The 57671-nt window shown below is 39.3% G+C and carries 54 protein-coding genes and 1 tRNA gene (2 of these 55 cut by a window edge); 28 read left to right on the forward strand and 27 right to left on the reverse strand.

Annotated elements, in window-relative coordinates; genetic code table 11:
* The 7 genes from B9T30_RS01150 to B9T30_RS01180 form a co-directional block, all read right to left on the reverse strand.
* Positions 1-229 carry the 5' portion of a MoaD/ThiS family protein gene (locus B9T30_RS01150; RefSeq protein WP_086183401.1) on the reverse strand. It extends 23 nt beyond the left edge of the window, so the window shows 229 of its 252 coding nt (coding positions 1-229); its start codon is at positions 227-229; its stop codon lies off the left edge, out of view.
* 1 nt (position 230) lies between these two features.
* Positions 231-1283 (reverse strand): GTP 3',8-cyclase MoaA, encoded by a 1053-nt coding sequence (gene moaA / locus B9T30_RS01155; protein ID WP_086183402.1) that lies wholly within the window; start codon positions 1281-1283, stop codon positions 231-233.
* Positions 1284-1416: 133 nt separating this feature from the next.
* Positions 1417-2043 (reverse strand): molybdenum cofactor guanylyltransferase, encoded by a 627-nt coding sequence (locus B9T30_RS01160; RefSeq protein WP_086183403.1) that lies wholly within the window; start codon positions 2041-2043, stop codon positions 1417-1419.
* A complete protein-coding gene (locus tag B9T30_RS01165) occupies positions 2040-4820 on the reverse strand; it encodes a nitrate reductase (RefSeq protein WP_086183404.1) in 2781 nt (926 codons plus the stop codon). The genes B9T30_RS01160 and B9T30_RS01165 overlap by 4 nt, the downstream gene beginning before the upstream one ends.
* A 276-nt stretch (positions 4821-5096) precedes the next feature.
* The gene (gene nirD, locus B9T30_RS01170; protein ID WP_086183405.1) at positions 5097-6716 is read right to left on the reverse strand and encodes a nitrite reductase small subunit NirD; all 1620 of its coding nucleotides are present in this window, start codon (positions 6714-6716) and stop codon (positions 5097-5099) included.
* A gap of 26 nt (positions 6717-6742) precedes the next feature.
* Positions 6743-9289: a nitrite reductase large subunit NirB gene (gene nirB / locus B9T30_RS01175; protein WP_086183406.1), complete on the reverse strand. Its 2547-nt coding sequence runs from the start codon at positions 9287-9289 to the stop codon at positions 6743-6745.
* A gap of 35 nt (positions 9290-9324) precedes the next feature.
* Entirely contained in the window at positions 9325-10677 is a 1353-nt protein-coding gene (locus B9T30_RS01180) for an MFS transporter (RefSeq protein ID WP_086183407.1), read from the reverse strand.
* Between the two features lie 449 nt (positions 10678-11126).
* Between B9T30_RS01180 and B9T30_RS01185 the strand changes: the two genes are divergently transcribed.
* The 3 genes from B9T30_RS01185 to B9T30_RS01195 all read left to right on the forward strand — a co-directional run bounded on the left by B9T30_RS01185 (position 11127) and on the right by B9T30_RS01195 (position 14967).
* Positions 11127-11714, forward strand: coding sequence for an ANTAR domain-containing response regulator (locus B9T30_RS01185; protein ID WP_086183408.1), 588 nt, complete (start codon positions 11127-11129; stop codon positions 11712-11714).
* A 3-nt stretch (positions 11715-11717) separates the two neighbouring features.
* Positions 11718-12713: an ABC transporter substrate-binding protein gene (locus B9T30_RS01190; RefSeq protein WP_086183409.1), complete on the forward strand. Its 996-nt coding sequence runs from the start codon at positions 11718-11720 to the stop codon at positions 12711-12713.
* A gap of 175 nt (positions 12714-12888) precedes the next feature.
* Positions 12889-14967: a TonB-dependent receptor plug domain-containing protein gene (locus B9T30_RS01195; RefSeq protein ID WP_086183410.1), complete on the forward strand. Its 2079-nt coding sequence runs from the start codon at positions 12889-12891 to the stop codon at positions 14965-14967.
* 237 nt (positions 14968-15204) lie between these two features.
* On the opposite strand, the gene B9T30_RS01200 is transcribed toward B9T30_RS01195, so the two are convergent.
* Positions 15205-15474 (reverse strand): hypothetical protein, encoded by a 270-nt coding sequence (locus tag B9T30_RS01200; RefSeq protein WP_086164092.1) that lies wholly within the window; start codon positions 15472-15474, stop codon positions 15205-15207.
* Between the two features lie 576 nt (positions 15475-16050).
* Here B9T30_RS01200 and mdh point away from each other — a divergent pair.
* Together mdh and B9T30_RS01210 are read left to right on the forward strand one after the other, a co-directional pair.
* Complete coding sequence (gene mdh, locus B9T30_RS01205) at positions 16051-17265, forward strand: iron-dependent methanol dehydrogenase (protein WP_086164093.1); 1215 nt, start codon at positions 16051-16053, stop codon at positions 17263-17265.
* 158 nt (positions 17266-17423) lie between these two features.
* Complete coding sequence (locus B9T30_RS01210) at positions 17424-18392, forward strand: alpha/beta hydrolase (RefSeq protein WP_086183411.1); 969 nt, start codon at positions 17424-17426, stop codon at positions 18390-18392.
* Positions 18393-18414: 22 nt separating this feature from the next.
* On the opposite strand, the gene B9T30_RS01215 is transcribed toward B9T30_RS01210, so the two are convergent.
* A complete protein-coding gene (locus B9T30_RS01215) occupies positions 18415-19596 on the reverse strand; it encodes a helix-turn-helix domain-containing protein (RefSeq protein WP_086183412.1) in 1182 nt (393 codons plus the stop codon).
* 203 nt (positions 19597-19799) lie between these two features.
* On the opposite strand from B9T30_RS01215, the gene B9T30_RS01220 reads away from it, so the two are divergent.
* From B9T30_RS01220 to B9T30_RS01230, 3 genes are all read left to right on the forward strand, one after another.
* The gene (locus B9T30_RS01220) at positions 19800-21311 is read left to right on the forward strand and encodes an aldehyde dehydrogenase family protein (protein WP_086183413.1); all 1512 of its coding nucleotides are present in this window, start codon (positions 19800-19802) and stop codon (positions 21309-21311) included.
* A gap of 224 nt (positions 21312-21535) precedes the next feature.
* A complete protein-coding gene (locus tag B9T30_RS01225) occupies positions 21536-22246 on the forward strand; it encodes a glutamine amidotransferase (RefSeq protein ID WP_086183414.1) in 711 nt (236 codons plus the stop codon).
* Between the two features lie 69 nt (positions 22247-22315).
* Positions 22316-22936 carry a LysE family transporter gene (locus tag B9T30_RS01230; RefSeq protein ID WP_086183415.1) on the forward strand — a complete coding sequence of 207 codons (621 nt, stop codon included), beginning with the start codon at positions 22316-22318 and terminating at the stop codon, positions 22934-22936.
* A 111-nt stretch (positions 22937-23047) separates the two neighbouring features.
* On the opposite strand, the gene B9T30_RS01235 is transcribed toward B9T30_RS01230, so the two are convergent.
* On the reverse strand, positions 23048-23251 hold the full coding sequence (locus tag B9T30_RS01235) for a hypothetical protein (protein ID WP_074942985.1): 204 nt from the start codon (positions 23249-23251) through the stop codon (positions 23048-23050).
* Between the two features lie 539 nt (positions 23252-23790).
* Positions 23791-24369, reverse strand: a complete 579-nt coding sequence (locus tag B9T30_RS01240) for a YceI family protein (RefSeq protein ID WP_086183416.1) — start codon at positions 24367-24369, stop codon at positions 23791-23793.
* Between the two features lie 313 nt (positions 24370-24682).
* Between B9T30_RS01240 and B9T30_RS01245 the strand changes: the two genes are divergently transcribed.
* Positions 24683-25090 carry an OsmC family protein gene (locus tag B9T30_RS01245; RefSeq protein ID WP_086183702.1) on the forward strand — a complete coding sequence of 136 codons (408 nt, stop codon included), beginning with the start codon at positions 24683-24685 and terminating at the stop codon, positions 25088-25090.
* A gap of 62 nt (positions 25091-25152) precedes the next feature.
* On the opposite strand, the gene B9T30_RS01250 is transcribed toward B9T30_RS01245, so the two are convergent.
* Positions 25153-25368: a hypothetical protein gene (locus B9T30_RS01250; protein WP_086183417.1), complete on the reverse strand. Its 216-nt coding sequence runs from the start codon at positions 25366-25368 to the stop codon at positions 25153-25155.
* 164 nt (positions 25369-25532) lie between these two features.
* Entirely contained in the window at positions 25533-27521 is a 1989-nt protein-coding gene (gene tkt, locus B9T30_RS01255) for a transketolase (RefSeq protein WP_086183418.1), read from the reverse strand.
* 797 nt (positions 27522-28318) lie between these two features.
* Between tkt and metK the strand changes: the two genes are divergently transcribed.
* Positions 28319-29485, forward strand: a complete 1167-nt coding sequence (gene metK, locus B9T30_RS01260) for a methionine adenosyltransferase (RefSeq protein ID WP_086183419.1) — start codon at positions 28319-28321, stop codon at positions 29483-29485.
* A 52-nt stretch (positions 29486-29537) separates the two neighbouring features.
* Here the strand turns inward: metK and B9T30_RS01265 are convergent, their stop codons facing one another.
* Positions 29538-29783, reverse strand: coding sequence for a hypothetical protein (locus tag B9T30_RS01265; RefSeq protein WP_086164103.1), 246 nt, complete (start codon positions 29781-29783; stop codon positions 29538-29540).
* Positions 29784-30104: 321 nt separating this feature from the next.
* On the opposite strand from B9T30_RS01265, the gene B9T30_RS01270 reads away from it, so the two are divergent.
* On the forward strand, positions 30105-30293 hold the full coding sequence (locus tag B9T30_RS01270) for a hypothetical protein (RefSeq protein ID WP_086183420.1): 189 nt from the start codon (positions 30105-30107) through the stop codon (positions 30291-30293).
* Here the strand turns inward: B9T30_RS01270 and B9T30_RS01275 are convergent.
* Both B9T30_RS01275 and B9T30_RS01280 read right to left on the reverse strand, forming a co-directional pair.
* Positions 30290-30925: a LysE family transporter gene (locus B9T30_RS01275; protein WP_086183421.1), complete on the reverse strand. Its 636-nt coding sequence runs from the start codon at positions 30923-30925 to the stop codon at positions 30290-30292. The genes B9T30_RS01270 and B9T30_RS01275 overlap by 4 nt on opposite strands.
* A 131-nt stretch (positions 30926-31056) precedes the next feature.
* The gene (locus B9T30_RS01280) at positions 31057-31635 is read right to left on the reverse strand and encodes an FxsA family protein (RefSeq protein ID WP_086183422.1); all 579 of its coding nucleotides are present in this window, start codon (positions 31633-31635) and stop codon (positions 31057-31059) included.
* A 122-nt stretch (positions 31636-31757) separates the two neighbouring features.
* Between B9T30_RS01280 and ruvC the strand changes: the two genes are divergently transcribed.
* The gene (gene ruvC, locus B9T30_RS01285; protein ID WP_086183423.1) at positions 31758-32303 is read left to right on the forward strand and encodes a crossover junction endodeoxyribonuclease RuvC; all 546 of its coding nucleotides are present in this window, start codon (positions 31758-31760) and stop codon (positions 32301-32303) included.
* On the opposite strand, the gene B9T30_RS01290 is transcribed toward ruvC, so the two are convergent.
* Genes B9T30_RS01290 through B9T30_RS01300 form a run of 3 tightly spaced genes read right to left on the reverse strand, consistent with a single transcriptional unit; the run spans position 32304 to position 34437 of the window.
* The gene (locus B9T30_RS01290; protein ID WP_171264097.1) at positions 32304-32642 is read right to left on the reverse strand and encodes a hypothetical protein; all 339 of its coding nucleotides are present in this window, start codon (positions 32640-32642) and stop codon (positions 32304-32306) included.
* Between the two features lie 36 nt (positions 32643-32678).
* A complete protein-coding gene (locus B9T30_RS01295; RefSeq protein ID WP_086183425.1) occupies positions 32679-32954 on the reverse strand; it encodes an acylphosphatase in 276 nt (91 codons plus the stop codon).
* Positions 32947-34437 carry an NAD(P)H-hydrate dehydratase gene (locus B9T30_RS01300; protein ID WP_086183426.1) on the reverse strand — a complete coding sequence of 497 codons (1491 nt, stop codon included), beginning with the start codon at positions 34435-34437 and terminating at the stop codon, positions 32947-32949. Before B9T30_RS01300 ends, B9T30_RS01295 begins: the two co-directional genes overlap by 8 nt.
* 22 nt (positions 34438-34459) lie before the next feature.
* Between B9T30_RS01300 and queG the strand changes: the two genes are divergently transcribed.
* Together queG and bioB are read left to right on the forward strand one after the other, a co-directional pair.
* Positions 34460-35554, forward strand: coding sequence for a tRNA epoxyqueuosine(34) reductase QueG (queG, locus tag B9T30_RS01305; RefSeq protein WP_086183427.1), 1095 nt, complete (start codon positions 34460-34462; stop codon positions 35552-35554).
* A gap of 301 nt (positions 35555-35855) precedes the next feature.
* The gene (gene bioB / locus B9T30_RS01310) at positions 35856-36845 is read left to right on the forward strand and encodes a biotin synthase BioB (protein WP_086183428.1); all 990 of its coding nucleotides are present in this window, start codon (positions 35856-35858) and stop codon (positions 36843-36845) included.
* 59 nt (positions 36846-36904) lie between these two features.
* On the opposite strand, the gene B9T30_RS01315 is transcribed toward bioB, so the two are convergent.
* Both B9T30_RS01315 and B9T30_RS01320 read right to left on the reverse strand, forming a co-directional pair.
* Positions 36905-37129, reverse strand: coding sequence for a hypothetical protein (locus B9T30_RS01315; RefSeq protein WP_086183429.1), 225 nt, complete (start codon positions 37127-37129; stop codon positions 36905-36907).
* Positions 37130-37788: 659 nt separating this feature from the next.
* A tRNA-Ile gene (locus tag B9T30_RS01320) sits at positions 37789-37865 on the reverse strand.
* A gap of 814 nt (positions 37866-38679) precedes the next feature.
* On the opposite strand from B9T30_RS01320, the gene B9T30_RS01325 reads away from it, so the two are divergent.
* Both B9T30_RS01325 and B9T30_RS01330 read left to right on the forward strand, forming a co-directional pair.
* The gene (locus B9T30_RS01325) at positions 38680-39243 is read left to right on the forward strand and encodes a 1-acyl-sn-glycerol-3-phosphate acyltransferase (RefSeq protein WP_086183430.1); all 564 of its coding nucleotides are present in this window, start codon (positions 38680-38682) and stop codon (positions 39241-39243) included.
* Positions 39244-39356: 113 nt separating this feature from the next.
* The gene (locus B9T30_RS01330; RefSeq protein WP_086183431.1) at positions 39357-40106 is read left to right on the forward strand and encodes a YebC/PmpR family DNA-binding transcriptional regulator; all 750 of its coding nucleotides are present in this window, start codon (positions 39357-39359) and stop codon (positions 40104-40106) included.
* A gap of 402 nt (positions 40107-40508) precedes the next feature.
* On the opposite strand, the gene B9T30_RS01340 is transcribed toward B9T30_RS01330, so the two are convergent.
* Together B9T30_RS01340 and B9T30_RS01345 are read right to left on the reverse strand one after the other, a co-directional pair.
* Positions 40509-40979: an Lrp/AsnC family transcriptional regulator gene (locus tag B9T30_RS01340; RefSeq protein WP_086164124.1), complete on the reverse strand. Its 471-nt coding sequence runs from the start codon at positions 40977-40979 to the stop codon at positions 40509-40511.
* 143 nt (positions 40980-41122) lie between these two features.
* The gene (locus tag B9T30_RS01345; RefSeq protein ID WP_086164125.1) at positions 41123-41887 is read right to left on the reverse strand and encodes a glutathione S-transferase family protein; all 765 of its coding nucleotides are present in this window, start codon (positions 41885-41887) and stop codon (positions 41123-41125) included.
* A 380-nt stretch (positions 41888-42267) separates the two neighbouring features.
* On the opposite strand from B9T30_RS01345, the gene B9T30_RS01350 reads away from it, so the two are divergent.
* From B9T30_RS01350 to B9T30_RS01390, 9 genes are all read left to right on the forward strand, one after another.
* Positions 42268-43470: an SfnB family sulfur acquisition oxidoreductase gene (locus B9T30_RS01350; RefSeq protein WP_086183433.1), complete on the forward strand. Its 1203-nt coding sequence runs from the start codon at positions 42268-42270 to the stop codon at positions 43468-43470.
* A 10-nt stretch (positions 43471-43480) separates the two neighbouring features.
* Positions 43481-44704 carry an SfnB family sulfur acquisition oxidoreductase gene (locus B9T30_RS01355; RefSeq protein WP_086183434.1) on the forward strand — a complete coding sequence of 408 codons (1224 nt, stop codon included), beginning with the start codon at positions 43481-43483 and terminating at the stop codon, positions 44702-44704.
* Positions 44704-46128: an LLM class flavin-dependent oxidoreductase gene (locus tag B9T30_RS01360; RefSeq protein WP_086183435.1), complete on the forward strand. Its 1425-nt coding sequence runs from the start codon at positions 44704-44706 to the stop codon at positions 46126-46128. Before B9T30_RS01355 ends, B9T30_RS01360 begins: the two co-directional genes overlap by 1 nt.
* Positions 46129-46143: 15 nt before the next feature.
* The gene (locus tag B9T30_RS01365; protein ID WP_086183436.1) at positions 46144-46974 is read left to right on the forward strand and encodes a MetQ/NlpA family ABC transporter substrate-binding protein; all 831 of its coding nucleotides are present in this window, start codon (positions 46144-46146) and stop codon (positions 46972-46974) included.
* A 9-nt stretch (positions 46975-46983) separates the two neighbouring features.
* Positions 46984-47820, forward strand: a complete 837-nt coding sequence (locus tag B9T30_RS01370) for a MetQ/NlpA family ABC transporter substrate-binding protein (RefSeq protein WP_086183437.1) — start codon at positions 46984-46986, stop codon at positions 47818-47820.
* Between the two features lie 11 nt (positions 47821-47831).
* Complete coding sequence (locus B9T30_RS01375) at positions 47832-48902, forward strand: methionine ABC transporter ATP-binding protein (protein WP_086183438.1); 1071 nt, start codon at positions 47832-47834, stop codon at positions 48900-48902.
* Entirely contained in the window at positions 48883-49542 is a 660-nt protein-coding gene (locus tag B9T30_RS01380; protein WP_086183439.1) for a methionine ABC transporter permease, read from the forward strand. The genes B9T30_RS01375 and B9T30_RS01380 overlap by 20 nt, the downstream gene beginning before the upstream one ends.
* Before the next feature lie 113 nt (positions 49543-49655).
* A complete protein-coding gene (gene ychF, locus B9T30_RS01385) occupies positions 49656-50747 on the forward strand; it encodes a redox-regulated ATPase YchF (protein ID WP_086183440.1) in 1092 nt (363 codons plus the stop codon).
* A gap of 192 nt (positions 50748-50939) precedes the next feature.
* A complete protein-coding gene (locus tag B9T30_RS01390; RefSeq protein WP_086183441.1) occupies positions 50940-51293 on the forward strand; it encodes a hypothetical protein in 354 nt (117 codons plus the stop codon).
* Positions 51294-51355: 62 nt separating this feature from the next.
* On the opposite strand, the gene B9T30_RS01395 is transcribed toward B9T30_RS01390, so the two are convergent.
* On the reverse strand, positions 51356-51892 hold the full coding sequence (locus B9T30_RS01395) for a DUF962 domain-containing protein (protein ID WP_086183442.1): 537 nt from the start codon (positions 51890-51892) through the stop codon (positions 51356-51358).
* A 95-nt stretch (positions 51893-51987) separates the two neighbouring features.
* On the opposite strand from B9T30_RS01395, the gene B9T30_RS01400 reads away from it, so the two are divergent.
* Complete coding sequence (locus B9T30_RS01400; protein WP_413772545.1) at positions 51988-52698, forward strand: Crp/Fnr family transcriptional regulator; 711 nt, start codon at positions 51988-51990, stop codon at positions 52696-52698.
* Between the two features lie 397 nt (positions 52699-53095).
* Here B9T30_RS01400 and B9T30_RS01405 read toward each other — a convergent pair whose 3' ends face one another.
* The 3 genes from B9T30_RS01405 to B9T30_RS01415 form a co-directional block, all read right to left on the reverse strand.
* The gene (locus B9T30_RS01405) at positions 53096-55318 is read right to left on the reverse strand and encodes a TonB-dependent receptor (RefSeq protein WP_086183443.1); all 2223 of its coding nucleotides are present in this window, start codon (positions 55316-55318) and stop codon (positions 53096-53098) included.
* 351 nt (positions 55319-55669) lie between these two features.
* Positions 55670-55855 carry a hypothetical protein gene (locus B9T30_RS01410; protein WP_086183444.1) on the reverse strand — a complete coding sequence of 62 codons (186 nt, stop codon included), beginning with the start codon at positions 55853-55855 and terminating at the stop codon, positions 55670-55672.
* Between the two features lie 207 nt (positions 55856-56062).
* Complete coding sequence (locus B9T30_RS01415; RefSeq protein ID WP_086183445.1) at positions 56063-56545, reverse strand: hypothetical protein; 483 nt, start codon at positions 56543-56545, stop codon at positions 56063-56065.
* 97 nt (positions 56546-56642) lie between these two features.
* Here B9T30_RS01415 and B9T30_RS01420 point away from each other — a divergent pair, with 97 nt between their 5' ends.
* Together B9T30_RS01420 and ygaH are read left to right on the forward strand one after the other, a co-directional pair.
* Positions 56643-57398: an AzlC family ABC transporter permease gene (locus tag B9T30_RS01420; protein WP_086183446.1), complete on the forward strand. Its 756-nt coding sequence runs from the start codon at positions 56643-56645 to the stop codon at positions 57396-57398.
* On the forward strand, positions 57388-57671 hold the 5' portion of the coding sequence (ygaH, locus tag B9T30_RS01425) for an L-valine transporter subunit YgaH (protein ID WP_086183447.1). It continues 64 nt past the right edge of the window; 284 of the gene's 348 nt are visible here — the first part of the coding sequence; the start codon lies at positions 57388-57390; its stop codon lies beyond the right edge, outside the window. The genes B9T30_RS01420 and ygaH overlap by 11 nt, the downstream gene beginning before the upstream one ends.

The following is a 57671-nucleotide window of genomic DNA, read 5'->3' on the forward strand; positions in this document are numbered from 1 at the left end:
GTAGCACTAAGGTACTGTCCGAGCGAAGTTCGGTCTGACGTGAAATAATGTCCTCACCCATAGCACAAGCACAACGCTCGATCATCGCTAAAGCAGCTGGATATGCTTGTCCAACTTGAGCCAAGACATCCGTGATTGTGCTGTTTAGGCTGCATATGATTTCTAAATCTTGCGGTAACTGTCGCTCTACCGCACCGAAGGCTTCAATTTTGATTTTGATTTGTGACATCTTAACCTCCAATCATGTGCATACTAATTTTTCGACTGCTTTTATCTAAACTTTGATTTTTCAAGCGCTGTTCTATCGCGTGATAACCCTGTTCTTTGTGCCAGATATAGGTAAATAAAGCATCGTGTAAATTCACTTCACTTGACGCTGTTTTTAAGGTCAGTGCTTTAATTTGTGTTTTTAACTTCAACCCTTGCGGAGCAAAGAGACAATTATAAAATTCGCCTTGTGCAGTTAAACGCACTCGATCACATGTTCCACAAAACGAGTTGGTAATGGTGGAAATAATGCCTATTGGATGACCATCAATAAAATGCTGTCTTGCGGGATCTGAAGTGGTCTGAGCCGAACCATGTCCTTGCTTAGTCACTGTAAATTCAGTGGCTAAAGTTTCTAAAATTTGTTGCTCACTCACCACATGTTCAGTTGACCATTTTCGATCACCATCTAGCGGCATAAACTCAATAAAACGTAAAACAATTTGCTGCTGAACTGACCAACGCGCCAAAGGCAAAATTTGATTTTCATTCATCCCATGCATTAGTACAGTATTAATTTTTATTGGGAGTCCTACCGCTTGAGCAGCTTGAATTCCTTCAAGTACAGGTGCCAAGTCTTTTTGAGTTAAATGTTTAAATTGGCTCGCATCCAAACTGTCTAAACTAATGTTCAGGTCATCTAGACCTGCTTGCTTTAACGCCTCTGCATATTGTTTTAAATAATGCGCATTGGTGGTCATGGAAATCCGTTTTAGCCCGAACTGCTTTAAGTTTTGTAGTTGTGCAACAAAATGTACCACGCCCTGACGCATGAGCGGCTCACCACCCGTAATACGAATAAATTCAATACCACGGCGCACCATAAAGTCACAAAACTGATAAAGCTCTTCAAAGCTAAGTAAATCGTGTTTTTTCATCCATTCTGGGTGTTCAGGCATACAGTAGACACACTTAAAATTACAGCGATCAGTCACTGAAATGCGCAGTTTTCGCTTACCACGACCGAATTGATCGACAAATAATGCATTGCTTTTAAGTTGTGTCATCATATTCATGTTGAACATCCATCTTCAGGCATTAGGTAGTTACTGCACAAATATTGTGCAAAAGCTTTAAATCGCCCAATCTTATTATTATTAGATCTGCAATAAGTGTTCCAACTTTGTGCCAAAGGTAAAATATCGCGCTTTAATGTAGAAATTTAATTTGTTGATGCTGTTGCAGCTCATCGGGTGAGTTAATACTGTGAAAAAATAAGGCATGGTTGGTAAAATGTGCCACTTGAGCGTGCAATTCTGCAAAACAATGCCTTAAACTGCGCTGTTTTTGCTCAAGACAATCACTCAGGTGCGCCAAACTGCTGCGTTTAACCAAGCAAAATGGGTACAGTGCTTTGCCATTTATTTCCGCATAAGCAACTTCTGCCAAACTATTTTTAGCCAAAGCCAGATGTAATTTAAAAATGATTTTTGGGGGAATGTAGGTCACATCACAGGGTACAAACAGCACATAGTCTGCTTGTACATGTGACCATGCGCTTTTCATTCCCATCAATGGGCCTAAAAAACCATTTTCATCATCCTGATAGCAATGAATACTGGGAATAATCTTTTGATAAATCGAATAATCCCGATGGCTGTTGATCCATACTTGTGCAACATCAGATTTAAGCTGTTGATGGATTTTAATCAGTTGTATTTGGTCATCAAATTTTTGTAATAACTTATTCAGACCATTCATACGTCGAGCCTGCCCACCAGCCAAAATCACCAAGTCCGTATCGGGATAAATTGACTTTTTAATGCCATTTTTCATTCAACTGCCTCCGTTTGACAGGCTTTGATCAAGCCACGAATTTCAGGTAAACATGAACCACAATTGCCCCCAGCTTTTAAACAGGCTGTGACTTGTTTCTCATCGGTAATATTTTTGCTTTTAATGGTTTCAATAATGCGGTTTTTACCGACTTTAAAGCAGCTACAAACCAACGGCCCTTCATTATTTGCCATCGACATCGGCTGCCCTGCAAGCAATGCCTTACGGTGCATAGCACTTAATCGTTCACGTTTAAATAAGCTTGCCACCCAGTCACGATCTGGCAATAACGCCTTAGGTGCAATATATAAACTGGCAATCAAATGACCATCTTTGAGCACCACACTATGACTAATATGCGCAGTCTGGTCTTCAATATTCAGCCATTCAAAACTTTCATCTTGAAACGGTAATAGCTCTTTTAAATGTTCTGTGGTTTGGGTAAATTTTTTACGATCTGCCACTTCATATCGCGTGGCTTTGGCCGTTATAATTTTAGTCCACCATACTGTGCTTTCAATTGACGATTGCACAATTTTTTCAAAGCCTTGACGCACATAAAACACGCCTTGCCATTGGCTATAAAATGGATGGATGATCACAGGCGTATGCTTAAACTCAGGTTCACCTGAAATAGCATCCACAACAGGATTCACCACTTTACCAATACGGGCATCGGATGCCACTTGGTCATTCCAGTGAATCGGTGCAAAGACTTGTCCACGGCGAATATCATCACTGACCGTCGCGCGTAATACGCAATTGCCCCATTTCGATTTCACTTCAAGCAATTCGCCATCTTTAACGCCATATTTCAATGCATCTTGTGGATGAATTTCACAATACGGCTCTGCACGATGGGTACTTAAATTGGCAGATAAACCGGTACGGCTCATGGTGTGCCATTGATCACGAATCCGCCCCGTATTTAAAACCAAAGGAAATTCTTTACACACTGAATTAACAGGATTGATTGCGGTAATGGCAATAAATTTAGCTTTAGCATCGGCATGGCTAAATTGCCCCTGAGCATACAATCGTGCCACCGCGCCCTCAGGCTGCTGTTTAGTCCATACTGGCCATTGCACAGGCTTTAGTTCGTCATATTCAGTTGCGGTTAAATCCGTTAAACCGTTTAAATTAAAATAACGAAAATTCGGTGTTTCACTGCGCTGTTCTAAATCTGAATTTTGCTGAGCTGAAAGTCGTGCATGCTCTAAGAAAATGTCATGGCTATTTTTAAAATCAAAACCATCAAAACCTAATTTTTTCGCTACCTGACTAATGGCCCACCAGTCCGCCTTTGCCTCACTTGGCTCAGCTAAAAAGGCACGTTGTCTGGAAATGCGACGCTCAGAATTGGTGACTGTACCCTCTTTTTCGCCCCAACCTAGTGCAGGTAATAAGACATCAGCATATTGCGTGGTGTCAGTCTCTTGGCAAATATCAGAAACCACCACAAATTCACATTGCTCTAAAGCACGTTTCACTTGATCAGCATCGGGTAAACTGACCACAGGATTGGTTGCCATAATCCAAATGGCTTTAATTTTTCCGCTTTCAACCGCATGAAATAAATCAACTGCTTTAAAGCCAGCTTGCTTGGCAATATGGGGACTGTGCCAAAAGTTTTGCACCAATTGTTGATGGGTTTCATTTTCCAATTCTAAATGTGCCGCCAACATATTCGCCAGCCCACCCACTTCACGCCCGCCCATAGCATTAGGCTGTCCTGTCATCGAAAATGGTGCAGCACCCAATTTGCCTATTTTTCCCGTTAACAAATGGCAATTGGTAATGCTATTGGCTTTATTCACCCCTTGCGACGATTGATTCACCCCCATTGAAAACAGCGTCATCACTTTTGAAGTGTTGGCAAATTTTTCATAGAAAGTCAGCAATTTTTCGACCGAAATTCCTGTGCGTGTCGCCACATTTTCAATGCGAGATTCACTTTCACTCTGTGCCAGTGCTTGCGCTAAACCTTGGGTATGAGCAGCAATAAACGCTTGATCGGCATGACCATTTTGCGATAGATACTGCAATAAACCATTAAACAAGGCAACATCTTGCCCTGGTAAAATCGGTAAATGTAAGTCAGCTGCTTCGCAGGTACTGGTAAAACGCGGGTCAACCACGACCACAAACAAATCGCGTTGTTCTTTGGCCTTCATAATGCGTTGATACAATACTGGGTGACACCATGCAGTATTTGAACCTACCAACACCACCATGTCGGTATGTTCAAAATCTTCATAACTTGCAGGGACAATATCTTCCCCAAAAGCACGTTTATGTGCAGCAACTGCCGACGACATACAAAGACGTGAATTGGTGTCTATATTGGCCGTACCCAAATAGCCTTTGACAAATTTATTCACCACATAATAGTCTTCAGTCAGCAACTGACCTGACACATAAAAGGCAATGCTGTCACGACCATATTGATCTATACATTGTTGAAATTTATTGGCAATGCTCGAAATAGCCATGTCCCAAGTTGCTGCCTGACGATTTGCCTTGCGCCCCATCATCGGCTCAAGTACACGGCTTTCCAAACCAATCGTATCAGCTAAATTACTGCCTTTAATACACAACTTACCGTAATTAGAAGGATGGGTAATATCGCCTTCAACAGTCACTTTTTGACCTAATGCTGTCTCCTGTACGGTTGCAGTCACACCACAACCTACGCCACAATAAGGACAGGTGGTATTTGTCGTTTTCGTCAATAATTCTGTGGAGCTTTCAAGTTCCACAACGGGAATATTGTTCATTTATGCTCCCACATCTACTTTACTTCTACTTAAATTAGCTATGGATATTTGATACTCAAAGTGGCATGAATTGAATTCATCCTACATAGCAACTATTCCATAACGATCGCTTCGCATTTTTTAATCCTCCCCAACCCTCCTTTAAAAAGGAGGGAGTATCTAAAATTTAATAACAATTTGAATTTTAGATTGTTCCCCTCTTTCTTAAAGAGGGGTTAAGAGAGATTTATAAACAACTAATCATTAAATTACCTTTAACTGGCTGACACTCAATAATCAACCTGCTTGTTTTAATGCAAAATCTTTACCAAATAACAATTTATTGCGAATCGAAGAAATAGGTGTTTGATCTGCAATTAACTCTGCATACCATGCACCATCTTCGGTATCCCCAAACAATACTGCACCAATCACTTTATCTTTTTGAATAATAATACGCTTATAAATATGACGTTTTTCATCATTCAAAATGATATCTTCATAATCATCAGCGGGTTCAAAGTTACCTGCGGAAAACACATCACAACCACTGACTTTAAGCTGTGTTGGAACGGTTGGTGCTTTAAAGGTTAAGCTACCATGTTCAGCCAAATGTGAGGCACAAATAAATGCTTGTCCCCACAGTGGTTCAACCAAGCCAAAAGTTTGATTACGATGCTCAATACATTCACCCACCGCATAAATGCTCGGGTCAAAGGTTTGCATGGTGTCATTCACCATCACGCCACGGTTACAACGTAAACCTGCACTTTGTGCCAGTGTCATATTTGGACGAATCCCGACTGCAAACACCACAAAATCGGCATCTAATACAGTGCCATCTTTTAAGCGCAGTTGGCTCACATGACCATCTTGACCAATCAGTTCTTCTGTATTGGCTTCAGTCAATACTGGAATACCTTTGGCTTCGATACTTTGTTTCAGTAAAGCACTTGCTCGTGCATCCAGTTGACGATCCATAATACGATCCATCAAATGCAACACAGTGACGTTCATGCCGCGTTGTTTTAACCCATACGCCGCTTCAAGCCCGAGTAAGCCGCCACCAATCACCACCGCATTTTTCTTGTTTTTACAATACTCTAGCATGCTGTTCACGTCATAAATATCACGGAAACTCAATACACCTTTTAAATCTGAACCTTTAATCGGTGGAATAAATGGCTTAGAACCTGTCGCAAGAATTAATCGGTCATAATCCACCACCAAACCTTTTTCTGTATAGACTTGCTTACGTGGACGGTCAATTTTCACCGCAGCATCACCAGCAATAAAGTGAATCCCTTTATCGCTATACCATGCATGTGAATGCAGCATAATATCTTCAATGCTTTTATCACCAGATAACACAGGTGAAAGCATGATACGGTTGTAATTACCCCACGGTTCCTCACCAATCACAGTCACTTCATAGCGATCTGGCGCCATATCCAGTAAATCTTCGAGGCAGCGCATCCCTGCTAAACCATTCCCAACCAAGACCAATTTCATCTTTTCTTGCGAAGTACCATTATTGGTAATATAGGTTTTTTGTGCCGTTGGGCTAACAAAAACACGACCCTCTTCAATTTTGCTTGGAAACACCAACAATTTTTGATTTTTGTCTTCCAAGCAGCGTCCTGTGGCTAAACTGAAATGCTGCTTATAAATAGGCGATGCCACCACACGCTCACCTTGCAAATCACCCAAAATCCCGCGTGACATAACAAAGGCTTGACTGAAAGGGTCTTGATTACTTAAGGCGTAAACACGTTTTTCATGACCGACACGGAATAAGGCAATTTGCTGCTCATCAATCATTGCACCAACACCAGTATTCGGCGTGATGTCATCTAAATGACAAATTTCAATCCAGTCCAATTCATCTGTCGCATTCATTTCTTTTAAAATCGTCATATTTATTCTCCTTTAATCACAAATGCTTAAGCTTCTACTACAGGAATACGGCTTGGATCACGTTCCACTGTGGTTTTTGGGCGAATTTGCCCACGTTCAGCAGCAAACTGAATATGCGGATCATTCTGTTGTTCAGCTTTTGCATTAATAAAGGTTTTAAAACGTTTACGCACTTCAGGATCTTCAATCGCAGTACGCCATTCGTCTTGATAAGTTCCGACCACATGATCCATACGGCGTTCTAATTCAGTCGCAAGTCCCAAAGAATCTTCAACCACCACGGCTTTAAGATAGTCCAAACCACCTTCGAGATTGTCACGCCATACCGAAGTACGTTGCAAACGATCTGCTGTTTGGATATAGAACATATAGAATCGGTCGATATAGCGAATTAAAGTTTCAGTATCAAGGTCAGAAGCAAGCAGTTCAGCATGACGTGGTTTCATCCCACCATTACCGCAAACATACAGATTCCAGCCTTTTTCAGTGGCAATGACACCAACATCTTTGCTTTGCGCTTCGGCACACTCACGGGTACAACCAGAGACCGCCATTTTGAGTTTGTGTGGAGAACGTAAACCCTTATAGCGATTTTCTAGAAAAATGGCTAAACCCATTGAATCATCGACACCGTAACGGCACCATGTGCTACCAACACATGATTTAACGGTACGTAAAGATTTACCGTAAGCATGCCCAGATTCAAAACCAGCATTAATCAATTTTTCCCAAATTTCAGGTAGTTGATGGACTTGTGCGCCAAATAAATCAATACGTTGTCCACCCGTGATTTTGGTATATAAACCATAATCTTTTGCGACCTGACCAATGGTGATTAAACCTTCAGGGGTAATTTCACCTCCTGCAATACGTGGCACAATAGAGTAAGAACCATCTTTTTGAATGTTACCAAGGTAATAATCATTACTGTCTTGTAATCCAGCATGACTTGGTTTGAGTACAAAATCATTCCAACAAGAGGCTAAAATATTCGCCACAGTTGGTTTACAGATATCACAACCTAAACCATGACCATGCTGCCCAATCAAATCATCAAAGGTTTTAATTTCATTGATACGAACCAAGTGATACAGCTCTTGGCGTGAATAGGCAAAGTGTTCACATAAATGGTTGTTGACGGTTACGCCTTGACGTTGTAATTCAGACTTCAACACTTGTGTCACTAAAGGTGCACAACCACCACAAGCCGTTGCGGCTTTGGTACATTTTTTTAAAGCACCAAGCGATGTTGAACCCTCATTGATCGCTTGGCAGATATCTGCTTTAGAGACGTTATTACATGAACAAATGGTTGCGCTATCTGGCAATAAGTCGACACCGCTACCACCCGATTTTGCTGAAGATTGTTCAAAGCCCGGCATAATCAAGCTTTCTGGTTGTTCTGGAACAGCCAGTCCATTCAACATCATCTGTAATAAGTCGTTATATTCTTTGGCACAACCGACCAAAACAGCACCCAACAACTTGGTTTTGTCACTATTGACCACAATCTTTTTATAGACCATGGCAGCTTCATCTGCATAGAAATAGCTCAGTGCATTTGGCGTCATGGCATGTGCATCACCGACCGATGCAACATCAACACCCATGAGTTTAAGTTTGGTGCTCATATCCGCACCGGTAAACTCGTTACAGCTCTGATCCATGACATGCTTTGCAGCAATACGTGCCATGTCATAGCCCGGTGCCACTAGACCATAAATTTTATTTTGCCAAAGCGCACATTCACCAATCGCATAAACGTCTGTATTTGAGGTTTGGCAGTAATCATTAATCACGATTCCGCCACGTTCACCAATCGCCAGTCCACTTTGACGCGCTAATTCATCACGTGGGCGAATACCCGCAGAGAACAAGACAATATCAGTTTCAAGTTCAGAGCCATCGCCAAACTTCATTACATGCGTGGTATTGCTACCCGCTTCAATACATTGCGTAGCTTTTTGGGTATGAACTTTTACGCCTAAATTTTCAATTTTTGCGCGTAAAACCTTACCGCCTAAATCATCAATTTGAACCGCCATTAAACGAGGTGCAAATTCCACCACATGGGTTTCAAGATTTAAATCACGTAATGCTTTCGCAGCTTCAAGCCCCAGTAAACCACCACCAATCACCACACCTGTTTTTGCATTTAAGCTTGCAGCACGAATGGCATCTAAGTCTTCAATGGTGCGATAGACAAAACAGTTTTCACGCTCATTACCCGGAATTGGAGGAACAAAAGCATATGAACCTGTCGCCAATACCAATTTGTCATAAGCAATCACATCACCATGATTGGTGGTAATTGTTTTATTTAAAGTATCAACTTCAGTTGCTTTGGTATTTAAGCGTAGATCAATTCCATAAGCATCCGCAAAATCTGAACGGCAAAGGGTTAGATCTTTAGCTGATTTTCCTGAGAAGTATTCAGTTAAATGTACACGATCATACGCTAAACGAGGTTCTTCCGCTAAGATGGTAATTTCAACTTCATCCCCTGCATGTTCCAATACAGATTCAATGAATTTGTGCCCCACCATGCCATGACCAATCATTACCAATTTCATATACTTTCTCCTCAATTCCTTTTTAACTTTTTAGCTTATTGTTGAGCTTCAGCCATACTGTTACGTTCAAGCACCGCAGCTTCAAACAACTTTTGCTCTTTTTCTTTATGTTCTACCGAGAAACGGATCATCAGAACAAAACTCGCTGCAATCACCACCAAGCCGCCCAAGAACATGAGACAAGTTTGAATATCGAGCATACCTTTGAGTAAGAAACCTGCTGCCACTGCACCCACGTTACCCCCTGCCCCAATGATGCCTGCAACACCACCTAAGGCATCACGATCAATGAATGGAACCAGTGCATAAGTTGCACCACATGCCATATGGGTAAAGAGTGCAAATACGGTCATGACCAGAATTGCCAGAACTGCGGTATTCATTTGTGAGAATAAGATTAAGAACAGACCTTCCATCAGGATCATGCCAAACAATACTTTGGTACGACCATCTAGACCTTTTTTAGTCGCAACTTTATCTGAGACAATTCCACCTAAAGCACGGGCAAACAGTGCCAACAAACCAAAGATCCCTGCGGCTAAACCTGCCTCTTTTAGTCCAAAGCTAAAGTGTTCGACGTAGTACATCGCCACGATGTTATGAATGAAGATTTCGATCCCGAAACATGCAGCATAAGCACCAAATAAAATCCAAACGCGGTAGTTACGTGCAGCGTGCATAAGAATTGCCATGCCGCCTTTTTTATCGCTACCGACTTGAATGCCTTGTGCACGAAGTTCTTTAAAGTTGCCTTGTGGACAGTCTTGGGTAAATTTCCAATACATTGCACCCACAATCAGCATCATCAGACCCGGTACAATCAGTGCAATTCTCCAACCCATCGCTTGTTCAACACCGAACATCACTAAGGCAGCAAGCATTAACGGCATCAATGCTTGTGTTGCACCACCCCCTGCATTTCCCCAACCTGCTGATGCAGCATTGGCCGTTCCCACTACATTTGGTGCAAACATAATACTGGTATGATATTGAGTAATCACAAAGCTGGCACCAATGGCACCAATCAATAAGCGGAAGAATAAAAAGGATTCGTAACTGTTGGCAGATGCCACACCAAAGACTGGAATACTGCCGATAATCAGTAAAGCCGTATAAGTTTTGCGTGGACCATATTTATCACACAGCGGCCCAACAATCAGACGAACTAAAATGGTAATTGCAACAGCGGCAATATTAATGTTCGCAATTTGGTCTTTGGTTAAATGGAACTCACCAGCGATTACTGGCATCAGTGGTGCACAGGCAAACCATGCAAAGAAGCAGACAAAAAAAGCGAGCCAACTCATATGGAAGGCTCTCATTGCTGCACTACTGAAGTTAAAAATATTTATTTTTGTTGCTTTTTTAGCATTTAAATTTGAAGACATAGCCTTCTCCTTCCTGAACTGAACGTATTGGTTTATCTACTATGCGGATTGCTGCATACCAGATTCGATCAGAACGGACATCGTTGGCCGTCTTACAAATTTTTAGAGTCTTCTTTGACTCATAAAGGATTATGCAATGACTATGCCAACATATTATAAAATATCTTAATATTATGTTTTTTATCAATTTTTATATTAAATTTATTACTTTTCATTCCCAACAGTTGGTTCAATACTTTATCTTAATGACAATGGATCGAAGAACAGAGCTTGTCATTGTGCTTCCTTGTAGCGCATTTTTGCATCAAGACAGTGCGCTATTAGATTACACACTGGTTTTATGTATGATTTTTATTGAATTAACATAAGTTTCACAACTTTGGCATTTTAATTGCTATATATTTTAAATAACTTTCCTTTCAGGTTTTACCTGATGATATTTGACCAATATGCCAAAACTCAAAATCGCACTCATTGATGATGATCAAGAACGTGCCAATTATATAAAAGCATCCCTGATCGAACATCATTTCGATGTGGTCGCCTGTCTCACAATCGATCATTTAAGTATGTTCCGTTTAGAACAATTGCATGCCGATGTCATTTTATTGGATATGGACCACCCTCACCGCGACATTATAGAAAGTTGCGTTAGCCAATTTGATTTACCCACGGTGCTATTTACCAAAAACAGCCATAAAGACACCATCAAAAGTGCCATCAATGCAGGTGTCACTGCGTATATTGTGGACGGTATTGACCCAACCAAACTAGAAAGTATTTTAGAAATTTCGATTGAACAATTTAAAAAACATAAAAAATTACTGGGTGCTTTAGAAGACACCAAAAATAAACTGGCAGACCGTAAAGATGTAGAGAAAGCCAAAGTGTTACTCATGCAATTGCATACCTTAACTGAAGATCAAGCCTTTCAATTGCTACGAAAAAATGCCATGAGTCATCGCATGACGATGGGCGAAATGGCACGGCGTTTATTAGATGCTCAAGAATTGTTACAGAACCAATTAAAGGACTAGGCCATGACAGATTTAGAAAAAACTCAAATCCAAATCGGCTACATTCCTCTGCTCGATTGTGTTGCCATTCTTTGGGCAAAGCAGCGTGGTTTTTTTGATGAAGTTGGCTTAGATGTATCGCTCGTCAAAGAAGCCTCTTGGGCAAGTTTAAGAGATCGGTTGGCATTTGGCTTTTTAGATGCGGCACATTGTCTATCTGCCATGCTTCCTGCCGCAGCTTTGGGTGAAGACCAACTCGGCATTCCCTTACAAACCGCTTTAGTCTTAAGCCAAAATCGCGCATTTATTAGTTTGAGTCAAAAATTATGCTTTGATCTTAATATTACAACACAAGACAATATGCAAGAATCGGCACAAAAAATAGTCACAGCCATACTAGAACAAAAACCCATCCAATTGGCACATGTGTTTAAACAGTCGATTCATCATTATTGCTTAAGAGAATGGTTAGCGCTGGTCAATTTTGATGTTGCACAAAATATGAAATTGGTGACACTTCCCCCTCCCTATATGGTTGAAGCTTTAAGCAATCATGTGATTGACGGTTTCTGTGTGGGTGAACCTTGGAATACGCAAGGTGAGTTATTCGGTGTTAGCCAAATTGTGGCATCTAGCCAAGACATTATGCCAAAAGTTGCCGATAAAGTTTTGGCCGTCACCGTTGATTGGGCATTACAGCACCCCAATACACACCGCGCATTAACCCAAGCCATTCAAAAAGCGCAACAAGAACTGAAATATTTAGATGACTATACTGAAGTTTGGAAAATGCTGATGGACTTCAACATTGTTCAATTCCAATGTTCTAACACCGTTCATGTACAAAAATTCCATTCTATTCAAAATATTATCCGTAATTTTGTAGATGAGTCACAGCAACCCAAACTTGAAGATTTTAAATGGCTGATTCAGCAAATGGTGAAATGGGACAGACTTATTATCGATGAAACACATATCGAACAAATGAGCCAAAACTGTATTTTATCTTTTCAAGCTTAAAATTTTATCATTGCCTTAGGACAGTTAATCACAACCAAGTACTGGGGCTAAATGATTTATTTTGAGCATATTTACGCATAAAAATTACGTTTTATCTTTTGTTTCGCCATTTTCCACAAATTTTCTTCACATTTGTACGCTATCTTACGCAAAATTACATACGGAACATCGAATAATGAAACGCATACAAGCGCGTTGGAAATTAAGTACATTAAGTTGCGCATTATTCACCTTTATGTCCCCAACATGGGCTGCTAATAACATTACAGAAACAAGCACAACAGACAGTGCGCCCACTCAAACTCAACCCGTACAAACATTGGCAACATTAAAATTTGCAGCGACACCCAACACAGCGAAAGATCCTGACATCAGTGCAGTGGCGAAAACCATTGTCACACGTGAAGAAATGCTGCAATTTGGTGATCAATCCGTCAATGATGCTTTACGTCGCGCAGCGGGTTTTCAGATGCCAACACCTGGACAAGGTCCACGCGGGGGCGGTGGTGCTTCAGGTATGCGTTTTCGTGGTGGCGGCGCACCAGTATTTTTAATTAATGGTGAAGCGGTTCAAGGGGGTCCACGTGGCGGAATGTCAATTGTTGACAGCTTAACGCCCGACATGATTGAACGAATTGAAATTACCAAACAACCGAGTGTGGCTCAAGCCTCTGTCGCATCGTCAGCAGTCATTAATATTATTTTAAAACAACCGCTTAATAATACACGTTTAAGCGGTAATGCCCGTGTCGGATATGGTTTGGCAAAATCAGATCAAAAAGAAGAAGAACGTAAAAATATTAGTGTGCAACTCGATGGTCGTGATAGTCCATGGTTGTATAGCCTTTCTGCCAATCAAATGTGGAATGACAGCACCTCTATCACCCAGACCCAAACCAGTACTCAGACACGTGAACAAAAACGGATTACGCAACGTAAGTCGCAAATGTTGTCACCCCGCCTTGAGTATGAATTAGATGATCAACAAAAATTGGTTGCTGAATTATTCTATCGCAACAATGAAAGTGAGGGTGTCCGTGGCGACCAAGTTCAAAATGATCAAAATGACAGTATCCGCTTAAACACACGTTACGAACGTAAAGACCAAGGCAATTCAGATAAGCTTCGTCTATCCGTTGAACAACAGAATGAAACTGAATCGACCCAATCGTCCCTATTGAACAGCTATACCGATGAACGCATCAATGAATACGGTATTGGCTATGACGGCGTTCGAAAGTTCAATGAAACGCAACAGCTTAAATTTGGTCTAGATGCACGTGCCAATGAACTCGATAGCAATGTGAGTCAAAATTTAGATGAACAACTCTATGCGCTGTATGCTGAAGGCAGTTGGAAGTTTACTGACCGCCAAACTGTAACTTTGGGCGCTCGTCAAGAATGGGTCAACCGTTCAGGTTTAGTTGAATATAGTGATCATCACTTAAGCCCTGTCTTGGCGCACCGTTTTGACTTTAATGATACATGGTCGTTACAAACCAATATTAGCCAAGCCTTCCTGAGTCCTAAAACAGATCGTTTATTACCCACCGTTTCGGTTTCTACCGATAGTGATGCGGGTAGCCTCAACAACCCAGATCGTGGTGGTAACCCTAATTTACGCCCTGAAAAAATTACCGCATTTGAATCGACTTTAGGCTACAACACACCATCAGGTGGTATCAATATCACGGCATATCAACGTGAAATTGAAGACTACATCGAAAAAGTCATTCGTCAGGAAGGTTCACGTTTTGTAGAGCGTCCACAGAACCAAGACAATGCCACCACTTATGGCGTTGAAATTTCGGGTCGTTATGCCTTAAAACAAACAAAACGGGGAAATTCATTCATGTTGAATGGACAACTCTCTACTGTACGCGCCGAAGTTGAGGATGAAAACCATCAACAACGCTTAGTCAGTGATGTTGCGCCATATACCGCAAGTGCAGGCTTATCCTATAACTATCAGCCTTGGCAGCTTGCAACCAGTGTCAATTTGAACTATGTGCCTGAATTTACCCGTGCTTTAGATAATCAACCCTATGATCGCACCAGCAATGAACGGGTAAATATGGATATCAGTATCACCAAACGCTTTACCGATGGTTGGGCGACCACACTGAATGCACGGAATATTTTAAGTACCGATTATAAAGAACGCTTAACCTATCAAACTGATGGTAGTCTGTATGAATCACGAATCAACCAAGCGATTCCAAGTGTTTTAATCACTCTAGAAAAGAAATTTTAAATATTAAAACCGGTGTGAATGCACCGGTTTTTATCATCAATACATGTGTATTTTTTAACACTGTTTAAAAAGAATCAATGGTGAGATTTAATTAAAAAATATCAAATGAATGGGCTTCATTTTATTCAAAAAATTAATATTCGTATGTTGGATATAATATTTTTTAGCTTAAAACATGCATGATTAATGCAAAAAACTACCGACTTAATCTAAGATAAATATGTACTTATATTTCATTTACAATTTTTTAAGTAAACTCGCAATACGTAAGGTATGTTGCTTATTGCCTTTTTGTTCCATGACTTTATGTTCTACCCACCATAAATATTCAAAAATTTCAGACTCACTTGAATGATCGCGAATCATTTTAAAAATTTTGGGCAAATAATCTTCATACTCATCTCGCATTGAAGGATTGCGACCAATTCCTAAAGGATCCCATTCATTGAGTAAAACTTTATGTATTCCATACAATAATATTGCATCTTTATTATGTGCAACGTCCATACCTACCCCTTACTAATTTAATATAAAAATCAGACCTATGTAATATTGTTTATTCTACGAATTGTGGTCAATTCATTAAAAAATGTAGCTACTTATATTACATCTTCAAATTTTCTATTATCTTTAAAGCATTGATTTTTTAAATCATCAATCACGCTAAAATTTTTATCCTTTATAAATAATTCCAGTCCCTCATTTTTTTAATCACTCATTTTAATCAAAATTGAGCTGCGCTAAGAATAACATAAAAAGAAAGTAGGCTTTTAAAACAGTCATGATAAATTTATGATTTTCGATCATGGGCTCAAAGCATGATGTGATTTGTTTTTCACTCGCTTGGTATATTGATCATGCTTGAAATCAATAAAAATTATCCTAATAAATAACAACTTTCATATTCCTACAAGTCTAATAAATCTCTATTTTCTGATTGAGTTATCATTCAAAAATATATTTACAATCAGCATTTCTTTAATGGTAGGTGTTTGGTAGGTAGGATTATTTTTCTGTTCATTTGATACTCAAATTACGGTGAGGGTCACCGATAACATAATGAATGGTAGAAGGAATCGCACCATGGCTTTTAAAAATATTGCAGATCAAACGAACGGTTTTTATATTCCTTGTGTTTCTCTTTTTGGTCCAGGTTGTGCCAAAGAAATTGGTGCTAAAGCACAAAATTTAGGTGCAAAAAAAGCGCTCATTGTTACAGATGCAGGTCTGTTCAAATTTGGGGTTGCTGACACCATTGCTGCCTACCTAAAAGAAGCAGGCGTTGACTACCACATCTTCCCAGGCGCAGAACCTAACCCAACGGATATTAACGTACACAATGGTGTTCAAGCTTATAATGAACAAGGTTGTGACTTTATTGTGTCTTTAGGTGGCGGTTCATCGCATGACTGTGCCAAAGGTATTGGCTTAGTGACTGCTGGTGGTGGTCATATCCGTGACTACGAAGGCATTGATAAAAGTACCGTTGCAATGACACCGCTCATTGCCATCAATACTACGGCAGGTACAGCTTCAGAAATGACACGTTTCTGTATTATCACCAATACTGACACCCATGTAAAAATGGCAATTGTCGATTGGCGTTGTACCCCGCTTATTGCAATTGATGATCCTAAGCTAATGGTTGCAAAACCAGCAGCGCTGACAGCAGCGACAGGTATGGATGCACTGACTCATGCCGTTGAAGCTTATGTATCAACTGCTGCAACGCCAATTACCGATGCTTGTGCTGAAAAAGCCATTACCATGATTAGTGAATGGTTAAGCCCTGCTGTTGCCAATGGTGAAAACCTTGAAGCACGTGATGCAATGAGCTATGCACAATATTTAGCTGGAATGGCATTCAACAATGCATCTTTAGGTTATGTACATGCCATGGCACATCAATTGGGTGGTTTCTACAATCTGCCTCACGGTGTATGTAATGCCATTTTACTTCCGCATGTCTGTGAATTTAACCTCATTGCTTGTCCTGATCGTTATGCCAAAATTGCACAATTAATGGGTGTCAATACTGCTGGGCTGACTGTAACAGAAGCAGCTTATGCAGCCATCGATGCAATTCGTGAATTATCAGCATCAATTGGTATTCCTTCAAGTTTGTCGGAACTGGGCGTGAAAGAGCAAGATTTGAGTGTAATGTCTGAAAATGCACAAAAAGATGCCTGCATGTTAACCAACCCACGCAAAGCAACACATGCTCAAGTGGTAAGTATCTTTAAAGCAGCGTTAAAGGCAAATGCTCCAGTGGTCGATATTTTTAAAGCAGCGGTGTAAGTTTTCTCTCCCTTTTTGACTTAGCTATTGAACAACCTATATTCCCTCTTTACGAAAGAGCAAGAATATAGGTTGTTTTTTCATCTTATTTCCATTTGACAAATTCAGGCTCATCATGAAGGATAATAGAAAATCCATAATTCCAACTGAGCAGAATAATGACAAAACAAATTACCGAACCACTTTATCAACCTGATGTACTGGGTTCAGGTTACGAACAAGCCACCTTAAATTTCCCCGATGATTATGAAGGGCAAGTCACCGCAACCTTAGTTCGTAAAAAAGCCGAACACGCTACCTCAAAAGCCGTTTTATATATTCATGGCTTTATTGATTACTTTTTTCAAACTGAAATGGCGGAACAATTTAACCAACATGGTTTCGACTTCTATGCACTCGACTTACGCAAATATGGTCGTTCTCATCTACCGCATCAAAAATACTATAACGTACGCGACATTGCTGAATATAATGCTGAAATCACTGAAGCACTCGATATCATTGCTGCGGAAAGACACGATGCTGTACTGCTGTGTGGACACTCTACTGGTGGATTAACCACAACTTTATATGCGGCGCATCATCCTGATCATCCGCTCATTAAAGCACTATGGCTCAACAGCCCCTTTTACGACTTCAATATGCACCCGATCAAGAAGAAATTAGGGGTTCCCAATTTAAGTCGCGTGGGTAAAATTTGCCCCGATTTAAAATTTCCAAGTGAACTAAATAAATGGTATGGAGCAAGTTTACACAAAAGCATGCATGGTGAATGGGACTTTAATCTGGAATGGAAGCAAGCATCTTATCCGATGGTTCGACTGAGTTTTGTACGAGCAATTTTTGAAGCACAAAAAGAAATCCATCAGGGCATCAAGTTAAATGTACCTGCTTTGGTGATGCATTCACATCAAACCAAAAACCCGAAAAAATGGCATAAAGATGCTCAAACCAGTGATGTGATTTTGAATGTAAAACACATTGAAAAATATGCCAAAAAAATTAAAGGTGATGTCACCATCAGTAAAATACACAATGGCTTACATGACTTGGTTTTATCGGAAAAATCTGTACGCGAAAATGTCTATCAACAGCTATTTGCATGGCTAAAACAAAAAGGTCTGTAAATTTGGTTTATCCTTTTAAGCATTAATCATCTTTATATTTCAGTAAGGTTTGATGCACAGGATGCGTTTTTGGCATCAGTTCAATTAAACGCTCTACGGCATCAATCGCTTCTGGAAAACGAGCCACATGTTTCAGCAGGACATCGGTTTCATTGGCTTTAAAAATAGCATTACTTAAACGCGACTCTAAGCAGTCACGCCATGCACATAAAAAAGGACTTTCCGTTTTTGCTAAGAACACGCCCGTGCATAGTTTTAACGCAGAATCGATATAGCCTGCATCTAAGGATTGTTCTGTCAGTAAAAAGTCAGCTTCTACATGGGCCAGCAAACGATAAGGTCTAGAACCCAGCATGCCACCTAAAATATCGCGTAATTGTGACATTTCCGCCTTTAAAGTGCCCACACTGACTTTTCTTTCACCATACAAAGCCTGATGTAGGGTATCTAAACTTAGACCTTGAGGGCATAACGCTAAAATCGTTAAAATTTCAATTTGACGCGGTGTCAGCACCAAAATTTTGCCATTGAACAATATTTGTGGCACGGAAAAAGCACGAATAAACAATTGCTGTTTTTGATGCTCCATTAAAGCGGATTGAATAATCGATGCGCAACGCTCTGCTGCAAGTAAGCCCAAACTATTATGCTTTTGCCATAGCGTTGATAAATCAATCACACCTAACACTTGTCTCGAATAAGGATCAATAATCGGGGCAGCATAACAAACCCAATCATGAATGGACGACATAAAATGTTCATTAGAAAATACACAGCTAGATTGCTGAGTTTTTAATGACAAAGCCAAAGCATTAGTACCCACCAACTCTTCGCGCCATTGTCCGCCTTCAATAAAATGCACACTCTCTGCTGCACTTTGCATTTGTGGGCTTGAAGCCGTCCAAATAATGGTACTACCGATATCCCCAACCGCCAGTACCATTGAGGATTGTTCCGCAATATGCTTTAAATCTTGGGCACAATGTCGCAGTGCATGTTCCAAAGCAGTGGGATAAGTTTCTTTTTGTAAATGAACCAATGGCGCAGCTGAACGATCTTTGGGAATTTCGGCAGATGTTGAACGCTGCCAAGAACTGACAATACTTTCTCCCAACTGTTCGGCATGCAATGGAGACAGACTACTACTTTGTCTAAACTGATCAATCTTCTGTCTTTTTTGCGTTAAATTCTGTTTTGTCATCATTCCTTATTCTCTCAACAATTCATGATTTACATCCACTGTAATACCTATTCTTTTATGATCAATGAAAAAGATTGTAAACCTTCTTGTATCCAACCTTTCTCCAACCTTGTTCAGAGTATGCTAATCAAATAATGTGCAAAAGTACCTTATACCAAAGCTGTAGATGCAGCTTTAAACACTAAAATAAGCAAAGGAAGATACATATGCGTTACGTCGATCCTAATCAATCTGGTTCAAAAGTTCAATTTAAAGCCCAATATGAAAACTTCATTGGTGGACAATGGGTAGCACCAGTGAAAGGTGAATACTTTGACAACATCTCTCCTGTCGACGGTAAAGTATTCACTAAAATTCCACGTTCAAGTGTTGAGGATATTGAACTTGCACTTGATGCTGCACATAACGCCAAAGCACAATGGAGCAAGTCTTCTGCTACCACACGCTCTAATATGCTGTTAAAAATTGCAGACCGTTTGGAAGCCAATTTGGAGCTTTTGGCTGTTGCTGAAACTTGGGACAATGGTAAACCTGTACGTGAAACCTTAGCTGCTGATATTCCTTTAGCCATTGACCATTTCCGCTACTTTGCTGGCTGTATTCGTGCGCAAGAAGGCGGTATTTCAGAAATTGATGAAGATACCATTGCTTACCATTTTCATGAGCCTTTAGGTGTTGTCGGGCAAATTATCCCGTGGAACTTCCCTATTTTAATGGCGACTTGGAAACTTGCACCAGCATTGGCTGCGGGTAACTGTATTGTTTTAAAACCTGCTGAACAAACACCTGCCAGTATTCTTGTTTTGGTCGAACTCATTCAAGATTTACTCCCTGCTGGCGTGTTGAATATTGTGAACGGTTACGGTGTTGAAGTGGGTCGCCCTCTGGCAACCAATCCGCGTATTGCTAAAATTGCATTTACCGGTTCAACAGCCGTTGGTCAGCAAATTATGCAATATGCGACTGAAAACATTATCCCTGTAACACTTGAATTGGGTGGTAAATCTCCAAACATCTTCTTTGAAGATATTATGGATAAAGATGACGAATTCCTAGACAAAGCACTCGAAGGTTTTGCAATGTTTGCCTTAAACCAAGGTGAAGTTTGTACTTGCCCTTCACGTGCACTGGTTCAAGAAAGCATTGCCGATAAATTCCTTGAAATGGCAGTTGAACGCGTAAAACGCATTAAGACTGGACATCCACTTGATACTGATACCATGATTGGTGCTCAGGCTTCTCTAGAACAACAAGAGAAAATTTTAGGTTGTATCGCAACAGGTCGTGCTGAAGGTGCTCAAGTGCTTACAGGTGGTGGTGACCGTCAAGAAGTGGGGCAAGGTTTCTATATTGAACCGACCATCTTTAAAGGCGATAACAGCATGAAAATCTTCCAAGAAGAAATTTTTGGTCCTGTACTTTCTGTGGCAACCTTCAAAGATTATGATGAAGCGATTAAAATTGCCAATGACACCATTTATGGTTTAGGGGCAGGTGTTTGGTCACGTTCTACACATACTGCTTACCGTGCTGGTCGTGCGATTGAAGCGGGTCGTGTATGGACAAACTGCTACCACATTTACCCTGCTCATGCGGCATTTGGTGGTTATAAAAAATCAGGGATTGGTCGTGAAAATCATAAAATGATGCTCGATCATTACCAACAAACCAAGAACTTACTGGTGAGTTATTCAACGAAGGCAATGGGTTTTTTCTAAAACTATCTGCATAAAGCATCAAAAAGCGAACTTCGGTTCGCTTTTTTCATTTTATGACCCTCATCCTCACAGATATGTTTATTGTGATCCTAGACCAAATGAGCGACTGTGTCTAAGCTCGAATTGGAAACTGCAAATATTCATCAAACTATTTACATTAAAATCTTCTTTTTTCTCTTTATTCAAGTTAGATTTCTATTATTCTCAATCTTTTGAATAATCACATGACAACAACATCTCCAGACTTTCCAGACACCATTTATGCCATTCAACACCTTGCCTTTGAAGATTTAGGTGCTCTTGAAGATGTCTTTTATCAATTAGGCTATCGGGTACGTTATTTTGAAGCTGGGGTAGATGACTTAACTCAAGCATTTGGGCATACAGGCTTAACGATTATTCTAGGTGGGCCAATCGGGGTTTATGAGTCAGATGACTATCCTTTCCTACAAAAAGAAATAGACTTACTTAAAGAGCGTTTAAAGCAGAATTTGCCTACAATCGGAATCTGTTTAGGTGCTCAACTCATTGCACATGCCTTAGGCGCCAAAGTCTATGCAGGACATCAAAAGGAAATTGGTTGGAGTACACTGCATCTTTCACATACAGAGAACAATTTGCTTTCTGCTTTAATAGATACGCCTGTACTGCATTGGCACGGCGACACTTTTGATTTACCTGAAAATGCAACTTTATTGGCCAGTTCTGATCTGTACCCCAATCAGGCATTTACGCTTGGTAAGAATATACTCGCATTACAATTCCATGTAGAAGTTGCTGCGGACAGCTTAGAAAAATGGTTAATTGGTCATACCTGTGAATTGCGACATGCCAATATCGACATCACAGCGCTTCGGGCAGATAACCAACTGTATGCCTCTGCACTAGAACAAGTTTCAGGGAAAATCATTCAACAGTATCTCATGCAACTTTAAGCAAAATAAACTGTACAATTCCTGTGTTCATCTTTATAAAAGTGTCATCTCCCACGATAAAACCATACGATGACTCTTTTCCTTGGTATTGCCCTTATTCATTTCTTTGCCCTGCTCAGCCCGGGGCCAGATTTTTTCTTTGTCAGTCAAAGCGCCATTCGTCAATCCAGATCACATGCGATGTTTGCAGCCTTAGGTATCTCCTTAAGCATTTTAGTATGGGCTATTTGTGCCATCAGTGGCTTACACTTCCTGTTCCAAAAAATTGCATGGTTACAGCAAGCACTGGTGATTTTAGGTGGACTCTACCTGTTCTATCTGGGAATACAATTATTTAAATCAGCCTTCAATAAACAAGCATCGGTACAACAACTTTCAACCGCTATACCAAAATCCAAGATCACTTTATTGTTACAGGGCTTTTTCACCAATATGGCGAATCCTAAAGCATTGGTCTATTTTAGTAGTGTTTTTTCCTTGGCCATTAATGCAGACATGCCTTTAACCACACAAAGCTCATTACTCGCCTTAATCTGGCTTGAAAGCTTAATTTGGTTTGCCTTAGTCGCTTATTTATTTTCATGGCATAAAATGAATGCTGCCTACCAACGCTTAAGTAAATGGATTGACGGACTCACTGGCGGAATTTTTATTAGCTTTGGTTGTTATCTCATTTTAAATCGTGATTAAAACATTCATCCTTAAAAAAAAGCACCCTTCAAATAAGACTAAAAATGTCCAATTTAAAGGGTGCCATTCAACTTAATCAGCTTAAATTAAAGCTGATATCATTTTAAACTTTTATTGATGTACAGAAACGCCCAATTCCTGATCTTTAGCCAAAAACACCGATATTAAAATAGGCACGGCAAGAATAATAGGAAAGGTGAAGATCCATAATACAACGGTTGTTTCCCCTGAAAATAAAAAATGAATAACAAGTGCAGCTAATACTAAAACAAAGGCAAGAACACTAACGAATCTAATTACAAAATTTTGAGGCATTTTTTTTGCTCACATAGGATTCTAACAGTGCCTTTAAGTATATACCTTATGCTTAATTTTTGTTATATGGTAAGACCAAGTAGCTCACTTTTAAATAAAAAATAATTTTATGATAAATTATTGAAAAATATAAAATATACTAAATATTTAATTTAAGTTTTCTGACATTTTCTTTGCTACATCACCTGATTTTAAATACCGACCTTTTTCTTGATGATATTTTTGCATAACATGCTAAATGAACAATTTGGTTTAATTTCTTTTCTCTTGAGCATGAACAGTGCTTCAGTCTAATCATGTTAATCCAGCTGATTATTCACACTCTTTTGATATGCTACGAGGAGTTAAGTATCTTTGCTGAGAATAAATGACGGTAGTGCGTCATGATGAATAGGTTTGGGAAGCTTTATAGCTTGATGCAGATTTGGTGTAAATGTGGTGCAGATTTTTTCTGATTCTAGTGAAAATTAAAAACAACCTACTATCACTAATAAAACCACTTGCAGCAAAATTACTGCAAGTGGTTGTGTAATCCTTATTTATTTTTTAACTGACGCTTCGGTGGTGATATTTACCGTAATTTTATCACCGACATTCGGTACATATGCGCCTACACCAAATGCAGAACGATCAAATGACGTTGTTGCATTGAAACCAATAGACTCTGCTTTGGTCATTGGATGTACGCCTTGCTTATTCAATACAGCATCCAGCACAACAGGCTTAGTCACATCTTTCACTGTAAGGTTACCAGTAATTTTGTATTTGTTCTTACCTACAGCCTGAACCTTGGTGCTTTTAAAAGTGATGTTTGGATATTTTGCAGCATCAAAGAAATCTGCTTTCTGCAAATGCTCATCCAATGCTTTTACATTCGTATTTAAACTCGATAAAGGAATAGTCACATTAACAGATGAATTTGCAGGTTTTGCATTATCGACGTTAATTGTACCTTGAATGTCGCTAAAGTTTGCAGATGGTGTAGAAAAACCAAAATGATTCCAAGAAAATACAGTTGCTGTATGGGTTGGATCAATTTGATATGCAACTGGTTTTGCCAACGACAAAGTTGCAACGGATGCTACGGCCAAACCTAAAGTTATTGCTTTAAAATTCATGTGTTTTTATCTCGCTTCAGAATGATTGTTAGTGTATACGTTTCCCATCTTAATTCACTGATATAGATAAAACGATATGTTGCAAGAATAGAACAATCCCTTTATTTAGCTTAAAGATTTAAAATAAAATTTCAATAAGATATTGATAATATTAAAAAATATTTTATTATTTATATTCTAACGGACATAGCAGCCTTATTTTCAATCTTTTATTCAGCCTTTAAAAATGATGGAATACAAAAAACAAACAGTCTTAACACGATATAAAGGATTGTATAACAATATCTCTTTCAAAAAAGAAGCTGTAATTCTAATGATCCATAGTGCACAAGCTCAAAGTACAACCACACCCTATCGCGTTACACTCACAGATCCATCAGGTCATCTCTGGTATGTCGATGAACCAACAGAAAAAGGTGGACAAGATAGCGCACCAAACCCCATACAACTTTTACTTTCGGCTTTAGGCGCTTGCACAACAGTCACGTTACAAATGTATGCAGATCACAAAGATATTAAACTCGAACATGTACAGGTCGATTTGGCTTTAAATCCAAATGCAGAACAAGAAGCAGGCCAAAACAATATTGTGCGTAAAATTACCCTAAAAGGCGATTTCACTGAAGACCAACATAAACGATTATTGAAAGTCGCTGAAAATTGCCCTGTCCACAAATTATTGACTTCAAATATTCAGATTCAGACTGAATTAACAACGTAGAAAATACACTGTCTGAAATAATAAAAGCCCCAAAAGGGGCTTTTTTAAAGATGCTTAATCTTTTACAACTTCTCAACCAACACACGATCAACCTGCTTAAGACCCGTATGTTTTTCATGGTTTTGTCGACGAACTTTAATGACTTTCTCTTCATCCAAGTCTTTCAACATCAACACGACTGCCATCATAGATTCAAGTGGAATGTCTTGACCAATCCACTTCTGCTCGCCAGCGTCCATTAGGGTAATTTCGTCATTAATCTGGTTATAAAGGCTCATATTTTCCTCACTTATGCTGAATAAATGCCATCTCAAAATGAATACTCAATGAATGGCATCACTATATACTTATTGGTACAAACTACTAGAACAATATCGTTAAAAATTCATCTCAATAAAAACGCTCCAATTGGAGCGTTTTTAACAAGCTAATTTTTTTTCAATTAAGCTGTGATTTCTTTTACCGCTGCAACAACCGCATCAGTGGTGATACCAAAGTGTTGGTACAAGTCTTTTGCAGGTGCAGATTCGCCATATGTGGTCATACCAATTACACGACCATCAAGACCGACAAATTTCCACCAGTAATCGACATGCGCAGCTTCAACAGCAACACGTGCACGGATGTTGGCAGGTAGAACCGCTTCACGGTAAGCTGCATCTTGTTTAACAAATTCTTCAGCACATGGCATAGATACCACACGCACACCTTCAAGCTGTGCATAGGCTTCCATCCCCAATGAAACTTCAGAACCCGTTGCAATGATGATTGCTTTTAATTCGCCTTTTTCTTTAGCCAATACATAACCACCTTTCGCAACATCAGCAATTTGAGCATCAGTACGTGCTTGGAATGGTAAATTTTGACGAGAGAAAATAAGTGCTGTTGGGCCTTCTGAACGTACAAGTGCAGATTTCCAAGAAATTGCAGCTTCAACGGTGTCACATGGACGCCATGTATTTAAGTTTGGCGTACCACGTAAAGAGGCAATTTGTTCTACAGGTTGATGCGTTGGACCATCTTCACCTAGACCAATTGAGTCATGAGTATATACATGAATCACACGTTGCTTCATCAATGCAGACATACGTACTGCATTACGTGCATATTCCATAAACATCAGGAATGTTGCTACATAAGGAATAAAACCACCGTGTAGTGCAACACCGTTGGCAATGGCAGTCATACCGAATTCACGAACACCGTAATGCACGTAGTTACCCGCAGGATTGTCCTGAACGCCGACACAACCTTTCCAAAGGGTTAGGTTAGAACCAGCAAGGTCAGCAGAACCACCTAAAATTTCAGGAAGTAATGGACCAAAAGCTTGAAGTGCATTTTGGCTGGCTTTACGTGTTGCAATAGTTTCAGCTTTTGCATTCACTTCAGCAATATAAGCATCGGCTTGAGCCACGAAATCAGCAGGTAAATCACCACTTACACGGCGTTTAAGTTCAGCAGCTTCTGTTGGATATTTTGCAGCATAAGCAGCAAAAGTTTCATTCCAAGCAGCTTCAGATTTTGCACCTTTGTCTTTTGCATCCCATGCTGCATAAATATCAGCAGGAATAACAAATGCTTCTTCAGTCCAGCCTAAAGCTTGACGCGTTAATGCAATTTCGTCATTCCCTAAAGGCGCACCGTGGCAATCTTCTTTACCTTGTTTATTTGGTGAACCTAAACCAATAATCGTTTTACAGATGATCAGTGTTGGTTTGCCAGTTTCAGCTTTTGCTTCCAAAGTTGCAGCACGTAATGCATCAGCATCATGACCATCAACTTTAAGTACTTGCCAACCGTAAGCCAAGAAGCGTTGTTCTGTATCGTCAGAGAACCAACCTTCTACTTCGCCATCAATTGAAATGCCGTTGTCATCATAGTAAGCAACAAGTTTGCCTAGACCTAAAGTCCCTGCCAATGAACATGCTTCATGAGAAACACCTTCCATTAAACAACCATCGCCCAAGAAACAGTAAGTGAAGTGGTCTACAACCGATAAGTCATCTTTGTTGAATTGAGCGGCTAATGTTTTCTCAGCCAGCGCAAAACCGACTGCATTGGCAATACCCTGACCTAAAGGACCAGTTGTGGTTTCAATACCCGGTGCATAACCTAATTCTGGGTGACCCGGAGTTTTTGAATGCAACTGACGGAATTGTTGTAAGTCTGCAATTGAAAGGTCATAACCCGTTAAATGTAACAATGCGTATTGAAGCATTGAGCCATGGCCATTCGACAATACAAAACGGTCGCGGTTCGGCCATTGTGGGTTGGTCGGGTTGTGATTTAAAAATTCACGCCATACGACATCAGCGATATCTGCCATCCCCATTGGAGCACCTGGATGTCCTGAATTTGCTTTTTGCACAGCATCCATTGCCAATACACGAATTGCGTTTGCAATACGGCGTTCGTTAAGCGGGGTTGTCATAGGTCAGAGTCCAACTAAATCGTTTAAAAAAGATGATGAATAGGAAAATTCAAAGCTGTGCGTATTGTCTTAAAAAAACAGCAAGGGGTAAAGCCTAATAGCCAACATTTCAACATTTATTCGTGGCTGTTGCTATTTTAATATAGGAATAGCTTATTTACACATCAGTTTTGCTGATTAAACGATAAAAAATAGGCAGTATTCATCCTATTCAAAATGAATGGATGACATCTTCAATAGATTCCTCTCCCTTTAATGCAGTTCAATGAAACTTAAATATGTCGTAGAAAAATCAACCAGACCTGTCTATTTAAAATATTTTTACACCCTTTTGCTTATATTATTTACTTGATCAGCATAATAAAAACCAAACATGAATAAAATTCACTTTTATAAAAAATAAATGAAATATTCAAATTTAAAATGCTTCACTAGATCTAATTTTGTCCATGACATTTAGCTAACCCAGTTCTTTCGAATTCTATTTTTAGTTTTTTATTTTACTAAGTCCATGATATTAATATCTATTAATTAAAATTTATTTTGTTTTTTAGCCCCACTGCGTCAAGAATAGATTATTTTTAATCAGTTCAGCGATGCAGCATTTCAATTTTTTTAACTGTCCAACGTTAACTTTAGCTGCTCATTTTGCTTGCTTATCAGTTTTATAGATGCATATATCAATTAAAAAGTCGTGAAATTGAAATAATTTCAGTCATTTTTGTCGTATGGAACTGGTCCAAAAGTCTAACTCGATGTAACATATTGCGTCTTTTGAATTAACTGTGATAGGACTTATGCGCGAGTACGCTGTATTTACCTCGGAATCTGTAAGCGAAGGTCATCCAGATAAAATGGCTGACCAAATCAGTGATGCTATTTTGGATGCAATCTTAACAGAAGACCCATTTGCACGGGTTGCTTGTGAAACGCTTGTCAAAACAGGTGCTGTAGTACTTGCGGGTGAAATCACAACAACAGCGAATGTTGACTTTGAAGCGATTGTACGTCAAACCGTAAATGGCATTGGCTATCATCATTCTGACCTCGGTTTTGATGGTTCAACCTGTGCTGTCATCAACATGATTGGTAAACAGTCTCCTGAAATTGCTCAGGGTGTTGACCGTCAAAAACCTGAAGATCAAGGTGCTGGCGATCAAGGCTTAATGTTTGGTTACGCAAGCCGCGAAACTGACGTTTTAATGCCTGCTCCTATTTCTTATGCACATCGCTTAATGGAAAAACAAGCTGAACTACGCCGTAATGGTCGTTTACCTTGGTTGCGTCCAGATGCTAAAAGTCAGGTGACTTTTGCCTATGAAAATGGCATGCCTGTTCGTTTAGATGCGGTTGTATTGTCAACCCAACACGATCCCGAAATTACTCAAGCAGCTTTAAAAGAAGCCGTGATTGAAGAAATTGTGAAAAAAGTGATTCCTGCTGAAATGTTCCATGCAGGCACCAAATTCCACATCAACCCAACGGGGATGTTTGTGATTGGTGGTCCTGTAGGTGACTGTGGCTTAACGGGTCGTAAAATTATTGTCGATACTTACGGCGGTATGGCGCGTCATGGCGGCGGTGCTTTCTCTGGTAAAGATCCATCTAAAGTTGACCGTTCTGCTGCTTATGCAGGTCGTTATGTTGCAAAAAATATTGTTGCAGCAGGTCTTGCTGATAAATGTGAAATTCAAGTGTCTTATGCTATTGGTGTGGCAGAGCCAACTTCAATTTCAATCAATACTTTTAATACAGCTAAAGTTTCTGAAGAACTGATTATTCAATTGGTTCGTGAACATTTTGACTTACGTCCATACGGGATTACCCGCATGTTAGACTTGATTCAACCGATGTATAAGCAAACTGCTGCCTATGGTCACTTTGGCCGTGAAGGTTCAGACACTGCATTTACTTGGGAAAAAACAGATAAAGTGGAAGCGCTTAAAGCATCTGCTGGACTGTAATTTTGTTATAAAAAAGCCCACATCATGTGGGCTTTTTTTGTTGCAAAAATATTCATTGCTTATTTTTTTCACCTTGTTGTAAAACCGTTAATAATGAAGTTTGAACTGGTGTTTCCTGATGATCCTTTAAATAAATATGAACGACTTTAAAGACAATCACTGCTGCTAAGCAGGTTAAAATACAAAAAATCCAGAAACCATAGGGACTTCTAATATTATGCGAACCGCAATTTATACATTCCTTATCAGTTGATTCAACAACCCGATTACAACAAGCACAATGGTATTGATATAGCATAAGGATGCTCCTACATTACGCATTTTTGTTTTTATATTTCCATCATGCTTTATGATGATGTGTAATATCCATAAAATAGTATGTGAGTCTGCCTATGGATACAATAGTGTTTATCCATAGCTAAAAAAGCCTTTGAAAATATATCCCCAAATTTCCGACATAAGCTCTTTATTTATATTAAAAAATATGAATGCATAATAAGCTGACATGACATTGTTTGTAACACAATCAAGTACATCAAAATTTAAAGATTAAGCTTGTAAAACCCACATTCGCTCTACCTTTTTCGTTAAAATAACAGGCCATAATTTAGAGTTTATGATGATGCAACTGATTAAAAAAGGGGGTTTACGCGAACGTGCAAACCGTAGTCGCAGCTATAAAGGTTCAGAAAATACTGAAACAACCTTGAAACCAAATCGTTACTCTCAAGTCAAAAAAAATGAGGAAATAACCACGGTTACTCCCCCATCGACTCAAATAAATGACGACTCTACGCAACAAAACTAAAGCAGCGCCAACACGTCAGACCACAACCAAAGGGCAAAAAGCAGGAATAATCCACCTGAAATAATATCGATATAACTGCCTGAGCGCTGATATGCCTGTTTAATTTTAGGCATAGATAAAATCAGCATTAAAACCGTAAACACGATAAACGTTTGAACTGGAATAATCAGCGCCAACTGGGTTTTTAAATGATCTGATGCGGCAGAACTTAAAGCCAAAGAAAATACGCTGCTAAAATAAATCAGTGTTTTAGGATTGGCTAAATTGGTCATTAGCCCCAATAGAAAATAATTTTTCGTATCCAATACGCTCACGTCTACGTCTTCATAACCTAAGCTTTGCTTACGCTGTTTCAAACCGCCAGTTAACATTGCCCAGCCCATACGAGCCAAAAACAATCCTCCAACAAGCATTAAAATGTGTTGTATCCATGGAAACTGTTCAATCAGTACTGTAAAACCAAGCAGCGTTAAAACCACCCAAACCACAATACCCACAGAAATACCTAAAATAATTTTTAATGTATTTGCCCTTGAAGTTGACGCTGAACTTTTGGCAATCAATAAAATATCGGGGCCGGGACTAAGCTGTGCAACAAAATGAAGGGCGCAAATGGTCAAAAGCAATGACATAACAATCAGGAAGATTTTTAAAACGTATATTATATCGTTTGTTCAATTTTTTGCATGTCTCCTCGCCCTAAATTCAGCCAATAAAAAAGCCGAATCATCATAATTCGGCTTATCAAAAGAAATAGATAAATTTATTTATTGACGTCTTTCATTTCAATTTTTTGAACGTCAGGGGTGATTTCACGTGCTTCACCATCAATAATGCTCGAGTCCTGACGCTGTGAACCGCCTTGTTGTTGCATATCTTGCATTTGGCGCATTAAGTCTGCAAATGGATTTTGACCTTGAGCACCTCCGCCCATACCATTCATATCGCCCATCATGCCACCCATCATTTTATCCATCATGGCTTGCTGACGTTTTGCCATCGTTTTCATCATGACATTTTTAAAAATATTTTGAACACTCGGAATCAAAATTAATAGCGCTAAAACATCGGTAATCAAACCGGGAATGAGCAAGAAAAATCCTGCTAAAATTTTGGGTAGATTTGAAGTTAGCGCAGGATCACCTGTCATTTGCCCCATGCGCATTTGCTGCATCTGAGGCATTAAACCAGCCGAATATTTACGAATCAAATTCATACCCATAAAAAAGGCAGCAATAAACCAGAAAAATACGTACCACATACTGCCGACGAGGTCACCCACGCCAATCCAGACAAATACTTCTAGAATTAAGCCAGCCAAAACAATAAGAAATAATTTCATAAAAATTAATCTAATCTCAACAAAATAAATAGGGTGCAATATTCAAGTGCTTAATCAGGATCAAGCTTTTTTGATACGCTTATGTAACAATATGGGCATTATTCTATTTTTAAAGTCTTTGTATGTCATTAATTATTGGTATCGATCCGGGTTCTCGCTTAACTGGCTACGGTATTATCGAAAAAAATGGGCAAAAATTGACTTTTGTAGATGCTGGAACCATTCGTACCGAAACCCCAGAAATGCCTGAACGCTTGAAACGCATTTTTGCTGGGATTGAACGTATTGTTAAGTTTCATGGCCCAACCGAAGCTGCGGTCGAACAAGTGTTTATGGCTCAAAACCCCGACTCTGCCCTTAAACTGGGGCAAGCGCGTGGCGCAGCCATTGCCGCTTTAGTCAATTCTGACGTGCAAGTGGCTGAATATACAGCTCGGCAAATCAAACAATCCGTTGTCGGTTATGGTGCCGCAGATAAAGAACAAGTTCAAATGATGGTGATGCGTATTTTAAATTTAAGCATTAAACCGCAACAAGATGCTGCCGATGCTTTAGCCGCTGCAATTTGCCATGCGCATGCTGCAGGCAGTATGAGTAAAATGGCGGTGTTAAATGCACTAGGCGGCATGGCACGAGGTCGCAGCCGTTCGAGTAGTAGAAGACGTTAATTAACTATTTTGAAGATAAGGCGCAAAATCTTTGCGCATTTCCCGCAGTGAAGGTTGCTTGGGGTAAGTGAAAGTCACCCTACGGCCAAAACTCCGCATATTTTTTTTCTGATCGGGATCAATACGGATGAGAACCAACTCATCTGGCTGATGATCATCACTCACCTCACAAATCATAATGGTTTGGCTTCTTTCAATCACGCGATATTGACTAAACTCTTTCTGTACCATGTCCTTAAACGATATTTTACTTGGGCTTGCATTGGCACGTTGGGTATAAATCACCAGAAAAATACAAAATACGACAACTATCGCCACGACCCAATATTTATCCATCATTTTCACCTTGTATTTTTATTGTTATAAAAATGAGCGTTAACGCAACATGTTAAATCCGACAAAATTTTGCTCATGAGCTAAAATAATCTGAAGCACCTGAACCACTTCTGCACGCGGTGGCCCATCATAACTCCGTGAAATCAGCTCTTGAAGGACATCAAAATGCCCAACAATCACAGCTTCAACCTCACCTGAATCTAGGTTTTTAACATAACCTGTTAACGCGAGTGCTAAAGCCTGCTGCTCAAACCAACGACGATAGCCCACACCTTGAACCCGACCTCGAATAATGAGTTTAATGGCTTTATTCATAAGCATGCCGCATATTAACCACATGATAAACAGCTTCATTCATATGATGTGCCTGCAATCCACGCATCCCTTTTGCAGCCAACCAATCACCCGCTAAGGCATGTAAAGTGACAATTTCATGCAGATGAATTTGATGACCCCATTGCGCTTTTAAACTCGCAATCATCCCTGCCAATACATCACCCATACCACCGGTGCCCATCCCCGCATTGCCCGCCGTACAAATCCACAGTTGATCTTCCAAAATCAGGCTTCCTGCACCTTTCAGCACCCATTGTCCGGCATATTTTTCTTTTAATGCATGAATAGCCACAATTCGATCATTTTCGATGTCTTGAATCGAACAATTTAACAATTTTGCAGCTTCACCGGGATGCGGTGTTAAATATGAATCTGCTTTTAATTCTTCAGGGTGATTGGCTAAAAACCAAAGTGCATCCGCATCTAATACCACTTGCAAGTGTTCAGTGCTATTTATTTTCGGAAACCATTTTAAATATTGTTGCTCTGACCACGTATCACGCCCCAAGCCCATGCCAAAACTCACTACATCGACATGATCTAATAACAATTGAATCTCTGCCTTGGTCAAAGCATTGATATCACGCAGCATAATATTGGGTGAGCGCGCTAAAATAGCCGTGTGATGTTTCTCATGACAAACAATGGTTACTTTTCCCGCACCAGCGTTAAAGGCTGCTTCGGCTGCCATCATCACCGCACCGCCCATATCGGCATGTCCACCAATCACAAGTACATGACCATAACTCCCCTTATGACCAAAAGCCTCACGTTGTGGCAGTGCAATGGCGGTTTTAGAAAGTTGCGCGAGTGGTTTTAATGCCACATCTGGAGGAATTAGGGAAATGACTTCCACCTGACCAGCAAACTCTTTCCCTTGTCCTGTAAACAATCCTGCTTTAAGCCCTAAGGCAACATATGAGTAATCGGCTTTAATCGCACATGGTAAGGGCTGACCAGTATTGGCATGCAAGCCACTCGGAATATCAATGGCTATTTTCAAGCCCGTTTGAGCATTGATATGCTGAATAATTTTTTGCCAATCTGCACTTAATGCACGGTTTAAACCAATCCCAAATAATGCATCGATATAACAGTCATATTGTTTTTTAAATTCAAAACCAGCATAAATTTTTATTTCTGCATCTACCGCTTCTTGATAAGCCGTATGTAAATCGGTTGATGTACCTAATTCAGCTGCATAAATGTCTACGTCAAAACCGAATTGTTTTAAATATTTTGCGGTTAAATAGCCATCACCTGCATTATTGCCTTGCCCACAGCACAGAGTAATCTGTTGTATATGACGTTGTTTTAAAATAGGTACTAAACGCTGCGCAATCATCCAAGCCACTTGCTGCATCAAGGCATAAGAACTGTTTTGTTTGGCAAACCAGCGTTGCTCCCATGCTTGAATACTTTGGCTATCATAAACAGGGCTATGATAAACTTGTTGATGCATTGTTCTTTCCTTCTTATAAATTATGGCTTCATCTACACCGTCACAAAAAATTCCCTTAGATCAAAATGATCCTGAGACACTCAAAGCATGGATTAAAGCGCAAGCTTTGGAATTAGGCTTTAGTGATTGTGTCATTGCCAAACCAGATGCTCAAGAAGAATTGCCACGTTTTCAAGAATATCTAAAACGGGGCTATCATGGCGATATGAAGTTTTTGGAAGAAAATTTAGAAAAACGTGCTGATCCAACCTTACTGGTTCCCGGCACCAAAAGCATTATTTGTGTACGAATGAATTATTTGGTGGAAACGCCCAAACCTCGCTATGTCCCAGATGAACCGAATTTAGCCATTATCGCGCGCTATGCCCGTGGTCGGGATTATCACAAGGTCATGCGTGGTCGTTTAAAAACATTAGCCAGCAAAATTCGTGAAAAAGTGGGTGATTTTGAATCACGCCCCTTTGCAGACTCGGCACCCATCTTTGAAAAGTCTTTAGCAGAAAATGCAGGTATGGGCTGGACGGGTAAACATACCTTATTAATTCACAAAAAATCTGGTTCATTTTTTGTCTTGGGAGAGTTATTTACCTCACTGGATTTACCTTTCGACTCTCCCACAACCAAACATTGTGGTTCTTGTACTGCGTGTATTGATATTTGTCCAACACAAGCCATTGTTGAGCCTTATATGCTCGACGCACGTAAATGTATTGCTTATTTAACCATTGAATATCAGGGCATTATTCCCGAAGAATTACGCCGTGGTATTGGTAATCGTGTATTTGGTTGTGATGACTGTCAGCTGATTTGTCCGTGGAATAGTTTTGCGAAGAAAGCCACAATTGAAGATTTTAATCCACGACACGATTTAGATCAAAGTAGTTTACTGGATTTATGGCATTGGGATGAGACCACCTTTTTAGCCAATACTGAAGGGAGTCCACTACGACGCACGGGTTATCAAAGTTTTATGCGAAATATTGCGATTGGCTTAGGTAATGCCCCTTTTTCTAATGAAATACTTGCAACATTGCAACAAACACGTGAACAATATGATGAGATTGTGCAAGTCCATATTGATTGGGCAATTCAAGAACAACTGGCTAAATTTTGTTAAATTCAAAACAAAACAAATGACACTTCCTTTGTTTTAATCTTTTCTAGATATCAACAAAGTTTTCACTGTAGAAAAAAAATAGCATCCAGTTCACAACAACTTTACAAATGACACTAAAAAATATTGTGACTATATTTACAATAAATAGCCTTACTTTGTAACTAAATTATCAATCTCATAATTTACAATATTGACAAAAACCAATCGATAGATACTATAATATTTGGTTTTTTATGCCTTTAGATTTCATATAAATTAGGTATGATAAATAATAAATAATGATGATTATGGATTTTCACCAATGAATGTACGTAATGACTGGTCACGCGAAGAAATTCAGGCTTTATATAATCAGCCCTTTTTAGATTTAATTTTTGAAGCACAGCGCATTCATCGTGAACACTTTGATCCAAATACAATCCAAGTTAGCACACTGCTTTCAATCAAAACAGGTAAATGCCCTGAAGATTGCAAATATTGCTCACAGTCAGCACGTTACGATTCAAAACTCGAAGCTGAAAAACGCATAGCTGTAGATAAAGTTATTCAAGAAGCAAAAGAAGCATTAGCTTCTGGTTCTTCACGTTTTTGTATGGGCGCTGCTTGGCGTAATCCACACGAACGTGATATGCCTTATGTATTAGAAATGGTCAGCGAAGTTAAAGCATTGGGCTTAGAAACCTGTATGACTTTAGGCATGCTCAATCAATCACAAGCTGAACGCTTAAATGAAGCGGGTTTGGATTACTACAACCACAATTTAGATACATCACGTGAATATTATTCAAATATTATCACTACACGCACTTTTGATGATCGCTTAAACACTTTAGATTTTGTCCGTCAAGCTGGCATGAAAGTCTGTAGTGGCGGAATTGTCGGTCTAGGCGAAACCAAGCAAGATCGTATTGGTTTATTACATGAATTGGCAACTTTAGCCATTCATCCTGAATCTGTTCCTATCAACATGCTGGTTCCAATTGAAGGTACGCCACTTGCAGATGTTGAAAAACTGGATGTAACAGAATGGATTCGTACGATTGCTGTTGCACGCATTATTATGCCAAAAAGCTATATTCGCCTTTCTGCTGGGCGTGAGTCTTTATCTGATTCTGATCAAGCTCTGGCATTTATGGCGGGTGCGAACTCTCTTTTCTCTGGTGAAAAGCTGTTAACAACCCCGAATGCAGGTGAAGGTCGAGATAAACAATTATTTGATAAGTTAGGTTTGATTGCTGAAAAAGCCAAACCACGTATTCAAGAATTATCTGTAGATGCTATGGCTAGCTAAGTTATTCATACCTGCCGTTTGTAAAAAAGCCCCTTATGGGCTTTTTTTTATTGATTTAATTATTTTGCAAAGTTATGTGCCGTAATTAAAATACCATAGCTTGCATTCAAATAGTCACCCCTGCGAATACTATCGACTCCATTGGCATGATGTACCAGCAATTCTTGAGTAATCGCATCATAAGTGAAAGAATCAAAACTATCTTGATGATGACATAACCACGTCAATGTATCTGGCAAATACTCATCGACAATATAAGTTTGTGCTTTAAAATCTTTGTTCATTGACATATTTCTATCTGGCTAGGTGAAGATTATTGCTTTTATGCTTATAAAAGGCTTTGTTACACAAAGCGATCGTAGCTGATGTTCATTATTACTATTCTTTACTTCCTAAAAAACTAAAAAGTGAGCTTAAAGCTCACTTTCTATCACTATAAATTAAAGTTATTGATTAACTTTACTCATCCTTCATTCCCTATGTTCTCCTATTTCTTCCATGTGCTCATTTTCGTAAACATGTAAACAAAATAATCTCAGTAGCAATTGAAGCATCTTTTAAATTTCCTTCTGCTTGTTTTTTAATTTAGCTTACTAAAAATACATTTCATCCTAAAATGTATCTGTGATTAAAAAACCACACCCATTTATTAACATATTTTTTTGATCATGCAAACAACCTTGCAATAATAATTATTGCAAATTACAAAATAAAAGCACTTTTAACGCCAAAATACAGATTATTTTTCATTCAACACTCGTGAAATTCAGAACGTAATAAAATTATCTGGGCTAAATACTTGAGTAGATTCATGAAAAATTATGTAGTGCAAAATGAGAAACAAAACAGTGCAAAATAGGCCAAAAACTTGCACATAGTGCTTACATAAATTCAGACATTAAAAAACCACTTAGGATTAGTACACCTAAGTGGTTGTTTTATTTGGTGGGCCCAGACAGACTTGAACTGTCGACCAACGGATTATGAGTCCGCTGCTCTAACCAACTGAGCTATAGGCCCTTATAAGCTGAATTTGTTATATATCAACAAGTTCAAGCGAGGCAATACTAACGAAAATTGTTTCAAAAAACAAGCATTTTTGTTTCCACTTGCACAGTAACACAACAATTATTTCACACTTTTATTTTGACGCTTATTTTTTAATCAAATCAAGATAATATCTCCAAGACTAAGTCTTGGTATTATTGATATTAATCAAGAAAATTTATTGTATTTAATAGATCATAAATGCCAACTCAGCCACCCAAGTATTGAAATTAATCACGGATAGAGCAATTATTTAATTATACCTATAAAGTCTAAATAAAATAATTCAACAACGATGCAAAATAGCACTTTAAGAATAAGAGTAGAACAATGCTGATTAAAAAATTAACTTTTTATCTACTTACGAACCAAAGTTACGTTCTTTACGAGATTCCACACAAATTTCGATTAAAGACCATACAACCACCAACATAAACAACCCAAAAGCCAATAGAAAAGTTGAAAAATACATCATTCTTTTCATTCCTCATTAAACATATGCCAAAGTTGAACAATTTGTTCAAAAGCTCTTATCTTCGACAAAAGTCTAATAGGTATTTTTTGATCTGGATAGTCATTTTCAATCAAAATTAAGTCTTAATTTATATCATCTTATTTATTTTAAATATCAATTAATGCACATTTATATATAAAAACAATTAGTATCGCCATTTTCCAAACATATCTAGACAAATGTATTTATTTGTCATTTTAAGCTTATATGCTCTTGACTCTAAATCAGAACAAGCAGAAATTAGCCCACTTTCATATTGCCTAATTTCCTTCTATGTTAAAAAAATTTATTGGTGAATCTGCATTTAAAATTGCGGGATGGAACTATCATATAGAACCAGATGTACTTGAAAACAAACAAGTGATCGTTGGCTTTGAACATACATCTATGTTGGATGCAGTGCTTTCTCTGGCTCTGTTCCAAATTTTTGATATGAAAATTCATACCCTAATTAAAAAAGAATTATTTAAAGGGCCAATGAAACCATTATTAAAAGCACTGGGAGGAATTGCGGTCGATCGTAAATCCAATCAAGATATTGTTTCGCTTATGGTTGAGCATTTTCAACAAAATGAAAAATTCAACTTGGTGATTGCCCCAGAAGCCACACGTGCAAAGCCTGGTGAAGCGCGACGTCCCATTCGTACAGGATTTTGGCATATTGCTAAAGCAGCAAATGTCCCTATTGTTTTAATGTATGCCAATTCAAAAACTAAACAAGGTGGAATTTTAGGGAAAATATACCCAACAGAGATCAACCATGACTTAGCGCTGTTAAAACAACTTTATAAAGATAAGGTCGATTTGGATATTATTATTCCTGAAGCTAAAAACTAAGTTCTATTTGTTTAAAAACTCAAAAGCTAGCCCTTTCTAAGAAAAAAGGGCTTATGGTAGAATTTAACACATTCGATTAGGCATACAGCCAATCTACAAGGAGCATATTTCGCATGGCGGGTCATTCCAAGTGGGCTAACATTAAGCATCGTAAAGCAAAACAAGATGCTAGCCGTGGTAAAGTTTTTACCAAATATATTCGTGAATTAACCACAGCTGCAAAACTCGGTGGTCCCGATGCAGCAAGTAACCCGCGTCTTCGTGCTGTAGTTGAAAAAGCATTATCTGTAAATATGACACGTGATGTGATTAACCGCGCCATTCAACGTGGTGCTGGTGGTGAAGATAATGACGATTTAAAAGAAGTTACCTACGAAGGTTATGGCGTTGGTGGTGTTGCCGTTATTGTTGAAACAATGACTGATAACTTAAACCGTACTGTACCTGATGTACGTCACTGTTTTTCCAAAACCAATGGTAATTTGGGTACAGCAGGTTCGGTTGCATATCTCTTTACGAAACGTGGTGAAATTACTTTTGAAGATGTTTCTTTAGAAGATAAAATCATGGACGTGGCTTTGGAAGCTGGTGCTGAAGACATTGAAGTCAGTGAAGATGAAATCTTAGTCATCACAACACCTGAAAGCTTCGGTGATGTTCAAGATGCCTTAACTGCCGCAGGATTGAAATCTGATAATGCTGAAGTGGTGATGAGCCCATCAACCAAAGCTGAAATTACAGACATTGATCAAGCAAAAATGATTTTAAAAATGATTGATATGTTTGAAGACCTTGATGATGTTCAGAACGTGTATACCAATGTTGAATTCTCAGATGAAGTTTTAGAACAATTGGATGCTTAATCCAATCAGCTGGCTTTAAATCTGTGATAAAAAAACGCACATATTCGTGCGTTTTTTTATGTGTTTTATGAAAGCTTATGCTTTTTATAAAGGTGCCTTAATCATATACACATGCACAAACAACACCAACGCACCTGTCAATAGCAGACAAAAAAACCAGAGAATACATGCCAATACCATTCGCAATACCCATTTTTTATAAATGGAAAAATGCTTAAATAAAGGTATTGCTCCCCATAACCAAAAATATATTGAGAAATCAGCAACAAATAATCAAAACAACGATGTGATGACTGTTGTCCTAATTGAACATAAATGAAATCTGCTATGAGCCAAATCAGTATGCTGATTAAGCCCATATAAACAAAGCGGCTAAGCTGCACTGTCTAAAGCCATTAAATTTTATAGCTTGCTGAGCAAACCACTACAGTTAAAAACATTATATTCTTTAATCACAAAACTAGAATGTAGTGCTACAACATGTTCAATTTTACCAATACGTTTGAGTAAAATTTCACTGTAATTTTCCATATCACGCGCAATCACTTCCACAATAAAATCTGCAGATTGTCCTGTCACCAAAAATGCGTTAATCACTTCTGGAATATTTTCCAACTCTTCCAAGAACTTGGCAAAAGTATCTGTATCATGCCGACTTAAGGAAACCTGTAATAGGACATGCAGGCTAAAACCTAGCTTTTTATAATTTAAATCACGCTTTAATCCAGAGATGATATTATTTTCAATCAAATGCTTAATGCGACGATGCACCGAACTTACAGAAAGATTAATGCGTTCAGAAAGCTCATTTAGATTAAGATCTTCATTGGTTAAAATTTCAAGAATTTGTTTATCAAAACGATCCAGTTCCATCATAAGCTCCACGATGTTTATATGTTTGAGATAATGCAAACGATGTCTTTAGAAATATTTTCAACATAATTTTTAGGAAAAATAAACACCTACTCCCTTCTCTCGACTACAAGTGAGAAATTAAGGTATTTTATTTTACAATATTAAACGCCACGCCAGTCGACACGGGCATTACGCTCCGTTTGATAAATACGCAAGACATATTGCCCTAAAGGTAAGTTGGTCAAAAAGGCCTTATATTGCATGAACTCATCGGATAGATTTTCGCCACGTTCTTTTTCCCACGGCGTACCTGCAATTTCTAATAACGGCGCAAGCATTGAACACACTGCAATATCTGCCAAACCGAGGCGCTCGCCAACAAAATAACGCCCATGATTTTCAATGAGACGCTGATTTAAAACATCAACTAAAATATCCATGCGTTGTTTTGATTCAGCCACTTTATCCGAATTAAGTTGATAGCCTCTTGAGAGTATTGCCTTCATAATCGGTTTTGAATATTTTTCAAACTGACGTAAATAGCCTTTTTCCCCAATCATAATATCAAGCGATTCTGCACTTTCAGTTAAAGTATGCGCTAACCCCCAACGTCGAACATGCATGCCAAGCTCTGCCGCTTGCTCATTAATTTCTAGCGCTAAATCACGCTGTTGTACATCAGAACGGAGTAAAGAATGTTCTGGATAAACCTCATCTAAATACAATGCAATTTTGGTCGAATCTGCAATCCAATGGTCTTGGTCACGTAAAATAGGTAAGCGATTTTGCCCTGTTTTTAATTGCGCAAATGCACGATGCACACCCGGGATCAAATTATGTGCAACATAGTCTAACTCTTTATGATCGAGCAACCAGCGAGCTTTCTCACAAAAATGAGATAAAGGAAACTGGTATAAAGTTCGCATAAATTCTCCGCATTTATTTTTTAGTTCTGGTTATCAATATAACCATCAACATTCATCGAATACTTTAGTCACCCTACCTTAGAAATACAATGTACTTTTCTGCAAAAATAGATGCATACAACTCCATGCTATATCATTTATTTTTATACCTTTTTTTCTTTTCATTATCATCAAAGTAGATAAACCGATTAATTAAAACTCAAGCAAAAACTATTGTAAGACAAAATAATGTTGGTTTTTAAACACTTAGCATAGTTGAATTTATTCAAAATCTAGCACTTTATCTCTTAAACATCATTTTTCATAAGCTTTGCAAAAGCAATTGCTTAATTTTAAATTCAATTGGCTGTAGCGTTTTGATATCTATTTAAGGTGTCATTATGTCTCATTTAATTTCTGACAATGTTCATGTGGTTGAAAATGACCAAGGTGCGATTAATGCAGCGTATCAAGTTGCAGATTTTGCTCTAGAAGGTCGTAATGAACGTGATCAAAAACGTCTATTGCCTTTTGCTGAAATTGATTTATTCAGTGCAAAAGGTTTGGGTGGAATTCGTATTCCACAAAAATTTGGCGGTGCTTTTGTCTCCAATAAAACTTTGGCGCATGTTTTTCGTATTTTGAATAAAGCCGATTCAAGTGTTGGGCAAATTCCACAAAATCAAATTGCTCTGCTGAATATGATCAATATCATGGGTACAGAACAACAAAAGACATTTATTTTTAATGAAATTTTACAAGGCAAACGTTTAGCCAATGGTGGCCCAGAACGCCACACCAAAGATACCAAAACCCTAAATACAACGTTAACAATCGAAAATAATCGTTACTTTGTTGATGGTGAAAAGTTCTACTCCACAGGCAGCAGTTTTGCCCATTGGTTGGCGATTAAAGCCATTCATCCCGAAGGTCATGTGGTTCTAACCATTATTAATCGTCAGGCAACAGGCGTTGAAATCATTGATAACTGGAATGGTTTTGGTCAACGTACAACATCAAGCGGCACAGTCAAACTGAATCAGGTCGAAATTGATCCATTCTTAATTTTTGATGAACGTCTACTTGGCAATACAGCAAATTATCGTGGTGCCTATTCGCAACTATTGCAAGTTTCCATTGATGTCGGCATTGCTGAAGCAGCTTTTGCCGACACCTTAACGGCTGTACAAAAAGCACGCCCTATTGTGGATGCCCATGTCGAAAAAGCCAGTTTTGAGCATTACACCTTACAAGAAGTGGGTAAGTCCAACGTATTACTGGATGCTGCTATTTTATTACTCGATGAAGCCGCTGAATATTTAGATGAACTAGATGCACTCGATGAAGTCACGGATGAACAAGCGGCTCAAGCATCCATTTTAGTTGCAGAAGCAAAAATTTATGCCAATGATGCAGCCCTTCATATTTCAGAAAAACTTTTAGAGCTGGGTGGCAGCCGTTCAAGTTTAAGTCAGCATAATTTAGATCAGCATTGGCGCAATGCCCGCGTGCATACCTTGCACGATCCTGTGCGTTGGAAATTACATGCCTTAGGGGACTATTACCTGAATCACACCTTCCCTGCACGTCACGCTTGGATTTAAGGATAAAAACATGACTTCATATCAAAAACTCTCCCCATCAAAAGTTCAACCATTGGCTAAGGCGCATATTATTCAATCTGATGCTGAAGCTTTGGACATTGCACACGCTTTAGCAGAACAGTTTAAAGGCAATGCTGTACAACGCGATGCACAGCGTATTTTACCTTTTCAAGAAATTGAAGCATACAGCCAGTCTGGCTTATGGGCGATTACTGTGCCGAAGCAATATGGTGGTGCAGAAGTTTCTAGCCTTACGGTTGCCAAAATTATTGCCTTAATGAGTGGTGTCGATGGTTCAATTGGTCAGATTCCACAAAATCATTTTTATGCTTTGGAAGTGCTCAGAAATACCGGCACAGAACAACAGAAACAAAAACTCTATGCCGAAGTTTTAAAAGGGGCTCGTTTTGGTAATGCCTTAGCAGAATTTAAAACCAAAAATGCAACGCAAAAGCAAACCGCAATCACTCCAACCGAACATGGCTTTGTGGTCAATGGGGAAAAGTTTTATTGCACAGGCAGTTTGTTTGCACATCGTATTCCCACCTTAGTCAAAGATCATGAAAATCGTGAATTTTTAGCCTTTATTGCACGTGAAAGTGAAGGTCTAGAATTGATTGATGACTGGTCTGGTTTCGGACAACGCACCACAGGCAGCGGCACGGTCAAATTCAACAATGTTCAGGTTGCAGCAGAAGAGATTATTCCTTTTGATAGCGCCTTTAGCCAAGCCACTTTGGTCGGCCCATTTGCACAAATTATGCATGCAGCCATTGAAACGGGTATTGCTCGTGCGGCTTTTGAAGAAACCCTACATCGTGTCCGTCAAGCACGACCTTGGATTGATTCGGGTGTTGACCAAGCCACGGCTGATCCACTCACCCTATTTGAACTAGGTCGCATTGTTGCAGATGTCCGTGCCAGTGAAGTGTTATTAAAACAAGCGGCACGTTCGATTGATGCTGCAAAACCACAGCCTACTGCTGCAAATATTGCCAAAGCCTCATTAGATGTGGCAAAGGTACGTGCCCACAGTACCGAAACAGCATTAAAAGCATCATCTAAATTAATTGAACTGGCAGGCAGTCGTGGCAGCCAACGTGAAGATGGGCTGGATCGTTTCTGGCGCAATGCGCGTGTACACACGTTGCATGATGCATCTCGTTGGAAATACTATTTCATCGCAAACCATCTATTAAACGGCGTATTGCCACCACGTCGAGGAACATTGTAATGACAAATTCCTCAACCTCAAATACGCCCAAAAAAATCTTGCTCAATGCGTTTGATATGAACAGCGTCGGTCATATTAATCATGGTTTATGGACGCATCCACGTGATGAATCTCATCGTTTTAATGAACTGAGCTACTGGACTGATTTGGCGCAAACCTTAGAAAAAGGTTTGTTTGATGGCTTATTTATTGCTGACATTACCGGTGTTTATGATGTCTACCAAAATGGCATTGATCTCACTTTAAAAGAATCCATTCAACTGCCCAGTCATGATCCAACCACGTTGGTTTCAGCGATGGCAGCAGTCACACAAAACTTAGGTTTTGGCATAACCGTTAACTTAAGTTATGAATCGCCTTATCAGTTTGCCCGCCGCTTTGCCAGTCTGGATCATTTAACTCAAGGGCGAATTGGCTGGAATATTGTCACTGGATATTTGGACAGTGCGGAACGACTGATTGGACAAAAAGGTTTAAAAGACCATGACCTGCGCTATGCACAAGCCGAAGAGTTTCTGGAACTTTGCTATAAATTTTGGGAAGGTTCTTGGGAAAATGATGCCGTTTTAAAAGACAAAAAACAGCGTATTTTTACTGATCCATCCAAAGTGCATCAGGTACAGCACCAAGGGCAGTTTTACCAAAGCCAAGGGGTGTTTCAAGTTTCACCGTCGAGTCAGCGGACACCGGTGTTATTTCAAGCTGGTGCATCACCACGTGGTTTAACCTTTGCCACACAACATGCAGAAGGTCTATTTATTGGCGGTGATCGACCAGAGAAAATTAAACAACAGGTCGATCAAATCCGCAATCAGGCCACTGCACAAGGTCGCAATGCTGAAGCCGTTAAAATTTTTGTTGGTATTACCGTGGTGACTGCCGAAACGGATGAACTGGCTCAGCAAAAACTGGATGAATATATTCGCTATGCTAGTCCTGAAGCGGGTCTGGCGCACTTTTCTAGCTCAGTGGGTATGGATCTGTCTCAATTTGCAGATGATGAAACCATTCCCTATCAGCAGACCAACAGTATCGCGTCAGTCAATAACAAGTTTAAAGAACAAAGTATCAGTAAAAATGATTTAAAAGCGCAGCATGTATTGGGTGGACGCTATCCACTGATTGTCGGTAGTGGCGCGACTGTGGCTGAAAAACTGATTCAGTTGATGGATGACACAGGCATTGATGGTTTTAATTTGACCCGTACCGTTGCCCCTGAGTCACATCATGATTTTATCCAGTGGGTAATTCCAGAACTACAACAACGTGGGCGATATAAAACTGCATATGAAAATGGCAGTTTAAGGCACAAACTTTTTCAGCAAGGTGACCGATTGTCTGCTTCACATCCTGTTCAACAATTTCGATGTCAAAGCACCGCCTCAACTTCGAACTCCAACTTAAATCAAAAACAAAGCGCATAAATTTTGAGGTGCAACATGGCACAAACAGCAAAAATCAAATTCATCCTTATTGGGGTGATTGTTGCCGCAGTCATTATTGGACTGGTGGTGTGGAATCAACAAAAAAAATCGGGTTCAGATGAACTTGTAATTGGCATTAGTCCATCATTTGCCAAACCATTACAAGTCGCAGTAAATGAAGCCAAACAACAAGGTTTGAATGTCAAACTGGTCGAGTTCTCTGACTGGAACACGCCCAACATCACCTTAAATCATGGTGATATTGATGCCAATTTTTTTCAGCATCAACCCTTTTTAAGCAATGCTTTAAAAGAAACTGGCTTTAAACTTAAAAGCTTTGCTGCCGGTGCTGCCACGCATGTTGGCTTATATTCTAAAAAATATAAAAGCTTTGATCAGCTGCCACAAAATGCCACCGTTGCCATTCCTAACGATCCTGTTAATCAAGGTCGGGCATTATTACTTTTGCAACAAGCCAAACTCATCACTTTAAAAAATCCTGAAAATCATTTATCAAATGTATCGGACATTGCAACCAATCCTAAAAATCTACAATTTGTCGAGGTAGAAGGTCCACAAACAGCACGTGCGATTGATGATGTCGATCTGGCTTTTGGCTATCCACATTACTTACGTCTGGCTAAAACTGCCGATCCTGAAAGTGCCTTATTGTTCGATGAAAACACCAATAAGCGCTACGCCATTCTGTTTGTGGTGCGTGAAGACTATCAGGACAAAGATGACAAATTGAAAAAATTCGTCAGCATTTATCAAAATTCAGCTCAAGTGCAGCAAGCTTTGAATGAAGATTTTGGTGCCAAACTCTGGTTTCCAGGCTGGAAATAAGGAATGATTATGTCTATTTCCACCTCCAAAAATCTTAAAATTTGGCTGATTGCACTCAGTGTTATTCTTGTCATTGCAGGTCTTTCAATTTATCGCCATAGCAACAATCAAAGCCAGCAAGACGTTCTAAAAATTGGTATTAGCCCACCCTATGCCGAACTGTTAAGAAGTGTCGCTGACGAAGTCAAAGCACAAGGCATTCATGTCGAATTGATTGAATTTTCAGACTGGCAAGCACCCAATGTTGCGGTTCAAAATGGTGATATTGATACCAACTTTTTCCAGCAAAGTGTGTTCTTGGCCAATGCCGTGCGTGAAACAGGGTATAACTTGCATGCCTTTGCCAAAGGTTCAGGCAGTCATGTTGGCTTATATTCGAAAAAATATCAGTCGCTTGATCAAATCCCCAATCAAGCCAAAGTGGTCGTGCCGAATGATCCTGTGAACTTATCTCGTGGCTTAACGCTATTGGCGCGTGCAGGCTTGCTCTCGGTAAAAGATGTCAACAACGAATTAACCACACTGCAAGACATCACTAGTAACCCGAAACAACTCAAGTTAATTGAAGTTGAAGGCCCACAAACAGCGCATGCCTATAACGAAGCAGACTTGATTATGGGCTTTCCACATTACTTAAAAATGGCAAAAGTCGCTAACCCAAATTCAGCACTCTTTATTGACCCAGTGGATAAAAAATACGCCATTTTATTTGTAACGCGTAAAGACTACCAAGATGAAAACCAAAAGCTGGCCGTATTTGTAAAAGCTTTCCAAAACTCGGCCAAAGTTCGTGAAATTTTGAATAAAGATTTTGGACAAAGCATGTGGTTTGAAGGCTGGAAATAAGGAGAATAACAATGGTAAGTTTTGGTTCACAAATCGACTTTTCAGTACCACATATTAAAATTCGGCAGTTGAATAAGTTTTACCATGTGCAAAATACGCAAGTGCATGCCTTGAAAGATATCCATCTGGATATTCCTCAAGGCAAAATACTGGGCATTATTGGTAAAAGTGGTGCAGGTAAATCATCTTTGCTGCGCACCTTAAATGGATTGGAACAGGCCAATGAAGGCAGTATCCATATTCATCAACAAGAAATTTCCGCATTAAACCATCATGACTTGATTCAGCTGCGCCAGAAAATGGGCATGATTTTTCAGCATTTTAATTTAATGTCAGCGAAAACCGTTTGGGAAAATGTCGCGCTACCGTTAAAAATTTCTAACTTTAACAAGGCGGACATTGAACAACGAGTCAATGAAGTCCTTGAATTGGTTGGACTCAGTGATAAAGCCGAGCATTACCCTTCACAGCTTTCAGGTGGACAAAAGCAACGGGTCGGTATTGCCCGTGCGTTGGTCAGTCATCCCGAAATTTTACTCTGCGATGAAGCCACTTCGGCACTCGACCCTGAAAGTACCTCGGTGGTACTTTCCCTGCTCAAGGAAATTAATCAAAAACTGGGAATCACCATTGTACTGATTACCCATGAAATGCAGGTGATTCGTGAAATTTGTGATCAAGTGGTGGTGATTGATCAGGGTGAAATTGTGGAATCAGGACAAGTTTGGTCGGTATTTTCCAATCCTAAACAAGCCATTACCCAAGAGTTGCTCAATCTTGAACAATTGGATCTACCATTTACGCTTTATCCAGAATTAGATGACTTGGTCACACACAGTATTTTAAAACTAAAATATGCCAGTGAGGCCAAACATTCTCCTGACCTTTCCCATCTTTTAAATCAATTTGGCCATGCAGTGCATTTGTATCAAAGCCATATCGATAGCATTCAAAATCATTTGGTCGGCACTTTAATTGTGGGCGTGGCGGATTTAAATATTGATCTGCAACAACTACAACAACAATTCAGAAATCAAATTGCACAGGTAGAGGTATTGGGCTATGCACGACCAACTTATTGATCTTTTGCTTACTGGCACCATCGACACCTTATTAATGGTTGGCGTTTCCGCATTTTTTGCCTTGCTGATTGGTCTACCGATGGCCGTAATTTTAGTCAATACCTCGGAACATGGCATCTATCCATCGAAAAGTATTAACCAATCTTTGGGTTGGCTAGTCAACATGACTCGCTCTGTGCCCTTCCTGATTTTAATGGTGGCACTGATTCCATTGACTCGACTGATTGTCGGCACCAGTTATGGCGTATGGGCAGCGGTTGTTCCGCTCACCATTGCAGCGACCCCTTTCTTTGCCCGTATTGCCGAAGTCAGTTTACGTGAAGTCGATCAAGGGTTGATTGAAGCCGCTCAAGCCATGGGGTGTAACCGTAAACAAATTGTTTGGCATGTCCTTCTGCCTGAAGCCCTACCCGGAATTGTGGCAGGCTTTACCGTGACCTTGGTCACCATGATTAACTCCTCAGCTATTGCAGGTGCCATTGGTGCTGGCGGTTTGGGTGATATCGCCTACCGTTATGGTTATCAGCGTTTTGATATGCAAATCATGCTTGCCGTGATTGTGGTGCTTATTATTTTAGTGATGTTGGTACAATTGGCTGGAGACATGCTTGCCAATCAGCTAGACAAACGAAAAGTTTAAAGCCCGTTGCCTTGCAGTTGTTTTCAATAAACATGAAAGCCATGACCTGACTTTGTCATGGCTTTCATGTAAAATCAGCCACAATTTTTAAATCATACGTTGTGAGTCATTTCATGGGTTTTAATTGCGGTATTGTCGGCTTGCCGAACGTGGGTAAATCTACACTTTTCAATGCATTGACTAAAGCTGCCATTGCTGCAGAAAACTTTCCGTTCTGTACCATCGAACCGAATACAGGGATTGTGCCTGTACCAGATCCACGTTTAGACAAATTGACTGCGATTGTAAAACCACAACGTGTTATTCCAACATCAATGGAATTTGTGGATATTGCAGGTTTGGTTGCGGGCGCATCTAAAGGTGAAGGCTTGGGTAACCAATTCCTTGCCAATATCCGTGAAACAGATGCCATTGCTCACGTTGTTCGTTGTTTTGAAGATGAAAACGTAATTCACGTTAATGGTAAAATTGACCCGCTAGATGACATTGCAACCATCAATACTGAACTTGCACTTGCTGACCTTGAAGCGGTTGCCAAAGCCATTACACGTTTGTCTAAATCTGCAAAAAGTGGTGACAAAGAAGCAATTGCAGTCAAAGCCATCTTAGAAAAAATTCAGCCTTTACTTGACGAAGGTAAACCAGCACGTGCAGCTAACCTTGATGATGACGAACGTAAATTGGTTCGTGGTTTTGGTTTAATGACTTTAAAACCAACCATGTACATTGCTAACGTCGCTGAAGATGGTTTTGAAAACAACCCACATCTAGATGCAGTTAAAAAATTAGCAGCTGAAGAAAATGCCATTGTGGTTCCCCTGTGCAACCAGATTGAAGCTGAAATTTCTTTACTTGAAGATGAAGACCGCGCTGAGTTTTTAGAGGCGATGGGCATGGAAGAACCAGGCTTGAATGTAGTAATTCGTGCAGGTTATTCATTGCTTGGCTTACAAACCTACTTCACTGCTGGCGTACAAGAAGTTCGTGCTTGGACAGTTAAAATCGGTGCAACGGCACCTCAAGCGGCAGGTGTGATTCACACTGACTTTGAAAAAGGCTTTATTCGTGCTGAATGTATCGCTTATGATGATTTCATTCAATACAACGGCGAAGCTGGCGCGAAAGAAGCTGGCAAATGGCGTTTAGAAGGTAAAACTTACGTGGTTCAAGACGGTGACGTTTTACACTTCCGTTTTAACGTATAAGTAGTATCCAATATAGAAAAGCCCTGATTTAAATCAGGGCTTTTTTGTTAGCTTAAACTAAGCTTAAAAATAGCATTAAATGACAAATGAATACGCTAACTACTTGAATCTCACACAATATTATTACTTTTATTGTTCTGTATTATCGATAAATTAATCACAGGCACTAATGCCTGTATAGAATAATCGAAAATGAAAAAGATCAGCACATTTATTGCAGCAGGCTTGTTCACAATGCTTAGCGCAACTGCATTTGCGTGCCCACAAGGGACAACATTAGCAGGTGGTTCAGGCCCAAATCATAAAGGTGGTAAATGTGTCCCAGCCACGGCAATGGCTAAACAAAATAAGATGAAACACGATCAAACGGCAAAACAAGACAAAATGATGAAAAAAGATCAAATGGGGAAACATGATCAGATGATGAAACATGATCCAATGAAAACCAATAATATGGCTGATAAATCTCATAAAGCAGCTCCAGTTGCAAGCGCAGATGCACACAAAGCTAAAACTGAGACCCATAAAGCAGTGAAGACCCAGTAAATAATCAGATATACAAAAAGCCAGTGGATTTCACTGGCTTTTTTATATTTAAAATAATCATCTTAAGAACTGGTATGTATAGACTTCGCATCCATTTCAGCACGTAATACATGGGCCTGATCCAACATACGTTGCTCTAGCTCCTTACGAAAACCGAGCATAAACACCATTTCCGCCAAGACAAATAATGGGCCAACTGCAAGCCCGACAATGTCATCCATAAAGGCTGGTTTTTTCTTTTCATAAAAATGACCAATAAACTGAAATACCCACCCCACCACAAAAATTCCAATACTTAAGCTTAACCAAGCAGAAAATTCTAAATGAGCAATTTTTAAAGCCAAAGGATATGCAGCAAGCAAAACAATCAACATAATGAATGCAAAAATACGATCCAAACTAAAATAATAAACACTCGTCACCACAATAAGTCCCAAAGCCAGCGTCAGCTCCATACCTGACAGCACAAACCCTGCTCTTGCGGTTAAACAAAGAATTGAAAAAACAATCAAAGGAATACCGACAAAATGAGTCAAAATATTTTTATGGTCTAAGTGATATGCTGCATATTGGCTCAGCAACTGTTCTAATTTGGTCATGTGATTCTTCCTTGTTACACTATGCTTCTACTATATAAAAATATGAAAGACCAAGTTGTCGGCTAAATGACAACTTACAGCAAAAAGGAATTTATGTGTTTGACGCAAAGGATATCCATCATTTAGAAAATAATATGTGGTTCTCCCAACTACCACCTATATTCAAAGCATTTATTTTGAGCCATGCGGTTCAACAAAAATTTGACAAAGAACAAGCCATTTTCCATTCGGGTGATGCTTTTAATGGTCTTTATGCCGTTTTAAATGGCTCTGTTCGCTTAGGCTATATTGACATTGAAGGTAAAGAATCGGTGGCTGCAATTGTGGAACCAATTATGTGGTTTGGTGAAATATCCTTAGTCGATGCCCAACCTCGCTCGCACGATGCCATCGCCATTCAAAAAAGTTTAATTTTGCATATTCCAAGTGGTGCAATTCAAAAACTACTCCAAGAACAGCCCATTTTTTGGTATCACATTGCGCAATTAACCAGTCAGAAATTACGTTTTGCTTTTTTAGAACTGATTTCAATTCAAACGCAAACCTTAAAGCAGCGTTTAGCCCAACGCCTGATGTTTATTTTAAATGGTTATGGCAACCATCTGATGATTGAAAAAAACACCATTCATTTATCTCAGGAACAATTGGCGCAAATGCTGACCTGCTCTAGACAAACGGTAAATCAGGAATTACAGACCTTAGAAAAGCAAAATATTTTGCGTCTCTCTTTTCGGAAAATTGAAATTTTAGACCTTGCAGAATTACATCGTATTGCACATGTTATTGCTGAATTTAATACACATTAAAGGTAATGCAAATCAGTTAATCAATTGACTGGATTCTTTATTTTAAATTCATAATGTTATTCGATACACGGAAACGTCTTCCGCAACTGTTCGAGGCAAGACTACTTTGAAAAGTACAGTTTCTGCGACGAATTGATCAATAAAAGATATTTGACGAGTTTTGCGGAGACAATGCCTTTGGTTACTTTGGGCTTATCCAAAGTAACATATGAGCTCCAAGTATTTGATTTAAAAATATAAGACTCCGTCGTGAATAATTCAAAAGCTAAGGAATTTATTACAAAACTCCTTAGCTAACTGGCATTACACATTAAAGTGCCTTTTAAGCAAACATAAAAAAGCCACCTTAATTGTTAAGATGGCCAGATGCGAGTTAAACTTGCTTTAACATAGCGGCTTAAAATTCATAATTCACACGCAGTAAAGCACTTCGCGGTGTACCCGGCATTGAACTTGAACGCCAGTACTCTTTATCGGTTAAATTGGTTAAGGCTAAAGTGACATTCCAAGGGTTTGCACTATAACCAATGGCCGCGTCTGCTCGGTTAAAACCTTTGAGTTTTTGAGTGTTTTCTACATCGTTCCATGAATCGCCAACCTTGGTCACGCCAATTTCAGCATACCATTGCTCTGTAGGTAAATAACGGACAAAAAGATTTCCTGTTTGCTTGGCTGTTTCTTTTAAACGATTGCCCACTAGCTCAGGTTTTTCTTTATTTTGTTTAACCGTCGCATCCAAGAAACTATAACCACCACGGACGTAGACATTGTCCAGTACGCGACCAATAAAGCTCAATTCTGCACCACGCGACTGATGCTCACCACCAACAGCCCAGACATCGGGTTCTTTATCCTTATTTGGAATATAACGAATATTATGTTTACGAATATCATAGACCGAAAACTGCGTGGTTAAGCGTTCATCCATCCAATCACTTTTAAGCCCAATTTCATATTGGTCACTATATTGTGGTTCAGCGTCGAAGGTATTTAAATTTTGTGAAGCGCTGATCACGCTAATCCCCATTTGACCACCAAAGGGTGCAAAACTTTTACTATAAGATGCATAGATACTTTGTGATTCAACAGGCTGCCAAACCACACCCACATTTGGACTGACTGATTGATCACTGACAGTACGCTTATAATCCTGATCAGTTTCAGACTTCAACTTATTGCTGGTTGAGTTTTTATAATAATCATAACGCAGTCCCAGCATCAACTTCACTTCTGGAACAATGGTGATTAAATCCTGTGCAAACACCCCATAACTTGTGCCTTGATTATAATTATGCTGCGTAATGAGCGGATTGTCCGCCCGATTACCAAAACGATCCCCTGTTAGCGGATTCACAAATCCATAAATTAAAGAGCCATCGCTATTTTTATTGGATAGTTTTGGTTCACGTTGCTCATAAGACACATCTACGCCAAGCAACATCTGATGTTGAAATGCACCAGTATTAAATTTGCCTTTCACATCAAATGTAGTGGATGTGGTTTTATTGCTGGTCTGCTGCCAATAATAGTTTTGATCAATATATCCTTTATAACAGCCCTTATTTGTTGCGGTGGCTGGCTGATTTTCCGCACACATTTTACCTACATAAAAATGGTCAAAATCTTGATCGGCTTGTCTATAACTCGCTGCCCAATGCACCGTCCAATCTGGCGCAAAGGTATAACTTAAATCGGAACGTAAGGTCTGGGAAACATCATTGACATAATCACCGTCTTGAGCGAAGCCCATGTCACGCGACGTTCCTGATGGTAATTCAAAAAAATTGGGTCCGCGATCTGGAATACGGTGCAAACGGTCATACGTATATTGCCCTGTCCAAACTAAACCCTTTTGATTATTAAAACTCACACTCGGTGACAGCATTAGCTCATCACTGCTAATGCCTTGACGGAAACTATCCGTTTTATAAACATCGGTGGTTAAACGCGCCGCCCATTGATCAGAAATAACCTGATTGACATCTAACGTGGTTCCCAGATGATTAAATGATCCCGTATAAATTCCAACACTGCTTTTCGAGTCAAAATTGGCATATTTACTCACCATATTAATTACGCCACCACCTGCACTTCGCCCATACAGTACAGAAGCCGGCCCTTTTAATATTTCAATCCGTTCAATATTGGCGGTACTGCGTCGTACTTGCCCACTTTCACGCACACCATCACGGTAAATATCACTCATGTCTGCCTGAAAACCACGCAGCTTAATTCCATCACCACGCATATCATAGGACGTATCAACACCCGGCGTCCCTTGAAGCATGACGCTTAAATCATTCGATCCATAGATTTTATATTTTTGTACATCAATCGTATCAATGGTCTGTGGAATATCTTTTTTATCCAAGCCATTACGCGTCACACTGGCTTGTTTGTAGTCGACATAGGTTTTTACTGGATCTTGTGCACTCATGGCTTCAATAGCAATGGTCGGAAGAACTGCGGTTGTTCTACTTCCTTCTGCTGAATCAAGATGTTCACTGGCAAAGGTAGAATGAGCACACGCTATCATTAAGCTAAGTAGACTCAACTTTAGAATTCGATCTGAATGTGTGTGTTTAAAAGCTAAATGTGAATGACCAAAAAAAGACGGCATAAATGGGAGACATGGTAAAAATTTACCGAATACTAATATAAATGATAATTATTTTCATTACTAATCATATACAGAATCTCCATTTTTTACCCAAGCTATTCATTTCATTTAAAATTACCCCCTATTGTTTGTTGTTTTTTTCAGCAACACATCCTCTAATTACACTTTGCTCTTAATTGAGGTTGTATATTTAGCATCGACAAAAAAAAAGCCCTCTCATCAACATTATCGCTTGCAGCGAAACAATCAACGATTGAACTTTTTTGCTGAAATACTCATACAACATGAATCAGCTTTCTACACGTTTAAAGTGCTACTAAATTAGGAACAAAAAGGAAAACTGTTGCTATGTTAAGATAACAACTGACACACATTCACCTCATCAAAACCATTGCGACAAGGTGCTATATCTCGTTCAATATTTAAAGATGCAGCAGGAATCAATTGTGCTTTTTCTGTCGTAGCTGTCGTTTGAACACTACTACATGCACTCAGGAAGACCATTAAACTTATTGAAAAAAACACTTTATTAAACATATTATACACCCCCACTTATTTAATAATTACAAAACCAACCAGTGATTTAATATTTATTATTATACACAAATTATCACTTGGTGATAATTCAATATATTTATTAAGTGATCGCTTTATCATCTTACTCATTGCTTAAAACTATAAATATAAATATTCCCTTCAAAATTTAGATCAAAAAAACGAGGCCATTGCCTCGTTTTATCTTCATCAAACCCCTTTCTTTTTAGGATCTGTATTTCCAAGTTCAGGATGTTCGATTGCACCTCTACATTGTGCTTTATCACGCTCATAATCGGCTTGTTTTTGTGCCACCGAATTTGTTTGATCAATACTTTCACGTGCCCAAATTTCTAAACTGGTTAATGCTTTACGGCATAACGCATATTTACCTTCAGTCACTGAATCCGTCATTTTGACATTAATACGCCAATCGGTGCTCAACTTACGCGCAGGTTTACGGACTTGATCTTCTAACAAGTCCAATTTTTGCGCATAAACCAAACCATCCACTTGATTGATGAAGTTCCAAGCATGTTGCGCATAAGTGGTCGCATCATTGGTGAGTTTAGGTGCAGACTTAATTTCAACTTTTTGCTCAGGTTGTTCTGAAGAATGACCACAAGCTTGTAATGCAAAAGTACTGCACAGTACAGAAACCATCACTATTGCACGTGATTTGAACGCAAACATATCAGCTGCCTATACAAACATTTCGGCACTATGCTAGTGAATTCGGGTAGAATACTCAATCATCATTTGCCCCATTGTTTAACTCTTTAGGTGTGTCGTGTCTGAGCACAAAATCCCTCCAGTACAAGCTGCTGGCTTTTGGCAAGGCGCTAAAGACAGTCAAGCCATTATTTTTACCTATCTTCCCGTTTCTTTTGCTTTTGGTGTCTCTGCAACCCAATTTGGCTTTAGCTCTTGGGAAGCGCTGTTTTTATCCTGTTCGATGTATGCCGGAGCCAGCCAGTTTTTAGTGGTGGCTTTACTCGGTAGTGGTACATCTATTTGGATGACTGCACTGACGGTGATTGCATTAGATATTCGCCATGTGCTTTATGGCCCAGCCTTACAAAATTTAATCCAAGATAAATTAAACTTGAAAAAAACAGCCATTTGGTCATGGGGACTGACTGATGAAGTTTTTGCCTCTGGCATGATTAAACTGTCACAACGTCGTCAAGAATGGTCTGAATCTTGGATGTTGGGTTTAAGTTTATTTAGTTGGATATCTTGGGCTTTAGGCTCTTTTTTAGGGGGTTTATTTGCCGACCAAGTCAGTTCTTTACCGCAGTTTTTACAAGCGGCTTTAGACTTCTTATTACCTGCACTGTTCTTAAGTTTCCTGCTTGCCGCATTTGAAAAGAAACATACTTTTATTGTTGCTGTGTGTTTAATTGTTTCGGCCATCACCTGTTATTTTATTAATTTATCCGCTGCCATTTTTATTGGGATTTTATCGGGAATTTTGGCAGGCTTATTTAAGCACTATGTTTTAAAACAACACGATGATGAGTTTGGAGCATCACATGAATCTTGAAATTATTTTGGTCGGCATTATTGTCGGAATTGCGAATTTCATTTCTCGTTTTGGCCCATTTTATGTCATTCAAAAACATCAACAAAACTCACAAAAACGCGGTTCTGTTTGGATTAAAATTGCATTAGGCAGTATTGGCATTGCCGCAATTAGTTCAATGCTGGTGGTTGCAACACTCCCCCCGCTGATGGAAACACCCAATAAAAGCATTGCTATGCTGGTCGGTTTTATCACTTTAGCAGGACTATATTTTAAATTTAAGCAAATTGTCGC

The sequence above is a fragment of the Acinetobacter sp. ANC 4973 genome, from assembly GCF_002135275.1.
In the GTDB taxonomy this organism is placed as follows: domain Bacteria; phylum Pseudomonadota; class Gammaproteobacteria; order Pseudomonadales; family Moraxellaceae; genus Acinetobacter; species Acinetobacter kyonggiensis.

Bases quoted from the DNA above. Each gene is read 5' to 3' on its own strand.
- B9T30_RS01380 (WP_086183439.1), top strand. From the start codon at position 48,883: ATGCACGACCAACTTATTGATCTTTTGCTTACTGGCACCATCGACACC.
- B9T30_RS01210 (WP_086183411.1), top strand. From the start codon at position 17,424: ATGACAAAACAAATTACCGAACCACTTTATCAACCTGATGTACTGGGT.
- B9T30_RS01165 (WP_086183404.1), bottom strand. From the start codon at position 4,820: ATGAACAATATTCCCGTTGTGGAACTTGAAAGCTCCACAGAATTATTG.
- mdh (WP_086164093.1), top strand. From the start codon at position 16,051: ATGGCTTTTAAAAATATTGCAGATCAAACGAACGGTTTTTATATTCCT.
- bioB (WP_086183428.1), top strand. From the start codon at position 35,856: ATGAATGTACGTAATGACTGGTCACGCGAAGAAATTCAGGCTTTATAT.
- B9T30_RS01275 (WP_086183421.1), bottom strand. From the start codon at position 30,925: ATGTCATTGCTTTTGACCATTTGCGCCCTTCATTTTGTTGCACAGCTT.
- B9T30_RS01270 (WP_086183420.1), top strand. From the start codon at position 30,105: ATGATGCAACTGATTAAAAAAGGGGGTTTACGCGAACGTGCAAACCGT.
- B9T30_RS01395 (WP_086183442.1), bottom strand. From the start codon at position 51,892: ATGACCAAATTAGAACAGTTGCTGAGCCAATATGCAGCATATCACTTA.
- B9T30_RS01160 (WP_086183403.1), bottom strand. From the start codon at position 2,043: ATGAAAAATGGCATTAAAAAGTCAATTTATCCCGATACGGACTTGGTG.
- nirB (WP_086183406.1), bottom strand. From the start codon at position 9,289: ATGAAATTGGTAATGATTGGTCATGGCATGGTGGGGCACAAATTCATT.
- B9T30_RS01180 (WP_086183407.1), bottom strand. From the start codon at position 10,677: ATGTCTTCAAATTTAAATGCTAAAAAAGCAACAAAAATAAATATTTTT.
- B9T30_RS01345 (WP_086164125.1), bottom strand. From the start codon at position 41,887: ATGCGAACTTTATACCAGTTTCCTTTATCTCATTTTTGTGAGAAAGCT.
- B9T30_RS01265 (WP_086164103.1), bottom strand. From the start codon at position 29,783: ATGCTATATCAATACCATTGTGCTTGTTGTAATCGGGTTGTTGAATCA.
- B9T30_RS01315 (WP_086183429.1), bottom strand. From the start codon at position 37,129: ATGAACAAAGATTTTAAAGCACAAACTTATATTGTCGATGAGTATTTG.
- ychF (WP_086183440.1), top strand. From the start codon at position 49,656: ATGGGTTTTAATTGCGGTATTGTCGGCTTGCCGAACGTGGGTAAATCT.
- B9T30_RS01415 (WP_086183445.1), bottom strand. From the start codon at position 56,545: ATGTTTGCGTTCAAATCACGTGCAATAGTGATGGTTTCTGTACTGTGC.
- B9T30_RS01390 (WP_086183441.1), top strand. From the start codon at position 50,940: ATGAAAAAGATCAGCACATTTATTGCAGCAGGCTTGTTCACAATGCTT.
- B9T30_RS01410 (WP_086183444.1), bottom strand. From the start codon at position 55,855: ATGTTTAATAAAGTGTTTTTTTCAATAAGTTTAATGGTCTTCCTGAGT.
- B9T30_RS01360 (WP_086183435.1), top strand. From the start codon at position 44,704: ATGACAAATTCCTCAACCTCAAATACGCCCAAAAAAATCTTGCTCAAT.
- B9T30_RS01330 (WP_086183431.1), top strand. From the start codon at position 39,357: ATGGCGGGTCATTCCAAGTGGGCTAACATTAAGCATCGTAAAGCAAAA.
- B9T30_RS01290 (WP_171264097.1), bottom strand. From the start codon at position 32,642: ATGATGGATAAATATTGGGTCGTGGCGATAGTTGTCGTATTTTGTATT.
- nirD (WP_086183405.1), bottom strand. From the start codon at position 6,716: ATGACGATTTTAAAAGAAATGAATGCGACAGATGAATTGGACTGGATT.
- B9T30_RS01350 (WP_086183433.1), top strand. From the start codon at position 42,268: ATGTCTCATTTAATTTCTGACAATGTTCATGTGGTTGAAAATGACCAA.
- B9T30_RS01300 (WP_086183426.1), bottom strand. From the start codon at position 34,437: ATGCATCAACAAGTTTATCATAGCCCTGTTTATGATAGCCAAAGTATT.
- B9T30_RS01365 (WP_086183436.1), top strand. From the start codon at position 46,144: ATGGCACAAACAGCAAAAATCAAATTCATCCTTATTGGGGTGATTGTT.
- tkt (WP_086183418.1), bottom strand. From the start codon at position 27,521: ATGACAACCCCGCTTAACGAACGCCGTATTGCAAACGCAATTCGTGTA.
- B9T30_RS01245 (WP_086183702.1), top strand. From the start codon at position 24,683: ATGATCCATAGTGCACAAGCTCAAAGTACAACCACACCCTATCGCGTT.
- B9T30_RS01355 (WP_086183434.1), top strand. From the start codon at position 43,481: ATGACTTCATATCAAAAACTCTCCCCATCAAAAGTTCAACCATTGGCT.
- B9T30_RS01325 (WP_086183430.1), top strand. From the start codon at position 38,680: ATGTTAAAAAAATTTATTGGTGAATCTGCATTTAAAATTGCGGGATGG.
- B9T30_RS01340 (WP_086164124.1), bottom strand. From the start codon at position 40,979: ATGGAACTGGATCGTTTTGATAAACAAATTCTTGAAATTTTAACCAAT.
- B9T30_RS01195 (WP_086183410.1), top strand. From the start codon at position 12,889: ATGAAACGCATACAAGCGCGTTGGAAATTAAGTACATTAAGTTGCGCA.
- B9T30_RS01200 (WP_086164092.1), bottom strand. From the start codon at position 15,474: ATGGACGTTGCACATAATAAAGATGCAATATTATTGTATGGAATACAT.
- B9T30_RS01215 (WP_086183412.1), bottom strand. From the start codon at position 19,596: ATGATGACAAAACAGAATTTAACGCAAAAAAGACAGAAGATTGATCAG.
- B9T30_RS01185 (WP_086183408.1), top strand. From the start codon at position 11,127: ATGCCAAAACTCAAAATCGCACTCATTGATGATGATCAAGAACGTGCC.
- B9T30_RS01235 (WP_074942985.1), bottom strand. From the start codon at position 23,251: ATGCCTCAAAATTTTGTAATTAGATTCGTTAGTGTTCTTGCCTTTGTT.
- B9T30_RS01225 (WP_086183414.1), top strand. From the start codon at position 21,536: ATGACAACAACATCTCCAGACTTTCCAGACACCATTTATGCCATTCAA.
- moaA (WP_086183402.1), bottom strand. From the start codon at position 1,283: ATGAATATGATGACACAACTTAAAAGCAATGCATTATTTGTCGATCAA.
- B9T30_RS01280 (WP_086183422.1), bottom strand. From the start codon at position 31,635: ATGAAATTATTTCTTATTGTTTTGGCTGGCTTAATTCTAGAAGTATTT.
- B9T30_RS01295 (WP_086183425.1), bottom strand. From the start codon at position 32,954: ATGAATAAAGCCATTAAACTCATTATTCGAGGTCGGGTTCAAGGTGTG.
- ruvC (WP_086183423.1), top strand. From the start codon at position 31,758: ATGTCATTAATTATTGGTATCGATCCGGGTTCTCGCTTAACTGGCTAC.
- B9T30_RS01230 (WP_086183415.1), top strand. From the start codon at position 22,316: ATGACTCTTTTCCTTGGTATTGCCCTTATTCATTTCTTTGCCCTGCTC.
- B9T30_RS01250 (WP_086183417.1), bottom strand. From the start codon at position 25,368: ATGAGCCTTTATAACCAGATTAATGACGAAATTACCCTAATGGACGCT.
- metK (WP_086183419.1), top strand. From the start codon at position 28,319: ATGCGCGAGTACGCTGTATTTACCTCGGAATCTGTAAGCGAAGGTCAT.
- B9T30_RS01405 (WP_086183443.1), bottom strand. From the start codon at position 55,318: ATGCCGTCTTTTTTTGGTCATTCACATTTAGCTTTTAAACACACACAT.
- B9T30_RS01190 (WP_086183409.1), top strand. From the start codon at position 11,718: ATGACAGATTTAGAAAAAACTCAAATCCAAATCGGCTACATTCCTCTG.
- B9T30_RS01240 (WP_086183416.1), bottom strand. From the start codon at position 24,369: ATGAATTTTAAAGCAATAACTTTAGGTTTGGCCGTAGCATCCGTTGCA.
- B9T30_RS01220 (WP_086183413.1), top strand. From the start codon at position 19,800: ATGCGTTACGTCGATCCTAATCAATCTGGTTCAAAAGTTCAATTTAAA.
- queG (WP_086183427.1), top strand. From the start codon at position 34,460: ATGGCTTCATCTACACCGTCACAAAAAATTCCCTTAGATCAAAATGAT.
- B9T30_RS01375 (WP_086183438.1), top strand. From the start codon at position 47,832: ATGGTAAGTTTTGGTTCACAAATCGACTTTTCAGTACCACATATTAAA.
- B9T30_RS01370 (WP_086183437.1), top strand. From the start codon at position 46,984: ATGTCTATTTCCACCTCCAAAAATCTTAAAATTTGGCTGATTGCACTC.